Raw genomic sequence first — 57457 nt, forward strand, 5'->3', positions numbered from 1 at the left:
CCCGGGGGCTTCCCGCGGACGGGGTGCCCGGATTCGTGCGATCGTGCGGCGGCGCCCGGCGCAGCGACGGCCGTCCGGTCGAACTAGGATCGCTGGGTGCCCACCCCGAAGATCGTGCTGTTCTACGCCTTCGCGCCCCTGTCGGATCCGGAGGCGATCCGTCTCTGGCAGCGCGACCTGTGCGAGGCGCTGCACCTGCGCGGACGCATCCTGATCTCGAAGCACGGCATCAACGGCACCCTCGGCGGTGACCTGCCCGCGATGAAGAAGTGGCTGCGCTCGTTCCGCTCCTATGCGCCGTTCCGTGACGCGGACGTGAAGTGGAGCGAGGGCACGGCGGTCGACGCCGACGGGCTCAGCGTCGACTTCCCGAAGCTCAGCGTGAAGGTGCGCGACGAGATCGTCTCCTTCGGAGCGCCGGGCGAGCTGCAGGTCGACGGACGGGGAGTGGTCGGCGGCGGTGCACGGCTCACCCCGGAGGCACTGCACGAGCTCGTGGCGGAACGCGGTGAGGACGTGGTGTTCTTCGACGGGCGCAACGCCCTGGAAGCCGGGATCGGTCGCTTCCGCGGGGCGATCGTGCCCGAGGTGGAGACCACACGCGACTTCGTGGGTCTGCTCGACTCCGGCGCCTACGACGACCTCAAGGGCAGGCCGGTCGTCACCTACTGCACCGGCGGGATCCGCTGCGAGGTGCTGTCCAGTCTTATGACGGCGCGCGGCTTCGGCGAGGTGTACCAGCTCGACGGCGGGATCGTCCGATACGGCGAGCGATACGGCGACGACGGCCTGTGGGACGGGTCCCTGTACGTGTTCGACGGGCGCGGATCCGTCGACTTCTCCGATCACGCGGCGGTCATCGGGGTGTGCGCCGGCTGCGGCGCCGCGACGAACCGCACCGCGAACTGCCCCGATCCGTCGTGCCGGCAGCAGGCGGTGGTCTGCGCGACGTGCGTGGCGGTGCCGTGCGCGGAGCACGCGATCGCGCGCTGAGCGGGGCCCCTGCGAGGTCACAGCGTCTCGTCTCGCGCCTCGCGGAGACCCGCACTGAGCGAGCGAAGCGCGCCGAAGGGTCGGTGCTCGCTCAACGACCCCATGCGATACCGCCGCCGTGAACAGTTCGGAACATCACTCTCAGGTATGACGACGGCGGTTCCCGCGCGCCGTAGCGTGGATGGCATGGATCTGCTGAACGCCTGGCTGCTGCACGCTGCGGGGCAGCTCTGGCTGTTCCCGGTGCTGCTGGTGTTCTTCTTCATCGACGGGTTCGCCACGATCCTGCCCAGCGAGACCGCACTCGTCGCGCTCGCCGCGTTGTCACTGCAGAGCGGTGAGCCGAACCTCGTCGTGCTCGGGCTGGTCGCCCTGGTCGGCGCGGTCGCAGGCGACAACATGGCCTACCTGCTCGGCCGCACGATCGGCACCGAGCGCTGGGCGTGGATGCGCCGGCCGCGGGTGCACAAGATGTTCGAGTGGGCCCGGTACGAGCTCGACAAGCGCGGCGCGGCGCTGATCTTCACCGCGCGATACATCCCGTGGGGTCGCGTCGCGGTGAACTACATGGCGGGCCAGACCGGCTTCCCGCATCGCAGGTTCTTCCTCTACGACCTCTTCGCGTGCATCACGTGGGTCGCCTACGCGCTGGGCATCGGACTGCTCGCCGGCCAATGGGTGCACGACAACCCGCTGCTGGGAGTCGGCGTCGCGGTGGTGTTCGCCGTCATCCTCGGGTTCGGCATCGACCACGCACTGCGCTGGTGGCATCGCCGCAGGGGAGACGCCGAGCCGGCCCGTCCCGGTGCGGCCGAGGCCGTCGCGCCCGCACCCGACGCCGAGCCGGATCCGGCGCGGTCCGCGCAGAGGCCGTTGCAGGCGGGGAGCGTCGAGGGCGCCTGAGCCGCCGAGGCCCGGCACCGTTGCACCGCCGAGGCCCGGCACCGTTGCGCCGCCGTCGTGGGCGCGGATCCTGCACGGATCGTGCCGACCTCAGCCCCAGAGCGTGGTGCGCGGCTCCGCGGCGTCGAGCACGCGCGGTGCGCGGCGCGCGAGGGCGAGCAGCGCGAGGCCCTGCTCGCCCTGCAGTTCGACGAGCTCGGCCGCGCCGACCTGCTCCTGCCAGTGCCGGAGGAACGCCTCGGCGTCGACGCGTCGGCGAGCCACGATGCGAGGGACCGCGAGGAAGGCCGCGCCGCGCAGATCCCGGTGCTGCGTGGCGGCCACCAGGCCGATGAGCGAGACCCGGCCGCCGACGTCGTCGCGGTCGGTGCGCAGCAGGAACCGCGGCGCCGACGGCGGGGCGAACAGCTCCTGTACGGCGTCCGCGACGATGCGCTGATCGGGGCCGGCGAGCTCGATCCGCATCCGGTCGCCCTCCTCGCGCACGACGATCCCGGTCTCGTCCAGCGGGCGGATCCGTCCCGCCTCGGTCAGCGTGCGGGTGAGCGCCACCGCGGCACCGCGGAACGAGGCCGCGGGATCGCGGCGGCGACGGCGGTCGCGAACGAGCGGTCCGATCGCACCGCCCAGTGAGAGCGCAGCGCCCACGGCCAGCGCGATGCCGACGCCCGCAGCAGGCGTGATCGGGATGGCGTTCGCGACGACGGCGGTGATGCCGGCGCTCCCCGTCATGCCGACCAGCACGGCCCACGGCATCGCCGAGCGGACCACGCGCGTGGTGGGGATCAGCGCCGTCGCCGACGAGGATCTCACCGCGAGCGTCTCGCGCTCCTGTGCGACGTAGGGTTCGCCGATCCGCCAGGCGGCGCGGGTCGCGGCGCGCGGCAGCACCTCGGTCCGCACCAGGTCGCCGAGGTCGTCGACGGATGCCGCGGGTTCCTTGCCGAGCACGCGGTGCAGCAGCGCACGGGCCTCGTGGGACAGCGCATTGCCGAGGCCGCGGACGATCCGGCCGTCGTCGTCGGCGCTGAGCCCGAGCAGATGTCCGTGCCGGCGGGTGAGGCGGCGCGGCTCCGTGGCGTCGTCCAGCGCGACGTCGGCCGGGATCAGACAGCTCACGGACCAGTTGTGCGCGACCTTCCCCGGCCATCCCGGATCCAGCCGCAGGGTGCGGCCCCGCAGCTGCGGGGCACCCGTCGAGGTGGTCACGGTGGTGAGGTCGATCAGGGTGTTCACGGCGGGGCAGTCCCAGCCCTCGCCGAGCAGGCCGCGGGTGCCGACGATGAGGCGCACGGACCCCGCCGACATCAGAGCCGAGACCGCGGCGACGATGCGCCCCGCGCCGACACCGGGAGCGTCGAGCTCGCGCCACGGGCCGACGCCGCCGGGGCGCACCTGGACGTCCGATCCCACCCGTTCCGTGAGCGCGGCGGCGAACTCCGCGGCGCGGGGCGCCGGCACGCGGATCCGGTCGGCCGTCAGCAGCACCGGGTTCAGGGCCGCGGTGAGCGGATCGTTCACGACGAAGTCGTAGGCGCGCAGGGCGCCGGCCGCGCTCTCGCCGACGAGCCCGCGGCTGTTGCCGTGATCCACGAAGTCGGTCACGATGACGGCTTTGACCCGCGGCCCGTCCGCTCCGCCCAGCTCGAGGCGGAGGATGTCCACCGCGGCGCGGTCCTTCGCCTCCGAGAAGGCCAGGGTGGTCTCCACCGGATCCCTGCCACGGCGGAGCCCCCGATCGGTGAGCAGCAGGCCGAAGTCGGCCAGAGCCCTCTTGACGTAGCGCCACTGCCGTTTCGCACCCGGATCGGGCAGCAGCCGGGTGAGTGCGAATCGTGCGAGCACGGTCAGCAGGTCGTCGGTCGTGCACCGCTCGAACAGCACCGGCGGCAGGATCGCGCAGAGCGGGTGCTGCGGGGCGAGCGCCCGCAGCACCACGCCGCAGGACCGCGTGAGCGGGAGATCGTCGGCGAGGGCGCGCTCGAGGGCCGCGGGAGACGGCGACGGCGGGACGGGGATCGCTTCAGCCGCTTCCCCGGCCGGTGCGGTCTCCGGTTCGGCGAGCTGCGGAGGATCCGGATCCGCGGGCTGCAGGCGCTCCTCGAGGTAGCGGATGCCATCGGGGGTGGACAGCACCTGGCCGAGCAGCTCGTCCAGCTGCGCGCCGTGCCGCCGGATGAAGGCGGCCTCGGCCGGGACCGGCTCGGTGAACCAGACATGGTCGCGGTACGGCGCGAGATGCCCCTCCTTCACGACCGCCGGCGTCGGCACCTCGAAATCGACCTCGCCGAGCAGCTGGGTGTAGTTGTCGAACTCCGTGCCGTCCGCCGCGTCCGGCAGTGTCGCGGTGAGTCCGATCACCAGACCGCGACCTCCGCGCTCGCGGATCGCGGCGACGAGGTACGCGACGACGAGCGCCCAGTGGTCCAGCAGATGATGGCACTCGTCCAGCACGACCGTGTCGACGCCGGCCGCCACGATCCGCTCCAGCAGCGCGACCGCGTTGGGGTGCAGCACACGGGCGATCGTCTCGGGGCGCTCGCGCGTGAACCGGCGACGGATGCGCTTCACGCGTCGGCGCAGGCCCGAGCGGTACTGGCCCGGATTGTCCACCGCGAGCTCGGCGAGCCAGGTCTCCGCCGCGGCCTGCGTGCGACCGGCGTCCACGAGCTCGTCCACCCATCGCCCGCGGGCGAGCGCGTCGAACGGGGATCCGTCGCCCGTGACGCTCAGCGCCTGGTAGGTGAGGGCGGTGAGGTCGGCGATGCGCAGCGGATCCGTCGACACTGCGGCGGAGTCCGGAGTGAGCGCGGTGGCGGTCTGCGCCCACTGCTCGCGGATCGTCGTGCTCGGTGCGAGCACGAGCGCGCGCCCGCCCTCACGGGCGGCGAGCAGCAGGCCCAGCAGGGTCTTGCCGGAGCCGGGGGGAGCCACGATGTGCAGCTGATCCCCGGATCCGGGGGGAAGCTTCGCCAGCACCTGAGCCTGATACGTGCGCAGGGTGCCGGTGAAACGCCAGTGCGCCAGGGGCGCGGCGGGCTCGTCCATGCATCCCCCTCCGTGCAGGCGCCGTCGACGCCGTCCGGTGTCCGGGATCGGGCACCGGATTCCGAGCGTAGTGCCGGTGCGCCCGGACGTTCGGGAGACGCCACGCCCCGAGCGCTCAGGACGTCGAGGCCGCCAGCAGTCGGGCACCGAGCAGCGAACGCGGGGCCAGGACGGCCGCCATCCGGTCCCGGCGGGATGCGTGCTCGCGCAGCCGCCTCCGGATCGCGTCCAGCGGAGGACGCAGATCCACATCGTCCGACGCGGAGCCGGATCCCGAGCGGGCATAGCTGGCGCGCTCGATCGCTCGCACGAGAACGTCCATGTCGGCGGGATCCGCGCCGCGATCCCGCACGAGACGCGCGCCGCGTGCGCGCGGCGATTCCGCGGACGACGCGGGCAGACCCAGATCCTGCAGCGTCGCGCGCAGCTCGGACCACGCAGCCACCGCGTCGCCCCGGCCCGCCGAGGCCCGTCGGCGCGCGGCCTGCACGCGCCGGATCAAGGCCGGGATCAGCAGCACGACGAGCACGGCCAGAACCGTCCACACCACGGGCATCGCCTGCAGCGCCGTCGGCGTCGACGCTCCTGTGGCCCCCGCGTTCGGCACGTCGAGGTTCTTCGGATCCTTCGCGATCCCGCTCGTCGTGGGCTGCGGCGTCGCCCCGGCGGAGGGCAGCGTGCCGTTGTCGGATCCGGAGCTGCTCTCGGTGAAGGCGGTCGGGACGCCGCGAGTCGCGGTCGGCTCGAACGGCACCCAGCCGATGCCGGCGAAGTACACCTCGGGCCAGGAGTGCAGCTGGTCGGTGGAGACTTCGAACACGACCCGCCCGTCGTCGGAGCGGCGGTCGGTGGCCGTACCCGGGAGATAGCCGACGACGATCCGCGCCGGCATGCCCAGCGAACGCGCCATGAGCGCGAACGCCCCGGCGAAGTGCACGCAGTAGCCCTCGCGCACGGTGAGGAACTTCGCCACGGCATCGACGTTGGTGCCGTCGAAGCCGTCATCGACCGGCGTCTGCAGCGAATAGCGGAACCCGGCGCGGAACCAGGTCTGCAGCGCGATCAGCTTGTCGTAGTCGGTGGCGGATCCGCCGACCACCTCCCGCGCACTGTCGGCGATGATCGCGGGCATGTTCGCGGGGAGGGCGCGCAGGTCCTGCGGGGCGTCGGAACCCGTGGCGGTGGATGCGCGGATCTGGTCGAGCGTGGGCTCGAGCGTGGCCGTGTCGATCGTGTAGTTCTGCTCGGCCGCATCGCCGTTCGCCGCGATCACGGTGCGGTTGTCGACGGCGGCGTTCCAGCTTCCGTTCTCGCCGCGCACGGCCGTGGCCTGATACGGCACGGGCAGCCAGGACCCGGAGATTCCCGCGGTGCGGACGGTGATCCTCGTCTTGTGCAGCGCGACGCCCTCCGGGGCGGCGACATCCCCGAAGCCCTGTGCGAGGGGCACCGTGGCGGGCCGATCCGGCTGCCAGGCGGAACCGTCGAACCGGGTGAGCGTGGCGATCCGCAGGTAGGGCGGCGTGCCGTCCTGGGAGATCAGGGTGAGCGCGGTGACGGGGGAGGGGCGGCGCAGATCCTGCCCGAGGTTGAGGGTGGCGCTCAGGGTGGAGCTGCCCCCGCCGACGTTGAGTCCCGAGGCGGAAAGGGGCAGCAGCGGCGACACGATGAGCGCCGCGAGCACGGCGAGGAAGCCGAGGGTGAACGCAGGCAGTCGTCGCGTGCGCAGGGGGGCGTCGGTGCGCGCGTGGCGGGACGCGGACGCATCCCGTGCGGACACGGGGCGTGCGGATCCCGGCGGCGCGAACTGGACATGCAGGAAGAGCAGGATCGCGAGAGCGAGCCCGATGAACCACACCGGGTTCGCGCCCTGGTGCACGATCGCCCCCGGCACCGCGCCGAGCGCGGTGACCAGTACGGCCGCCACGAGCGGCGCCCGCAGCGTCACGAGCACGAGATCCAGGACGACGGCGATGAGGCCGGTCGCGACGGCCACGCCCACGGCGATCGCGGGGGACGACGCGAGGGGAGCGACACCGCCGCGGATCTCGCCGAGCGCGGCGGAGAGGAAGGCGTCGATCGCGCGCCACGCCTCAGGCGTCGGCAGCAGCCATCCACGCCCGGCCTGCCGTGCGACGAACACCGTGAGCGCGATCAGCCCGGCGCCGAGCTGCACGACGGGCACGGCGGGGATCGCGAGCCAGACCGGGGAGCGACGGGTGAGGAACCGTGCGACCGCGCCCGCGACGATCACGGATCCGGCAGCGGTGGCGGCACCCGCACTCCAGCTGCCCGGCTGCACCACCGCGCTGAGCGGCCACACCGCCACGAGAACGCCCAGCGCCGTGAGCAGCGCCGCCGCCACGGGCCCGCCGTCGCGCGTGCGGTGCTGCGTCGGGCCTCCGTACGCGCTCAGCTCAGCGGACATGCGCCCTCTCCTCCGTACCGGCGGGGGAGGAGGCTCCGGCGGTGCCGCGGGACAGCGGCGACCGGCCGAGTGCGGTGCCGGCGTCGGCGGATGCGGATCCGGGCTCGCCGGCGCCGACGTCGGCCCAGGCATCGGCAGGGTCGTCGCCGAGCAGCGCCGTGCGCCAGCCCTGCATCTCCGCGGCCGGCAGGGCGTCCGCGTCGGGGGCGGCGGCGATGAGGATCGGGGTGCCGGCACCGCCGTGCGGGAGCGCACCGGCGTCGGCGGTGTCGATCGCTCCGGTGATCATGACCAGCGGACCGACCGTATGCCCCTCGCTCGCCGCCGGCAGCCCGTGGTCGCGCTCGCCGGAGCGCGGAGCGGTGCCGGCAAGGCTCACCAGCAGGCCGTCGCGCTCGTCCTCGGCGCCACGCAGGCGGCCGATCAGCACGCCGGTCGCATCGACCACGTCCACGGCGAATCCGTTGTCCACCAGGTGCATCGCGATCGAGGCGCAGGCGGTGACGGCGCGGTCGAAGCCTTCGAAGTCCGTCTCCCGGTCGGCTCCGATCCAGCGCGCGCCCGCACGGTCGAGCACCACCAGTGCGTCCGGGCTCGACTCCTGCTCCTCCTGGCGCACCATCAGGTCGCCGCGGTGCGCGGTCGCACGCCAGTGGATCCGCCGCATCGAGTCGCCGGGCACGTACCGGCGGGGGGAGAGGTTGTCCGCACCCTGACCGAGCCGGTGCGACGAGGTCTGCGCGGTCCCGCCGGCGCGCCCGGTGCGGTCGGTCAGCCGCGGCAGCGGCACGACCTGCGGCACGATCGTGATCGGGGTCACGTCGCCGAGCTCGTCGGTGCGGACGAACAGCCCGAACGGATCCGCGGTGCTGAGCCGCAGCGGCCCGAGCGAGGCGAGCCCGCGGCGCACCCCCGAGATCGGATACGTCATGGTCATGGTGGTCCCGCCGGGGATCGCCTCCGCGTCCTCGGGCGGGAACGCGCCGGTGGCGGAGCCGCGCACGGCGGCGGGCAGCCCGTCCCGCCAGCGCCCCGACGGTGCGCGCACCAGGGTGCGCAGATCCACCCGCACCCGCACCGAGGTGTCGTCGCCGACCGTGAGCAGATCCGCCGCGACCGTCCGGCTCACCCGCACCCGCCGGCCCGGGACGAAGACGAACAGCGCGGCCAGGATCAGCAGCGCGAACAGCAGCGCCGCCACGTAGAGCAGCACCGGCGTGGCCAGCACGTTCGCGCCGATCACCAGGAGGATCCCGATCAGGAGCGCGCTCACGCCGCGCCCGGTCATCCTCCGCCCGGGCGGATCCGCTTCGCGCCGCGCGCGCTCCCGGCGGTTCACCGCGGAAGGCCCACCGGCACGGGTATGCGCCGCACGATGCCCTCGAGAGCGGCCTCGATCGGGCGCGCTCCGGCCCGGTGCAAGCCGCGCGCGGGGATGAGCCGATGCGCGAACACCGCCGGCAGGAGGGAGGTGAGGTCGTCCGGCACGACGTAGTCGCGCCCGTCCAGCGCGGCCTGCACCTTCGCCGCCCGTACGAGTTGCAGCGTCGCCCGGGGGCTCGCCCCGAGATGCAGGTTGGGATCGCTGCGGGTGGCCTGCGACAGCGCCACGGCGTACTCCTCGAGCGCCGGTGCGACGTGCACCGCGCGAGCCCACGCGATCAGCGCGCGCACGTCGGACGCGGCCAGCACCGGGCGGATGCCGTCGAGCGGGTTGCGCACGTCGCGCTGGCGCAGCATGAGGGTCTCGGCCGCCGCGTCCGGGTAGCCCATCGAGATCCGCATCATGAACCTGTCGCGCTGCGCCTCCGGCAGGGCGTAGGTGCCCTCCATCTCGAGCGGGTTCTGCGTGGCGACCACGAGGAACGGATCGGGCAGAGGCCGCGAGTTCCCGTCGACCGTGACCTGATGCTCCTCCATCGCCTCCAGCAGCGCCGACTGGGTCTTGGGGGAGGAGCGGTTGATCTCGTCGGCGATCACGATGTGCGCGAACACGGCTCCGGGCTTGAACTCGAACTCCTGCGCGACCGGGTTGTAGACGCTCACGCCGGTCACATCGCCTGGAAGCAGATCCGGCGTGAACTGGATGCGGCGCACGGTGGCGTCGATGCTGGCGGCGAGGGCGCGGGCGAGCATCGTCTTGCCGACGCCGGGCACATCCTCCACGAGCAGGTGCCCCTCGGCGAGCAGGCAGACGAGGGCACTGCGGATGGCGTCGTCCTTGCCGTCGATCACCTCGGTGATGGAGTCCAGGATCGCGGCGGTCCGACGCGCGAACTCGGTCGCATCGATCCCGGCGTCGTCGCGGGATGTCGAGTCCTGGGCGGTGCTCGTGGTGACGTCGGCGGTGTTCGTGGCGTGCATGGCGTCCCTCTCACCGGGCGCCGCGGTGCGCCCGCGTCTCTGATCGTAACCCGGGGCGGGGACCGCCGGGCGGGGGATCCGGTCGGACCCGCCCGCGACCTCGGGTAGACTTGACGACGGCTCTCCGCGTGGCGGCACCCAGGCCAACTCCCCCAGGGCGGAAACGCAGCAAGGGTAACCAGGCTCTGTCGGGTGCGCGGAGGGTCTTTTCTTTTGCCCCGATCCGGTTCCCGACGCGATTCCACTGCGCCACCGGGGGAGTGCTTCACCTCCCGGGAACGCGCACGCGCTAGTGTCCGAGCATGGGACGTGACGAGCGCAGGCCGACCGTCTACTCGGCCGTGCCGAAGAACCTCAGCGCGCCGTACGTGATCCCGCCGCTCGAACACGATCGGGACGGCCGTCCGCGCCCTGCCGGGGCCGGTCCGTCCGAGACCCCGCCGCAGCGACGGTCGTGGACGCCCCTCATCTTCATCGGCATCGCGGCGCTCATCCTGATCCCGGCCGCGCTCGGGGTCGTCGCAGGGCTGACCGAGCAGTCCTCTTCCGGCGGCTCCGCACCCGAGGACGCCCAGCCGGTCGTCGAGACGGCGGTGCCCACCGCGTCGGCAGCGCCCGCCGTGCCTCCGGCCGACCCGGCCTATCCGGCGCTGGATCCGGCGCAGCTGGCGGCTCTCCTGCACGACACCGCCGGTCACGAGGGAGAGCAGCACACGGCCTACGTCGAGATCCAGGTCGGGACCGAGACCATCCCGGAGAGCCTGCGCGACACCACGGGGCTGATCGGCTTCATCGGGGCGACGCAGCCGGCGCGTGCACTGCAGGACGCCGCGAATCCGGTCGCACTGACGGCGGATCCAGGCGTCCTGGACGCCGTCGTGAGCGGCGACGTGCTGCGGATCGCTTTCGCGGTGCCCTCGGCGGCTGGGCGGACCACGGTGTACAACGGCACGGGGATCCCCGAACTGCGGGTCGTCACGGCCGAGAAGGTCGCGACACTGCCCTGAGTCCGTCGTCCGCACGCCTTCCCGCGGCACCCCCTGCGCACTACCCTGGACAGGGTGGCACCCAGACGTGCCGGTCCGAAAGATCCCGTTCTCAGCCACCCGGAGGCTTCTGCCGTGCCCGACACTCCCGCAGCGCTCCCCGACCTGCATCGTTCGGCCGCCGTGCTCTTCGATCTCGACGGCGTGCTGACGCCGACCGCCGAGGTGCACATGCGCGCCTGGCAGGCGGTGTTCGACGAGGTCTTCCTGCTCTGGGACATCACGCCCGCCTACACCGACGAGGACTACTTCGCCTACGTCGACGGCAAGAAGCGCTACGACGGCGTCGCGAGTCTGCTGCGCAGCCGCAATGTCGAGATCCCCTGGGGGTCGGTCGACGACGACCCCGAGGCCGACACCGTGTGCGGGATCGGCAACCGCAAGAACGTCGCCTTCTCGGAGGCCCTGCGCCGCGACGGCATCGCGCCCTATCCCGGATCGCTCGCCCTGCTGCAGGAGCTGCGCGCCGCGGACGTGCCGATGGCGGTCGTGTCCAGCTCCAAGAACGCGGAGGAGGTCTTGGCCACGGCCGGCATCCGCGACTTCTTCACGGTGGTCGTCGACGGCGTCGTCGCCGAGCGCGAGCACCTCGCCTCCAAGCCCGCCCCCGACGTGTTCCGCGTGGGCGCCGAGCGCATCGGCGTGGACGCGGCATCCGCGGTCGCCGTCGAGGACGCGACGAGCGGCGTCGCCTCGGCGGCCGCGGCCGGCTACGGCACGGTCGTCGGCGTCGATCGCGGAGCCGGGTCCGATTCCCTTCTCGCCCACGGCGCGACCGTCGTCGTGGACGACCTCGCCCGCTTCCTGTCCTGACCCGATCCCCTCACGGAGAGCACTGCATGATCGATCGCGACCTCTTCCCCGTCGACCCGTGGCGTCTGGTCGAGACGTCCTATCCGCACGCCAATCCCGGCGTGTCCGAGACCCTCCTGGGGCTCGGCAACGGGTACCTCGGCCTGCGCGGCAACCACATCGAGGGCCGCAACGCGCTCGAGCACGGCACCTTCATCAACGGCCTGCATGAGACCTGGAAGATCCGCCATGCCGAACAGGCGTTCGGTTTCGCCGAAGTCGGCCAGACGATCGTGAACGCCCCTGACGCCAAGGTCATGCGGGTCTACGTCGACGACGAGCCGCTGAGCTTCGACGAGGCGGACGTGCGCGAGTACCGGCGCGCGCTCGACTTCCGCACCGGCGTCCTCGAGCGCGAGGTGCTGTGGGAGACGCCCTCGGGCAAGCGCGTGCGCATCCGCGACGAACGCATCGTGTCGTTCGTGGAACGGCATCTCGCCGTGCTGCGCCTCGAGGTCACCGTGGAGAACTCCGACGCGCCCGTGACGATCTCGTGTCAGCTGCTGAACCGTCAGGACGGCGAGGACGTGTACGGCGGGGTGCCGTCGATGGCCGCCGGATCCCCGGGGGAGAAGGCCGGCTTCGACCCGCGCAAGGCGGAGCGGTTCGGCGACCGGGTGCTGCAGCCCGCGGAGTACTGGCAGGACGGCGGGCGCTCGGCGCTCGCGTACCGCGTCGCGAACTCGGGCATGACTCTCGCCGTGGTGGCCGACCACCTGGTCGAGACCGAGAACGACTACACGGCGCGTCAGCTCGTGGAGCCCGACATCGCGAAGAACGTGTTCCGGGTGCAGGCGAAGGCGGGCGTCCCCACGCGCGTGACCAAGCTCGTCAGCTACCACACCTCCCGCGGCGTGCCCGCGCGCGAACTCATCGACCGCTGCCGGCGCACCCTCGACCGCGCCGCGGTGGAGGGTGTCGAGGCGCAGTTCGCCAAGCAGTCCGAGTGGCTCACCGCGTTCTGGGAGCGCAGCGACGTGCGCATCGCCGGGCACGACGATCTGCAGCAGGCGACGCGCTGGTGCCTCTTCCAGATCGCACAGGCCTCGGCGCGCGCCGACGGCGCCGGCGTCTCGGCGAAGGGCGTGAGCGGATCCGGCTACGGCGGGCACTACTTCTGGGACACCGAGGTGTACGTGCTGCCGTTCCTCACATACACGTCGCCGCAGTTCGCGCGCAACGCGCTGCGCTGCCGGGTGCACATGCTGCCCGCTGCCCGCCGCCGGGCCGGCCAGCTGAACGAGGGCGGAGCGCTGTTCCCCTGGCGCACGATCAACGGCGAGGAGGCCAGCGCCTACTACGCCGCCGGCACCGCGCAGTACCACATCAACGCCGACGTCAGCTATGCCCTCGGCAAGTACGTGCGCGCCACCGGCGACGACGAATTCCTCTACCGCGAGGGCGTGGACATCGCGGTGGAGACGGCGCGGATGTGGGCGACGCTCGGGTTCTGGCGCTCCGCCGCCGGCATGGACACGTTCCACATCCATGGCGTGACCGGCCCCGACGAGTACACGACGGTCGTCAACGACAACCTCTTCACGAACGTGATGGCGCGGTACAACCTGCGCTTCGCGGCGCGCGTGGTGCGGGAGATGGCCGCCGACGCGCCCGAGGCGTACGACGCCGCCGTGGAGCGGCTCGGCATCGAGCCCGCCGAGGTCGAGCAGTGGGAGCGCGCCGCCGACGCGATGCACATCCCGTTCAGCCCGGCCCTGGGGATCCACCCCCAGGACTCGCTCTTCCTCGAGCGCGAGGTGTGGGATCTGCCGAACACCCCGGCCGAACAGCGCCCGCTGCTGCTGCACTTCCACCCCCTTGTGATCTACCGGTTCCAGGTGCTGAAGCAGGCCGACGTCGTGCTCGCGCTGTTCCTGCAGGGCAACCACTTCACCGAAGCCGAGAAGCTCGCCGACTTCGAGTACTACGACCCGCTCACCACGGGCGACTCGACGCTGTCGGCCGTGGTGCAGTCGATCCTGGCCGCCGAGGTCGGCTACCAGGACCTCGCGCACGAGTACTTCGAGCACGCGATCTACGTCGATCTGGGTGACCTGCACCGCAACGCCTCGGACGGCGTGCACGTGGCATCGGCGGGCGGCGTGTGGACCGCGCTCGTCTGCGGCTTCGGCGGCATGCGCGACCACGACGGCGAGCTCAGCTTCGACCCCCGGCTGCCCACCGACTGGCCCGAGCTGTCGTACCCGCTGCAGTGGCACGGATCCCAGCTGCAGATCACGCTGACCGCGGACCGGCTGCTGGTCGAGGTCCGCGCCGGGGACCCGGTCTTGTTCTCGGTGCGCGGGACGGCGCACACGGCGTCGATCGATGCCGCCGCCGCCGTGCATCTCGCGGATCAGGGCCCTGTCCTCCGCGGGCGCCCGGAGTTCGGCTCGCAGTCCCGCCGTGAAGACGGCACGATCCTGTCGCCGACCGTGCCGACGACCTCCGCGATCCCGATCGTCGGATACGCCGGGGAATCGGGGGAGTAGTCCCCGCCGTGGCGCTGGTCCCCGAGAGTCTCGAGGGACCGGCGCCCGGTGCGGACCGCGGCTTCGCCGGGCCTACTCGTTGTGCCTGATCTCGCAGTCGCTGCCCGGTGCGAGCACCGCCTCGTGCCCGTCGTCGTACCGCACGACGAGGAGCTCGCCGCGCACCTCAAGGACCACGCCGGATCGTTCTGCGCCGCCCACCACCCGGCCGTGGATGCGGATCCGGTCGCCTGCCGCCACCTGCGTCATCGTCCACCTCCTCCTTCAGGGTACGTCCGTTCGAGGACGCGCGGCAGGGGTTCTCGCGGGCTTCTCCGGCATCGTCGGGCGCGGTGTCGAGTCCGGCGCCGGAAGCCCCGCGCCGATGTCCGACGCACACCGTAGTCTTGACGGGTGAGCACAGCCCTGTACCGCCGTTACCGGCCCGAGAACTTCGGGGAGATGATCGGGCAGTCGCAGGTGACCGATCCGCTCATGACCGCACTGCGCGGCGACCGGGTGGGCCACGCCTATCTGTTCTCGGGCCCGCGAGGCTGCGGCAAGACCACCTCTGCGCGCATCCTGGCGCGCTGCCTGAACTGTGCGGAGGGCCCCACCGACACCCCCTGCGGCGTGTGCCCGAGCTGCGTCGAGCTCTCGCGCAACGGCGGCGGATCCCTCGACGTCGTCGAGATCGATGCGGCCAGCCACAACGGCGTCGACGACGCGAGGGACCTGCGCGAGCGCGCGACCTTCGCGCCCAGCCGCGACCGGTTCAAGATCTTCATCCTCGACGAGGCGCACATGGTGACGCCGCAGGGCTTCAACGCCCTGCTGAAGCTCGTCGAGGAGCCGCCGCCGCACATCAAGTTCATCTTCGCGACGACCGAGCCCGAGAAGGTGCTCGGCACGATCCGCTCCCGCACGCACCACTACCCGTTCCGGCTGGTGCCGCCCGCGGCGATGCTCGAGTACGTCGAGAAGCTGTGCAAGGAAGAGGGCGTGACCGTCGCCCAGGGCGTGCTGCCGCTCGTCGTGCGCGCCGGGGGAGGCTCCCCGCGCGACACGCTGTCGCTGCTCGACCAGCTCATCGCCGGCTCCGAGAACGGCGATGTCACCTACGAGCGTGCCGTGGCGCTGCTCGGCTACACGCACTCCGCGCTGCTCGACGAGATCGTGGACGCGCTCGCCGCGGGCGACGCAGCCGCGGCCTTCCCCGCGATCGACCGGGTGGTGCAGACCGGACAGGATCCGCGGCGCTTCGTCGACGACCTGCTGGAGCGCCTGCGGGACCTCATCGTGATCGCCGCCGTCGGCGACGCCGCCTCCGCGGTGCTGCGCGGCGTCCCGGAGGACGAGCTGACCCGCATGCGGGATCAGGCCGCTGCATTCGGCGGCCCGCGTCTGTCCCGCGCGGCGGACCTCGTGAGCTCCGCCCTCGACGACATGTCGGGCGCGACGTCGCCGCGCCTGCACCTCGAGCTGCTCGTGGCTCGGGTGCTGACCGCGCTCGCCGGGGGCGAGGCGCCCGCGCCCGCGCCCGCGGCGCCGAGCGCGTCCTCCGTACAGGTGCCCGCCAGGACGGCGCCGGCCGTTCCGGTCGTCGAGCAGGCGCGCGGAGCCGCTGAGGCGCCCGCTCCTTCCGCGCCGGCGCCGGAGGTCTCCGCCGCGCAGGACGCGGGTGCACCGGCTGCCGACTCCTCCGTCGCCGCTCCGTCCGCCGAACCCGCTCCGATGCCCGAGCCCGCGTCGACGCCGACCGAGCCCGAGCCCGCCGCGGGGCCGGTCGACATCGACCGCATCCGTGCGGCGTGGTCGGCGGTGCTCGGACGACTTGAGAAGATCAGCCGCGGATCCTGGCTCGTGGTCACCGCGGTGCAGCCGCTCGCGTTCGACTCCGAGACCGAGGTGCTCACCCTGGGGTTCCCCGGACCGAACGACGTCGCCCGCTTCAAGGGCACGGTCCCCGGCAACGGCCCGTCCGACCACCTGCGCGCCGCGATCGAGGGCGAGCTCGCCGTCAAGGTCAAGTACCTGCCGGCGCCGTTGCCCGAGGCCGCTCCCGAACGGAACTTAGCCGAGGGCGGGAAGGCCCCGCGCCCCTCCGACGAGAACCCGGCCGAGCAGATCGTGTCCGAGGAGACCTCATCCGGGCGCGAGGAGCGCGGACCGGGATCCGGGGCGCCGCAGGCCGCCGCCCCGGTTGCGGCTGCCGCCGAGCGCACGGCACCCGCAGAGCGCCCGGTTCCCGCCGAGCGCCCGGGGTCGACGACGAGTGCGCCTTCCACGCCGCGCCCTGCGCCCGCGGCGGCAGCGCCCGTCACCGAGTGGGCGGTCGCGGCGATCCCCCAGGGCGAGCCGGAGCCCGCCGCGTCGGCCGATGCTGCGCCGGCCGCGTCGAGCCCGGCAGCCACCGTGTCGTCGCCCGCATCGCCGGCAACGGAGCCTGCGCCGTCGACTCCCGCTTCTTCCGTCCCGGCGGCTGAGCCTCGGGTGGCCCAGTTCCCCGTCGACGAAGAACCCGCCGATGTCGAGGCCATGCCGGCCTCAGGGTGGTACGAGCCGGGGCACGACGGCGACGTCCTCGACGACGAGCCGCCGTTCCCCGACGATGCCGACGACCCCGGCCCCGATGCGGATCCGGGATCCTACGCCGCGCCCCCCGAGCCCGCGATGGCTCCGGTCGGACAGGCGGTGTCCGCGAGCGGCCGAGCGGATACGGCGCCTTCGCCCGCCTCATCCGGTGCTCGACCCGAACCGGCGCCGCGGGCGGCGCCGCCGGCCCCGGTGGTCACCGACCGGGCTCCGCGCTCCGGGGCTCCTGGAGTGCAGCGCTACGGCGAGGCGGTGGTGCGCCAGGTGCTCGGCGCGAGGTTCGTCCGCGAGGAGCCGTACGAGCCGCAGACCCGGTTCCAGTGAGGGACCGCGAACGCGGCGACCAGCAACAGTGAACGAACGATCATGAGGATCACGAGATGTACGACGGCATCGTCCAGGAGCTGATCGACGAGTTCGGCCGCCTGCCGGGCATCGGCCCGAAATCCGCGCAGCGCATCACGTTCCACATCCTGCAGACGCCCTCCTTCGACGTGAAGCGGCTCGCCGAGCTGCTCTCGGAAGTGCGCGAGCGGGTGCGGTTCTGCGAGATCTGCGGCAACGTCGCGGAGCAGGAGCGCTGCGCGATCTGCCGGGACCCGCGCCGCAACGCCGCGCTCATCTGCGTGGTCGAGGACGCGAAGGACGTCGCGGCGATCGAGCGCACCCGTGAGTTCCGCGGGCTCTACCACGTGCTCGGCGGCGCGATCAGCCCGATCGCGGGGGTGGGGCCGGACGACCTGCGCATCGCTCAACTGATGACGCGCCTCGCCGACGGGACCGTGCAGGAGGTCATCCTCGCCACCAACCCCAACCTCGAGGGCGAAGCGACGGCCAGCTATCTCAGCCGGCTGCTCACCAGCATGCAGATCACCGTCTCGCGGCTCGCGTCCGGCCTGCCGGTGGGCGGCGACCTGGAATACGCCGATGAGGTGACGCTCGGTCGGGCGTTCGAGGGTCGGCGCGTCCTGTGAGCGGCACCGGCTTCAGCCGTCGGGGCTGGCTGCTCTTCGGCGCGATGTGCCTGCTCTGGGGCGTGCCCTACCTCCTCATCAGCGTGGTCGTGGAGTCGTTCTCCCCGCCGGCGATGGTGGCGGGGAGGACCCTCATCGCGGCGCTGCTGCTGCTGCCGTTCGCGATCCGCAGTGGCGCGATCAAGGCCGCATGGAAGCACTGGCCCTGGGTGCTCGCGTTCGGCCTCGTGGAGATGGCGGGTCCGTTCCTCCTGCTCGGCCATGCCGAGCAGTCCCTGCCATCGGGCCTCACGGGTCTGCTGGTCGCGACCGTCCCGCTGTTCGCGGCGCTCATCGCCCTCGGCGGCGGAGACCGCGGCGTGCTGCGGCCGGCGCGGCTGATCGGTCTGCTCGTCGGCTTCGTCGGCGTCGGCGTGGTGGTCGCCGGTCCCGGGCTGACCGGCGGCAAGGTCGACCTCTTCGCCGCGGGGGAGGTGCTGCTCGTCGCCGTGCTCTATGCGACGGCGCCGTTCATCGTCGCCCGCAAGCTCGGCCACGTACCGTCGATCGGAACGATCACGCTCGCGCTCCTGTTCATCGGGATCCTCTACCTGCCGGTCGCGCTGCTGACCCAGCACCAGGTGCCGACGGTGCCGTCGATCGCGGCTCTGATCGCGCTGGGCGTGATCTGCACCGCCATCGCGTTCCTGGCCTTCTTCGCCCTCATCAAGGAGGTCGGCCCGGTCCGAGCTCCGCTGTTCACCTACGTCAACCCCGTGATCGCGATCATCCTCGGGGCCATCGTGCTCGCCGAGCCGCTCACACCCGGGCTGCTTGTCGGGTTCCCGCTGGTGATCATCGGATGCTGGTTCGCCGGCACCGGCGGTCGGCTGCGGCCGAAGGCGGCGGTCGACGAGACCGCGGTGGAGTTGACCGCCGAGCCGGTGCCGCCGGCCGCAGCGCCCACGCGCAGGCCGGCGGCGGGCCCGGAGGTCAGGACGCCCGACGGATCCCCTTCCACAGAGTGATCAGCAGCAGCACGAAGGCCGCCCCGATCAGGATGTGACCGGCGCCGGCGATTCCGGAGATGGCCTTGGACGCCTCGATCTTCAGCACATCCAGGATCCCGTGCCACATCATCATGGATCCCGTCACCAGCACGCCGGCGTTGTAGATCCAGAAGAACCAGCGGAACAGGCGGCTCGACGAGAGTGAGAACGCCTTCTCCAGGGCGAGCACGATGAGGGTGACGATTGCGCCGAGGGTGAGCAGGTGCGTGTGCACGAGTGCGAGCTGCCCGCTGAAGCCGTTCGGAAAGCCCTGTGCCTTCGTGAACTCGCGGTAGAACAGCCCGGCGGCGAGCCCCAGGGTGATCCAGACGACGGTGGAGATGAAGAGCTGGGTGAGGGCGCGACGCTGAGCGGGCGCGGCGGAGGGCGAGGATGCGATGTCGGCGGAAGCGGTCATGATCCCACCCTCCCCGCATCCGCCTCCCCGCGCATCCATCGAACGAACGAGGCCCGGGGCTGGGCAGACGTCCCACCGACCCGGGAGAATCGGAGCATGACCACCGCGCCCGCCTCCGCCCGTCGGCAGATGCTGCGCGGCGCGCGTTTCGCCCTGCACCTCATCACGGTCGTGCTCGTCGTCGTCACGACCGCTCGCGCGGGCATCGAGGGGGAGCTGCTGCCCGTTCTGCTCGCCGCGGCCGTGTACCTGGCGTGGTACGGCGCCGGTGCCGGGTTCGCGCACAAACGGGCCGCGGTCTGGTGGATGCTGGGGCTGCTCGCGATCTGGATCGGAATGCTCGCGCTGTCCGCGGAGTTCGTCTGGCTCGCGTTCCCGCTGCTGCTGCTCGCAGGGCACGTGCTGAGGCTGCCGTGGTCGCTCGGCTTCGTCGCGGTCGTGCTCGTCGCATCGATCGTCGCCCCGATGCTGCATCCCGGCGGGGTGCAGCCCGGAACCTCGCTCGCCCACCTCATCGGGCCGCTCGTCGGGGGCGGCTTCGCCTTCGCGGTGTCGCTGGGCTACGACGCGATGCTGCGCGATGCGGCCGAGCGGGAGCGACTCATCGACTCGATGCTGCGCGCACAGCATGAGGCGGAGCGCCTGCACGACGAGCTCGCCGCGAGTCAGCGCGAGGCCGGTGCCACGCGCGAGCGCACACGGCTCGCCCGCGATCTGCACGACACCATCGCGCAGGAGCTCAGCACGATCGTCATGCTCGCCCGCCTGGATCCGGTGGCGTCAGAGGGAAGCGCCGCTGCGGATCCCGCGGTTCCTGCTCCAGGGGCGCGTCCTGATCGCACCGCCCAGATCGAGCAACTCGCCCAGCATTCGCTCACCGAGCTGCGCCGCATCGTTGCGGCTCTCGCCCCCGCGGATCTCGACGAGTCCGCGCTCTCCGCCGCTCTCGACCGTATGCTCGATGCCCTGCACGACGAGACCGGCGTCACCGGCGCGCTGCAGGTGGATCCGGACCTGCCCCCGCTGTCGACGCCGATCGAGGTCGCACTGCTGCGCGTCGCCCAGTCCGCGCTGGCGAACGTGCGTCGGCACGCGCACGCGGAGACGGTGCACGTGGCCCTGACGGCCGCCGGCGGATCCGTCCGCCTGCGGATCGAGGACGACGGCGTCGGGTTCGACCAGGCCGTGCGCCCCTCCGACGCGTCGTACGGCCTCGCCGCGATGCGGTCGCGGCTGCGCGAGGGAGGCGGGGAGCTCACGATCCGCTCCGCTCCCGGCGCCGGCACCACGATCGAGGCGACACTGCCGCTCGGCACGGGGGCGAGCGTCGGCGCGGGGGACGGCAGCGGCATCGTCCGGGGCAGCGGCACGGACGGCAACGGGGAAGCGCCAAGCGTCGCGCTGAGCGACCGAAAGGAGTCGAAGTGAGCGTCCGGCTGATCATCGTCGACGACCACCCGATCGTGCGTGCCGGGATCCGCGCCGTCGTCGAGGCGCGCGGCTTCGACGTGCTCGCCGAGGTCGGCACGGGCGAAGAGGCCGTCACAGCCGCCCGCGAGCTGCACCCCGACGTCGTGCTCTGCGATCTGCGCCTCGGGGAGGGCATGGACGGGGTCGCCACGACCGCCGCACTGCGGGCGCTGCCGGTGGCGCCCGCGGTCCTGATCCTCACCACGTTCGACCACGACGCCCAGATCGTCCGGGCGGTCGAAGCGGGCGCCGCCGGCTACCTGCTCAAGGAAGTCGGCGTCGAGGTCATCTCCCGGGCGATCGTGGACGCGGCTGCCGGATCCACCGTGCCCACTCCCGGCGGGGACGAGCGCCTGGTTGCCGCGCTGCGGGCACCGCGGGTCGAGCTGACGGCGCGTGAGCAGGAGGTGCTGGCGCTCGTGTCCGAGGGCCTCAGCAACCGCGAGATCGCGGTGCGCCTGTTCGTCACGGAAGCCACGGTGAAGACGCACATCGTGCATCTGCTCGACAAGCTCGGCGCCGAGAGCCGCACGGGCGCCGTCTCCGAGGCCCGCCGCCGCGGCCTGCTCTGAGGCTCCAGGGCGCTCGGCACCGTCACATACCGGATCCGGCATGGAGTGCGCTCGTAGAATGTGCGGTGGTGCGCCGCCCCCGGCGCCCGGCATCCCCCAGGAGTGATCCGTGGCCCTCATCGTGCAGAAGTACGGCGGCTCGTCCGTCGCCGACGCAGAGAGCATCAAGCGCGTCGCGAAGCGCATCGTCGACACGCGCCGCGCCGGACACGACGTCGTCGTGGCCGTGAGCGCCATGGGCGACACCACGGACGAGCTGCTCGACCTCGCGGCCCAGGTCGCGCCGATCCCCGCGCCGCGTGAGCTCGACATGCTGCTGTCGAGCGGTGAGCGCATCTCGATGGCCCTGCTCGCGATGGCGATCCACTCGATGGGCTTCGATGCGCGCTCCTTCACGGGACCGCAGGCCGGGATGCGCACCGACAGCCGGCACGGATCCGCGCGCATCGTCGAGGTCACCCCGACGCGTCTGCGCGAGGCGCTCGACGAGGGCGCCATCGTCATCGTCGCCGGTTTCCAGGGCATCAACGACGACACTCAGGACATCACGACCCTCGGCCGCGGCGGATCCGACACCACCGCGGTCGCGCTCGCCGCCGCCCTCGACGCCGACGTCTGCGAGATCTACAGTGACGTCGACGGCATCTTCACGGCCGACCCGCGCGTGGTCCCGCTCGCGCACAAGCTGTCGCACGTCTCGAGCGAGGAGATGCTCGAGTTGGCCGCGAACGGCGCCAAGGTGCTGTACATCCGCGCCGTCGAGTACGCGCGCCGGCACGGCGTCCTGATCCACGCCCGGTCGAGCTTCACGTCGACGGAGGGCACCTACGTTCTGGGCGAGGGCATGAAGAACCCCCGCGAATCCGAGGGAGCAGTCATGGAAGAGCCGATCGTCGCCGGTGTCGCCACCGACCTCAGCCAGGCCAAGGTCACGGTCGCGGGTGTTCCCGACGTGCCGGGCAAGGCCGCGGAGATCTTCAAGATCGTCGCCAAGTCCGGCGCGAACGTCGACATGATCGTGCAGAACGTGTCCGCTGCGTCCACCGGTCGCACCGACATCTCCTTCACGCTGCCGAAGTCCGACGCCTCCGCCGCGCTCAAGGCGCTGGCGGCCGAGCAGTCCGACGTGGGCTTCGAGAGCCTGCTGCACGACGACCAGATCGGCAAGCTGTCGGTCGTGGGCGCCGGCATGCGCACGCACTCGGGCGTCTCCGCCATCCTCTTCGAGGCGCTGTCGATCGCGGGCGTGAACCTGGAGATGATCTCGACCTCCGAGATCCGCATCTCCGTGGTCGTTCGCGGCGACGAGCTGGCCGAGGCCGCGCGCGTGGTGCACGCCGCGTACGGTCTGGACGGCGAGGTCGAAGCCGTCGTCGCCGCCGGCACCGGTCGCTGATCCGCGCGGCGCCGGGTTCCCCGCGAACCCGGTAGAATCGCCCAAACCCTGACACCGGCGCCAGGCGCGGATCGATCCGCCACACCCGGCGACCGCGCCTCCGCCTCGTCCGCCGTTCGGCACCTGCCACGGCACGAAGCCAAGGAAGCACCCTCATGACCCGCATCTCCGACTCAGGATTCTCCGTCGCCATCGTCGGCGCCACCGGCCAGGTGGGCACCGTCATGCGCGACATCCTCGCGGAGCGCGCCTTCCCGATCCGCGAGCTGCGCCTGTTCGCCTCGGCCCGCTCCGCCGGCACCGCGATCGACTTCGGCGGCACCCCCGTCATCGTCGAGGACGTGGAGACGGCGGACCCGGCCGGCATCGAGATCGCCCTCTTCTCCGCCGGAGCGACCGCGAGCCGGGCCTATGCGCCGCGCTTCGCCGCGGGCGGTGCCGTGGTCGTCGACAACTCCAGCGCCTGGCGGATGGACCCCGAGGTGCCGCTGGTGGTGAGCGAGGTCAACCCCGAGGCGATCGCGGACACACCCAAGGGCATCATCGCGAACCCGAACTGCACCACGATGGCCGCGATGCCCGTGCTCAAGGCGCTGCATGCCGAAGCAGGTCTCGAGCGCCTGATCGTGAGCACCTACCAGGCCGTGAGCGGATCCGGCCTCGCCGGCGCGCAGGAGCTGCTCGGCCAGGTCGAGGGCGTGCTCGCCCAGGGTGACACCCTGCGGCTCGTGCACGACGGGTCCGCGCTCGACTTCCCGCAGCCGGAGAAGTACGTGGCGCCGATCGCGTTCGACGTCATCCCGCTCGCCGGATCCGTCGTCGACGACGGTCTCAACGAGACCGATGAGGAGAAGAAGCTCCGCAACGAGAGCCGCAAGATCCTGGGTCTCCCGGATCTGCGCGTCGCGGGCACGTGCGTGCGCGTGCCGGTGTTCACCGGGCACTCGCTGTCGATCAACGTCGAGTTCGCGAACGACATCAGCCCGCAGCGCGCGTACGACGTGCTGGCTGCGGCGCCGGGTGTCGTGGTCGAAGAGGTGCCGACGCCGCTGTACGCCGCGGGCAAGGACCCGAGCTACGTCGGCCGGATCCGCGCCGACCAGTCCGCTCCGGAGGGCAAGGGCCTCGTGCTGTTCATCAGCAACGACAACCTGCGCAAGGGTGCCGCGCTGAACGCGGTCCAGGTCGCCGAGCTCGTGGCGGCGCGTCTCGGATCCTGAGGTCCTCGCCAGCCGGGGGAGGTCCGGGATCCGCACCGCTCGACGGTGATGTCCGTCGTGGCGAATGTCCGGCGACGGATGGCCGCCACGGCGAAGAACTCGACTCTCGCGGACAACTAGACTGTTCGAGTGACTGAATCCGTCGACGTCGTCCTCATCGGCGGTGGCATCATGAGCGCCACCCTGGGAACCCTGCTGCGGGAACTGCAGCCCGACTGGAAGGTCGTCGCCTTCGAGCGGCTGAGCGACGTCGCAGAGGAGAGCTCGAACGCGTGGAACAACGCGGGCACGGGCCACGCGGCCCTGTGCGAGCTGAACTACATGCCCGAGGGCAAGGGCGGCGCGCTGGATCCCGCGAAGGCGATCGGCATCAACGAGCAGTTCCAGCTCAGCCGTCAGTTGTGGTCGACGCTGGTCGACCGCGGTGTGCTCGACGCGCCCACGACGTTCATCAACTCCACGCCGCACATGACGTTCGTGCGCGGGCAGAAGGACGTCGACTACCTGCGCCACCGCTATGAGGTCCTCAAGGAGCAGCCGCTGTTCGCGGGGATCGAGTTCAGCGAGGACTCCCGCGTGATCAACCAGTGGGCGCCGCTGCTGATGGAGCAGCGCCGCAAGGGCGAGCCGTTCGCCGCGACCCGGGTGCCGAGCGGCACCGATGTCGACTTCGGATCCCTCACCCGCCAGCTCTTCGATCACCTCACTGAGGACGACCGCTTCACGCTGCTGCGCAACCACGAGGTCCGCAAGCTCAAGCAGCGCAAGGACGGCACCTGGGACGTGCGGTACCGCAACGTCATCGGCAACGCTCCGGGCTCGATCAACGCCCGTTTCGTGTTCGTCGGCGCGGGCGGCTGGGCGCTCAAGCTGCTGCAGGGCTCCGGCATCTCCGAGATCAAGGGCTACGGCTGCTTCCCGATCGGCGGGCAGTGGCTGAAGACCTCGAACCCGGCGATCGTCGCCAAGCATCAGGCCAAGGTCTACTCGCAGGCGCCGGTCGGTGCGCCGCCGATGTCGGTGCCGCACCTCGACACCCGCGTGGTCGACGGGGAGACGAGCCTGCTGTTCGGCCCGTTCGCCACGTTCAGCCCGAAGTTCCTGAAGCAGGGCGGGATGCTGGACATCGTCACCCAGGTGCGCACCCACAACCTCGGAAGCATGCTCAAGGTGGCGTTCACCAACGTCGACCTCATCAAGTACCTGGTCAGCGAGCTGCTGAAGACGCACCGCAAGAAGGTCGACACACTGCGTGAGTTCATGCCCACTGCGCAGGACGAGGACTGGGAGCTGCTGCAGGCCGGTCAGCGCGCGCAGGTCATGAAGGGCGGCAAGCTGCAGTTCGGCACCGAGGTCGTCGCGGCGGCCGACGGCACGATCGCGGGCCTGCTCGGCGCCTCCCCGGGGGCGTCCACGGCCGTGCCGGTCATGCTCGACGTGCTGCAGCGCTGCTTCCCGGAGCAGTACGGCGACTGGGAGCCGAAGCTGCAGGAGCTGATCCCGACGCTTGGCGAGAAGCTCAACGACTCCGCGGCGGACGCGCGCGCATCGATGGGCGCCACGGCGAAGACGCTCGACCTGACGGCCTGATCCGGCGCCGTGGCCAAGCTGTACTTCCGCTACGGGGCGATGAACTCCGGCAAGTCCACGGCTCTGCTGCAGGCCGCCTACAACTACGAGGAACGCGGCCAGCACGTGCTGCTCGCCAAGCCCGCGATCGATACCAAGGGCGCCTCGCAGGTCGAGAGTCGTCTCGGCATGACGCGCGAGGTCGACTTCCTGATCGGAGCGACGGAGGGCGCGAGGGCGCTGTTCCATCGGGAGCGCGACCGCGTCCGGCGTGCCGGCAACGACGTCGCCTGCCTGCTCGTGGACGAGGCGCAGTTCCTGGACCCGGCCCAGGTCGACGACCTGTTCCGCATCGCTGTCGAGGATGACATCCCCGTGCTCGCGTACGGCATCCGCAACGACTTCCTCACGCACGCCTTCCCGGGATCCGGGCGGCTGCTCGCGGTCGCGCACACGCTCGAGGAGCTCAAGACGATCTGCCGCTGCGGTCGCAAGGCCGTGTTCAACGGCCGTCGGATCGGGGACCGCTTCGTGTTCGATGGCGACCAGGTCGCGATCGACGGCGCCGGCGACCAGGTCGTCACCACCTACGAGTCGCTGTGCGGTCACTGTTATCTGCAGGAATCCGGCGGTCGCCTGGGCTGAGGCGATGGGACTCGCCCCTGCTCGAGGGAGGCGCTTCCGGTTTCGGGGAGCGATGTTCGCTGTGGATTCGGCCGATCGGCGACAGACTTCGCTCTTCGAACGAGGATGACGCGACGGGTTGCGTGGTCTGACCACAGACTCTAGGATGTGGTCAGACCACAGGAGGACGGATGCCCGATCGCAGCGATGCGCCCGCGCGCACCTGGCGCACGGTGCTGCAGCACGTCGAGCAGCGCTTGGTCGACGGCGAACTCGGGCCCGGCGACCGGCTGCCCAGCGAACGTGATCTCGCGGCCGAGCTCGGCGTGGGGCGCTCCAGTGTGCGAGAGGCGATCCGCGTGCTCGAGGTGATGGGACTCATCCGCACATCGACCGGATCCGGCCCGCAGGCGGGGGCGATCGTCATCGCGGCCCCGGGCGGGGGGCTGTCCGCGCTGCTGCGCCTCCAGGTCGCCGCTCAGAGCTTCCCCATCGCCGATGTCGTCGGCACGCGCCTCATCCTGGAGCAGGCAGTCGTCACGGCCCTGGCCGGGGGAGCAGCCGACACGGCGGAGGCCCATCGGCTCCTCGACGCGATGGACGCCGACCTCAGCGCCGCCGACTTCCTCGCACTCGACGCCCAGCTGCACCTCACTCTGGCCGAGGCCAGCGGGAACTCCGTGGTCGCGGCGATGATGACAGGACTGCGCGACAGCATCGAATCGTACGTGCACACCGGATCCGCCGGAATCGAAGACTGGACGGACATGGCGGCCCGGCTCCGGGCAGAGCACCGCGGCATCGTCCGTGCGATCGACGAGGGCCGGGCCGACGCGGCCGCGGCGCTCGTGCGCGAGCACATCACCGGCTATTACGCCGCGACCGGCCTGGCCGGCGCCGGCGACCTCCACCTCTGATCGGAAGGAACCCCCTCATGGTGCAGCGCCAGCTCCCCAACCCCGCCGAGATCCTCGAACTGATGACCTTCAAAGCGCCCGAGTTCGACGGCACGAAGCGTCGCCTTGAGGGGGCGCTGACGATCTCGGATCTGCGTACGATCGCGAAGCGGCGCACCCCGAAGGCGGCCTTCGACTACACCGACGGCGCAGCCGAGGGAGAGCTGTCGCTCGCGCGCGCACGGCAGGCGTTCGAGGACGTCGAGTTCCACCCGGGGATCCTCGCACCGGCTCCCGAGCTCGACACCTCCACCACGATCCTGGGCGGCCCGAGCGCGCTGCCCTTCGGGATCGCACCGACGGGGTTCACGCGTCTCATGCAGACCGAGGGGGAGATCGCCGGGGCGGGCGCGGCGGCCGCCGCCGGTATCCCGTTCACGCTGTCCACGCTCGGCACGACCTCGATCGAAGACGTGCGCACGACCAATCCCGCCGGGCGCAACTGGTTCCAGCTCTACGTGATGCGCGACCGTGAGATCTCCTACGGCCTCACCCGCCGCGCCGCGGAGGCCGGCTTCGACACGCTGATGTTCACCGTCGACACCCCGGTGGCCGGTGCACGCCTGCGGGACAAGCGCAACGGCTTCTCGATCCCCCCGCAGCTCACCCTCGGCACGATCATCAACGCGATCCCGCGGCCGTGGTGGTGGATCGACTTCCTCACCACGCCCAAGCTCGAGTTCGCATCCCTGTCGACGACCGGGGGCACGGTGGGGGAGCTGCTCGATGCGGCGATGGATCCCACGATCAGCTACGACGACCTCGAGGTCATCCGGAGCATCTGGCCGGGCAAGCTCGTCGTGAAGGGCGTGCAGACGGTCGAGGACGCGGTGAGGCTCAAGGACACCCACGGGGTGGATGGAGTGGTGCTGTCCAACCACGGCGGTCGCCAGCTCGACCGGGCGCCGATCCCGTTCCACCTGCTGCCGCAGGTGCGCAAGGCCGTCGGCGACGACTTCACCGTCATGGTCGACACTGGCATCATGAATGGCGCCGATATCGTCGCCGCGGTCGCGCTCGGCGCGGACTTCACGCTCATCGGCCGCGCCTACCTGTACGGGCTCATGGCCGGCGGACGGCGCGGGGTCGATCGCACGATCGCGATCCTGCGTACCGAGATCGAGCGCACCATGCGCCTGCTCGGCGTCTCGTCGCTGGCTGAACTGGAGCCGCGTCACGTCACGCAGCTGACCCGCATGGTGCCGGTGGCGCCGGCGCTCGCCGCCGCCGTCCGCTGAGCTTCATCCGCGTTCGGGGAGCGATGTTGGTCCTGTTTCGACCGTTGAAGCGACGAACATCGCTCCCCGAACGCCGGGGGCTGCGCTGTCAGAGCGTCGGTAGCAGGGCGTCCAGGTGGTCGGCTGTGTCCTCCCAGCCCTCCACGGCGACACAGGGCACGCCGAGGGCCTTGACGGGATAGTCGTTGCCGCCCTCGTCGAGGCGGTCGCCGTAGAAGAGCATGTCCGCGAACGGGATGCCGGTGCGCTCGGCGAGCTCGGTCATGCCGTAGGCCTTGTCGATCCCGGCGCGCGTGATGTCGATCGAGGTGGATCCGCCGGACCGGACCTCCAGGTCGGGCACACGAGGGGAGACGGCGTCGCGGAGCGCGGCGCGGCGGGATCCGTCGGGGTCCCAGGCCTTCTTCGCGTCGTGGGGGGCCTTCTGGCCGAGGGCGGAGAACGTGATCTGCGAACCGCGGTCCTCGAGGATGGGCCCCCAGGTCTCGCTCTCCCAGAGCTCGAGGCGGCGCGCCTCTTCCTCGAGTGCAGTGAGGGCAGCGGTCTTCTGCGCCTCGGTGAGGTCATGCGCGTAGAGCAGCGAGAAGCCGGATCCGTCGTAGCGGAGGTAGCGGGTGCCGCACGTCGGCAACAGGTGGATGCGCTGCAGGAGCCGGTCGTCGGCTTCGCCGAGTCGCGAGACGACCTGGGTGCGGAACTGCTCCTCGTTGCCACCGGAGATGATCGCGACCTCGACCCGGCCGGCCAGGGCGAGGAGTAGGTCCGCGATGCGGGGGTCGATCGCACTCTTGGAGGGGGCGAGGGTGTCATCGAGGTCGAAGGCGACCAGGCGGGGCGTCGTCATAGCAGTTCCAGCGTAGAGGATCCGGGTGAGAGCGAGCCGGGCGGACTTCGACCGTCGGACGTGCGCCGCACGCGGTGACTCGAACGCCGCCGGAATGCGAGAAGCAACAGAGGGATCGACCCTGGCGGGTCGATCCCTCTGTTGTGTTTACGTCGGGGTGCATCCCCAGGCGCTTCTCCACACGTCGCATTCGCGACGCGCGGAGCCTCTGCGCTGGGGCCCCGCCCGACATCACGAAACAACGCCAGAGGGACCGACCCTGCGGGCCGGTCCCTCTGGCGTTGGTCGGGGTGACAGGATTTGAACCTGCGGCCTCTTCGTCCCGAACGAAGCGCGCTACCAAGCTGCGCCACACCCCGTGGCAACCGTTCAAGTCTATACGGAAACGGGCTCGGGGCCGAATCGAGGCGGAACCCGCGCGTGGCGCATGCCTCGCCGGTGCGGCGTGTGCTGCTGACAGCCCACGCATAGCCGTCCTTCATACGTTCTCAGGGTTCGGCGGGTCTCGCATGGGCTCGGCCTGCCCGGGCCCGGAGAGCTCCAGAGGAGGAACAGCAGTGCCTCACACGGGATCGGAGCGGTGCCTCCGTAGGCATCGGGGTGCCGCGCGCGCCGGGTTGTCGCCATGAAGCGCGCCGCGACCCTCACGTATGCCATCGCCGGACTCGCCGTCGCGGGACTGCTGGCGATCGCCGCGCCACCCGTCATCGCCGCCTTCACGGCGATTCCTCATGATGCTCCGCGGACCCTGGAGAGCGCCGCCGCAGCACCACAGGATGCCACGCCCAGGCCGAGTCCCGAATCGGATCGGGTCATCTGGCTCGGGGACGGTATCAGCGTGAAGGCGAGCGAACTCCCGAAGGGGTGCACGACCTATTCGAAGATCGAGATCTTCGACCTGAACGGCCACAGCTACGGCAGGCTCATCGGAGAAGCGGCAGACCGGGGCGCCTCCCCGGGGGCAGCAGGCACGGTGAACCGGGATGGCGCGGGAGCGATCGTCAGCTACACGGCCGCCTCCGGCGACGACACCTGGAGCATCGGCGACCGTCTCTGTACGAACCCCCTCATGGTCGGCCGCTACAACCACATCGGCGCCGACCGGGGGGATCACGTCCTTCAGGCGGGCGAGACCGTGGTGATCCGCCCCGACATGAACGTCGAATGGGTGCCCGCCGGCTGACGCTCACGACACGAGGGTGCGACGATTCCGCATCGGGAGTCGAGCCGGTCCGAACGGCGGACGCGCAGGGCTATCCTCGGGGCAGCAGCGTCAGCAGCGTCGCCTCGGGGCGGCAGGCGAAGCGGACCGGCGCGTAGATCGAGTGACCGCAGCCCGCGCTCACGTTCAGCGGAACCGTGCGGCCCGCGTGAGTCCAGGTGCTGAGACCCTTCGCCTGCCTCAGGGGGATGTCGCAGTTGGCCACGATCGCGCCGAAGCCGGGGATGCACACCTGTCCGCCGTGCGTGTGACCGCCGAGGATCGCGTCCGCTCCGAGATCCGTGAACGCGTTCAGGACGCGCTGGTACGGGGCGTGGGTGACGCCCAGCACGGGCACGTCGACCGAGCGGGGGCCCAGCGCGTCGATCGCGGCGGGAAGCGCGTCGAGCTCATCCCAATCGCGGTGCGCGTCGTCGACGCCGAACAGATCCACTCGGGAACCCGCGACCTCGAGGCTCGCCGCGGTGTTGTCCAGATCCGTCCAGCCGAGCTCGTCGGCGAAGAAGCGGTCCAGGGCCTCGGTGTCGAGCTTCGGGGCCGTGATCGAGCGCGCCGAAGGGCCCATGAAGTAGCGGAACGGATTGCGCGGCGACGGCCCGAACTTGTCGTTGGATCCGTGAACGAAGACCCCGGGCGTCCCGGCGAACGGGGCGAACGCAGCACGGACGCCGTCGAGTCCGTCCTCGTGGCCGAGGTTGTCGCCGGTGTTCACGACGAGGTCGGGATGCAATTCGGCCAAGGAGGCGAGCCAGCGCTGTTTGCGGTGCTGCCAGGGCGCCATGTGGGCATCGGACACGTGCAGGATCCGCATCGGGCGCGACCCTGCCGGCAGCGATCGGGCCGTGGCATGGCGCAGCGTGAAGAGGTAGCGCTCGATGCCGATGCCCCAGGTTGCGGCCGCGACACCGGCGGCCCCCACCGCACCGAGTGCGATGAGGGCCGAACGGGTGGTGCGAGAGGACGACATCCTCAGCAGTTCTTCTTCACGTAGTTGAGCGTGACCGAGGACCCCTTGGGGGCGGCTGTCCCCGCGACCGGGTTCGTCGCCGACACGGTGCCGGAGTCGTCGCCGTTGCCGGGGGTGCAGGTGCCCTTCACGGCCTGGAAGCCCGCCGTCTTGAGCGCGTTCGCCGCGTCGCCCATCGTCATGCCGACGACGTTCGGCACGGACGCACCCTGCCCATTGCTCGGACTGATCGTGATCGTGCTGCCCGTGACGACCTGGCCTGGGCCCGGATCCTGCTGCGCGACCTGGTCGGTCGGCAGATTGCTCTGCACCGCCGCGCCGACCGAGACCGAGAACCCGGCGCCCTCGAGTGTCTGCGTCGCCTGATCGACGGTCATGCCGATCACGCTCGGCAGATTCGAGTACGACTGCTTGAGCGCGCTCTGCTGAGGATCAGGGAAGGCCCCGCCAGGGAAGAGCTCGTCAGCTGTCGTCAAGATCTGACGAGACAGGTAGTAGCGGATGTTGGGGACGTTGGTGTCCTTCGTGTAGAAGTCGTTGATGTCGAGGTCGCCGTTCGCCTGTCCCACCCAGACTCCGGTGGTAGACCCCGTCGACGAGGCCATGAGCATCGTCTGCTGGTTGTTGTGCGTACCCGTCTTGCCGATCAGCGGGGTGCCGTCGAAGGGATTGGCCTGCGATCCCGTGCCGCCGCTGGCCATCACGCCCTGCAGGGCGTACGCCGTGGCCGCCGCGATCTCCGGCTTGACGACTTCCGTGCACTTGGTCGGAGGCAGCGACATGTCGACGCCGTCGGGACCCGTAATCTTGTCGATCGCATGCGGTTCGCACTGGGTTCCGTTGTTCGCGATCGTGGCGTACACCGACGCCATCTGAAGCGGCGCGATGTTCTTGGAGCCGAGCACGTCGAACGGCTGCGGTCCGTGGATCTGGATCACGCTCGGGTCCTTAGGATCGGGCACGTCGACGCGCGAGTTGACAGGGAACCCATCACCCGTGTGCACACCCAGCCGCGCGGCCACGTCATTGATGTCGCAGAGGTCGAGCTTCGAGGCCATCGAGAGGAAGCCGCTGTTCAATGACTGCCGAGTGAAGTCCATCGGGGTGCCGGTGTAGCCGCGCGCGTTCTGGAAGTTCGCCACGTCGGAGGTCATCGGGATCCGCTCGTCACCGCACTTCATCGTGTAGCGCTGTACTGCGCCGTTCACCGTTTCACGCAGCGAGTGCCCCTTCTCTAACCAGTCGATAAGAGTGAAGATCTTGTAGGTCGATCCGACCGAGAAACCGATCCCGCCCCCGTGTGCGCTGTCGGCCGCGTAGACGATGCTGGTGAGCCCGCTGGTGGCGGTATCCGTGTTCTCCTCGGTGAAACCGGTGTTCTGCGCGAGAGACAGAATCCTGCCCGTTTTCGGCTCGATCGTCACCGCGGAAGCACCGAAGTCCATGCCCTCGATCGTGGGAGTGGTGTTGTCAGCCATCGCCTGCAGGGCCGCGCCCTGCATCGGCGCCGACAGTGTCGTGTGGATGTTCAGCCCGCCACGGTACAGCTTGTCAGCGCGGTCCTTCACCGGGCCGAGCACGGAGTCGAGTGAGGTGTCGTTCCTCAGCGTCGAGATCACGTACTGGCAGAAAAAGGCGTTGCCGCCGGCATCGCCGCAGCCCGAAGTCGGCGTCTTGATCGCCGGGGTGATCGGCTGCGCCTTGTCGGCCTCGTACTCCGCCTTGGTGATCTTTCCGAGCACCTCCATGCGGCTGAGGACGTAGTTCCGGCGCACGAGGGTGTCGTGGTAGCCGTCCGCCTGGGAGTTCTTGCAGTTCTTGCCGTCCTTGTCGCAGTCGTACGTGCCGCCGGGCATGTCGATGCGGAAGGCGTTCGGGTTCTGCACCATGCCGACCAGGGTCGCGGCCTGCACCGCGTTGAGCTGCGAGGCGGAGACGCTGAAGTAGCGCTGGGCTGCGGCCTCGATGCCGTAGGTGGTGCCGCCGAAGTTCACCAGGTTCAGGTACCCGATGAGGATGTCGTTCTTGGAGTACTGCTTCTCGATCGCTGTGGCGTAGCGGATCTCCTGCAGCTTGCGTGCGATGCCCTTGGAGCCGACGGCGGAGGCGGCGTCGACCCAGCACTGATTCAGCTTGTCGTCGCGCTTCGGGTCGGAGAGGGGGACGCCCTTCTCACACTCCTGCAGCAGCACGTTCTTGACGTACTGCTGGCTGATGGACGACCCGCCGTTGGTGGCGGATCCGCTCACGTTGCCGACGATCGCCTTCAGGGTTCCGGCGATGTCGATGCCGCCGTGCGAGTAGAAGTTCTTGTCCTCGCTCGCCAGCAGTGCGTCGTACAGCACCGGCGCGACCTGGTCATACTTCACCGGGACGCGGTTCTGGTCGTAGAAGCGCGCCATGACCTGATCGTTGCCGGCAGCGTCTTTGGAGTAGATCGTCGTCGGCTGCATCGGACGGTCGACCTTCAGGTTGGAGGGCAGACCCTCGAACATGTCGATCGACTGGGCGGCGGCGGCTCCGGTGACGGCGAACACCGGAGTCACAGTGGCCGTGACGAGCACACCGGCGACGACGCTGAGACCGACAAGGCCGGCCAGGCCGCTGAGCACGCCGGTGAGCGTGCGTTTGGTCTGAGGCATACGCTTGATCGTAGGGGAGTTCCCTGAACGCAAACTTTGACGCGCCCGAGCGCGTCCGTCCCGCCGGGAGAGCCATGACAACGTGGGAATACCTGACCACACCGCTGCTGATCCACAACACCGCCGCCATCCTGAACAACTGGGGCAAGCAGGGCTGGGAGCTGGTGCAGGTCGTCACCGGGCCCGAAGGCGGGCTCGTGGCGTACCTTAAGCGTCCGGTGGGCGGCGACACCGCCGCCAACACCGGCCTTTCCGCGGCCGCGGAGGCCGCGCGTCAGTTCGAAGGAGAATCTGCATGACCATCAGCGCCCGTCTCGCCGAGCTCGGCATCGAGCTTCCGTCCGTCGCCGCACCCGTGGCCGCCTACGTGCCCGCCCGCGTGCATGCCGGACTCGTGTACACCTCGGGTCAGCTGCCGTTCGTGGCCGGATCCCTCCCCGCGACCGGGAAGGTCGGCGCGGAGATCCCGGCGGAGGACGCGAAGGGACTCGCCCGCGTGTGCGCACTGAACGCGATCGCCGCAGCGGCCGACGCGGCTGGCGGGGTGGACCGCCTCGGCGGGGTGCTGCGCGTGGGAGGCTTCGTCGCGTCCGACCCGTCGTTCTCCGGCCAGCCCGGCGTGATCAACGGTGCGAGCGAGGTACTGGGCGAGATCTTCGGCGACGCCGGCAGGCACGCCCGCGCCGCCGTCGGCGTGGCCGTGCTGCCGCTGGACAGCCCGGTCGAGGTCGAGGTCGTCTTCACCCTCGCCTGAGTTCTTCACGAAAGAAGGGGCGCTCTCCGCGGAGAGCGCCCCTTCTTTCATCTGCGGATCCGGATTCTTTCGTCTGCGGATCCGGACCCGTCGCAGGTGCGGATCCGTGGCCTCGACGGGCTCGGGACCTACTTCACCTGCGCCGAGATGGTCGACATCACCATGGTGTCCGCGAGCGTCGTGGTGTCGCCGACTTCACGGCCCTCGGCCACGTCGCGCAGCAGGCGGCGCATGATCTTGCCGGAGCGGGTCTTGGGCAGCTCGCCGACGATGTAGACGTCGCGTGGACGGGCGATCGGGCCGATCTGCTCGCCGACCCAGCCGCGCAGCAGCTGCGCGAGACCCTCGGGGGAGTGCGCCTTGAGGTAGCTCTCCTTGATGATCACGAACGCGACGACCGCCTGGCCGGTGGTCTCGTCCGAGGCGCCGACCACGGCGGCCTCGGCGGTCGCCTCGTGCGCCACGAGCGCCGACTCGATCTCGGCGGTGGAGAGGCGGTGACCGGACACGTTCATCACGTCGTCGACGCGGCCGAGCAGCCACAGATCACCGTCGTCGTCGAAGCGCGCGCCGTCGCCCGCGAAGTAGTAGCCCTGCTTCTCGAACTTCTCCCAGTACGTCTCCTTGAACCGCTCCGGGTCGCCCCAGATGCCGCGCAGCATGCTCGGCCACGGCTCCGTGATCGCCAGCAGCCCGCCGCCGCCGATGCCCACGGTGGTGCCGTCGTCGTCCACCACGTCGATCGAGATGCCCGGCAGCGCCACCTGCGCCGAACCCGGCTTGGTCGCGGTGACGCCCGGCAGCGGGGAGACCATGATCGCGCCGGTCTCGGTCTGCCACCAGGTGTCCACGATCGGCGTGCGGCTGCCGCCGATGACGTCGCGGTACCAGATCCACGCCTCGGGGTTGATGGGCTCTCCGACCGAGCCGAGCAGGCGCAGGGAGGTCAGGTCGTACTGGTTCGGGATCTCGCGGCCGAGCTTCATGAAGGAGCGGATGGCGGTGGGTGCCGTGTAGAGGGTGGTGACGCCGTACTTCTGGATGATGTCCCACCAGCGCCCCTGCTGCGGGGTCTCCGGCGTGCCCTCGTACATGACCTGCGTGGCGCCGTTGGCGAGCGGTCCGTAGGCGACGTACGAGTGTCCGGTGACCCAGCCGATGTCGGCGGTGCACCAGTAGACGTCCGTCTCGGGCTTCAGGTCGAAGACCACGCGGTGCGTGTAGGACGCCTGGGTGAGGTAGCCGCCGGAGGTGTGCAGGATGCCCTTGGGCTTCCCGGTGGTGCCGGAGGTGTACAGGATGAACAGCGGGTTCTCGGCGGGGAACGCCTGAGCGGCATGCGCGTTCGAGGCCGCACCCACGACATCGTGGTACCAGAGGTCGCGCTCGTCGTCCCAGTCGATCTCGTTCTCACAGCGCTGGACCACGATCACGTGCTCGACCGTGTTCTGCTCGCCGGATCCGCGGTCGGCGAGCGCCTGGTCGACCGTCGGCTTCAGCGCGGACGCCTTGCCCTTGCGGTAGCCGCCGTCGGCGGTGATGACGACCTTGGCTCCCGCGTCGTCGATGCGGGAGCGCAGGCTGTCGGCGCTGAAGCCGCCGAAGACGACGGAGTGGATCGCGCCGATGCGCGCGACGGCGAGCATCGAGGCCACGGCCTCGGGGATCATCGGCAGGTAGATGGCGACGCGGTCGGCGTGGCCGACGCCGAGGCCTTCGAGCACGTTCGCGAGGCGCTTGACCTCGTCGGTGAGCTCGGCATAGGTGATGCGGCGCTCATCGCCGGGCTCGCCCTCCCAGAGCAGGGCGATGCGGTCGCCGTTGCCGGCCTCCACGTGCCGGTCGAGGCAGTTGTACGCGACGTTGAGCTCGCCGTCGGCGAACCACTTCGCGAACGGCGGCGCGGACCAGTCCAGCACCTCGGTGAACGGCGTGTGCCAGTGCAGCTCGCGGGCCTGCTTCGCCCAGAACGCCTCGCGATCGGTGGCCGCTTCGGCGTAGAGCTCCGGCTGCGCGACGGCCGCGGCGGCGAACTCGGGGGAGGGCGGGAAGACCCGGGTCTCGTCGAAGACGTGATCGATCTGGCTGCTCATGGTGAGAGGGCGCTCCTTTGCGGCGGGGGCATCGCGGCGTCAGCCGCGACATCGGTGAATCTAGCCGTGCCCATCGTCTCTCACTACCGACGGAAGTCGGTAGTCGGATCCGTTTTGTACGGTGCCTTTTCAGACGTACACTGTCCGACGGCCGATCAATCGAATCCGGCTTTCCTGCGGCTCCGACGGTCCCCCTCCGTCCGCCGCAGACGGGCGGCATCCCATTCCCCCCGTGGGATGCCGCCCACTTCCGTTCCCGGTCGTTCCGCGGTAGAACCCGTGGTTGGCGGTCGCCCGCTCCGCACATTCGCGCGGCGCGGCGGGTTGTGCACCGGTTGCGCGGACCCCGTCCCGCGCCGTGGCGCGGGTGCCTAGCGTCGGGACATGGCCTCGCCCTTCGTGATCGTCCCGCGTGGATCCGCTGCCGCCGCCGAGCGGCTCGAGCTGGACCCGGCATTCGGCGAACTTGCCGTGCACGCTGCCGATCCGCAGGTGACGGACCTGTTCCTGAACGGCGCCGGCGGTCTCTTCCTCGATCGCGGCGCCGGCGCGGAGCCGGTGCCCGGATGGACGGCGTCGGAGCGCGAGGTGCGCGAGCTGGCCGTGCGCCTGGTCGCGCTCGGCGGCCGGCACCTCGATGATCAGGCGCCCTGCGTGGACGTGCGGCTCGCCTCGGGCGTGCGCGTGCACGCCGTGCTCGCGCCGGTGTCGACCAGCGGCACGGCCGTCTCGGTGCGGATCCCGCGGGTGCGCGCGGCGGATCTTGACGACCTGGGCCGACTCGGCGCCGTCGACGCGGCACAGCGGACCTGGCTCGAGCACACCGTGCGCGACCGGAGGAACGTGCTGATCACGGGCGGCACCGGCACGGGCAAGACGACGATGCTGGCAGCCCTGCTCGCGCACGTGCCGCCGCAGGAACGGATCCTCACGATCGAGGACGTCGCCGAACTGCGGCCCCGGCATCCGCACCACGTGTCGCTCGAAGCACGGCAACCGAACCTGGAGGGCGTCGGCGCGATCAGCGTCGCTCGACTCGTACGCGAGTCCCTGAGGATGCGGCCGGACCGGCTGATCGTGGGCGAGTGCCGTGGCGAGGAGATCCGCGATCTGCTGACGGCGCTGAACACGGGCCACGACGGTGGCGCGGGAACCATGCATGCGAGCGGGCTCGCCGACGTCCCCGCACGGCTGGAAGCACTCGGCGCGCTGGCGGGGATGGATCCGCCCGCGCTCGCACGTCAGGCCGTGAGCGCGTTCGCCTTTGTGCTGCATCTGGTCCGGGCCACGGGTGGTGTGCGTCGGCTCGCCCAGGTGGGCGTGCTGCGGCTGGACGGCGAGCACCTGGGCATCGCAGAGGTGCAGCCGTGGTGAGGCGCGTGAAGGCACGAGTCGGATCCGGCCGGCCCGCCCGTGGGCGGCATCCGCGCCTGCGGGGTGGAGGGGGGCCGTCCGAGACCGAGGTCGCAGAGGTCGTGCGGACCCTGGCCGTGCTGCTGCAGGCCGGCGCGGCGCCGCTCACGGCCTGGCGGCATCTGGCGGAGAGCGGTTCGTCCGACGCGGTCGAGGTGCTCGCCGACGTGGAGCAGGGGCGTCCGCTGGTCGACGCCATCCGGTTGCGGGGCGGGGTGTGGCGCACGGTCGCCGCGGCGTGGGGGATCTCGGCGACCGTGGGGGCGCCACTCGGCGAGGTGCTGCGTGCGATCGCCGCGGCGCTCGAGGGTGCCGGCGACATCAGGGCCGAGGTCTCGATCGCGCTCGCCGAGCCTGCCGGCACCGCCCGGCTCATGCTGTGGCTGCCGCTCGTCGGTCTGCTGCTCGGAACCGCCCTCGGCTTCGACACCGTGACGGTGCTGCTCACGCAGCCCGCAGGGTGGGTCTGCCTCGCATCCGGTCTCGGGCTGCTGTCGGCCGCGCGCGCCTGGACCAGGGCGCTGGTGCGTCGAGCCGCCCCGCCTGCCGGGACCCCGGGGATCCGTGCCGAGCTGCTCGTGGTGGCGCTCACGGGCGGAACCGCGATCCCGCGCGCCCGTTCGCTCGTGGAACAGGAGAGTGCCGCGGAGGACGACCCGGGGACCGCCGGGGAGACGATCGAGCGGGTGCTGCGCCTGTCGGCCGCCGCCGGTGTGCCGGCCGTGGAGCTGCTGCGAGCCGAGGCGGACCGCGCCCGACGTGATGCCCGCACGGTCGGTCGCACGGGTGCTGCACGGCTGAGCTCGCGCCTGCTGCTCCCGCTCGGGGCCTGCACACTGCCGGCATTCATGCTGCTCGGCGTCGCGCCCCTGATCCTCAGCGTGCTGTCCACGACCCCGTTGCCGTTCGCCTGAATACGACGGCACCCGACCGGGCGCCGTCATCCGGAAGAGAAGAGAGAAGGAACATCATGAACCAGATCCATCCTGTGGCCGACGCGCCGACCTCGCCGACCCGTCCGGCGGAAGCGATGCCGTCGGCGCCGATCGCCGGCTCCCTGCCACCGCTCACACGGCGCAGTGCGGCCCTGCTGTTCGGCGACGACACCGGTGCCGCCACGGCGGAGTACGCCATCGCCACGATGGCGGCCGTCGCCTTCGCCGGACTGCTCGTCGTCATCATGCGCAGCGACGAGGTGCGGGGGATCCTGACGGATCTCGTGCGCCGCGCGCTGACGGTGGCATGACGACGCACCGCGCCGAGCGTGGGCGTCGCCCGCCCGACGGCGACGCGAGGCTCCCCAGGACCACCGGCCGGGATCGCGCGTTCCCTGGAGCGGGCGGTCACGACCGGCAGCGCGGCTCTGCGACGGCGGAGCTCGCTGTCGCCCTGCCGATCGTCGTGCTCGTGATGCTGCTCGGCGCCGGGGTGGTCGGCGCCGGGACTCGGCTCGTCTCGCTGCAGGATGCGGCGGCTGATGCTGCACGGATCCTCGGGCGCGGTGATGCCGACGGCGACGCCGATGCGGTGGTCCGGAGGGCGGATCCGGCGGCGGGGATCGCGGTGAGCCGCAGCGACGGCCTCGTCTGCGTCACGGCCGGGGTCGATACCCGGATCCTCGGGAGCATCTCCATTCCCATGCGAGCGACGGGCTGTGCCTTGGACGGCGGTCGATGAGCGTTCGGCCGACACCGGCACCGGCGGGATGCGCGGCTGCGCGCTCGCCGAGGTCGCAGGCGCACGGAGGTGGCCGCTGATGGGTGGGACGGCGCTCGCGATCGGCGGGCTCGCGATCGCGGGCACCTTGGCGTTCGGGGTGGCCGCGGTCGGCGGAGCGGGAGCGACTTCGCAGCGTGCCGCCGGAGCGGCCGATGCCGCGGCGCTCGCGGTCGCCGACGTCACGAGTGGCGCGGTCCTCACCGGCGACGACGCCTGCGCCGTCGCGGAGCGGATCGCCGCCGCGCACCGCACGGAGGTCGAGGAATGCCGCATCGACGGCCTCATCGCGACGGTGCGGGTGTCCACGGCCTATGTCGGACTTCCGGTCGTCGCCAGCGCCCGCGCCGGTCCGCCCGGCGTGGCGGAAGACAGTGGATGACGCCGCCTGCGACGGGCGGGGAGTGGCGTGGCTGGGCCGCTGCGCGGCCCCCGCGGCCGATCGTGGAGAAGGGCGAGGCGCCTCGGGGCGCGGACACGTGGCCTTCGCCCAGCTCGCAGCGGCGTACGCTGGATTCCCGAACGACGCCCGAATCTGTGCAGGAGAACCCGAAGCCCCTGCAGGCGACGTCGACATCGTGCTGAGCGCCCGGCTCCGACACGGTGTGTATGGTGTGCTTCGACGAAAGGACGCACCCGTGGCGCAAGGCAAGAAGCTTGTCATCGTCGAGTCCCCGACGAAGATGAGGTCCATCCAGGGCTATCTCGGCGACGGCTTCGAGGTGCTCAGCTCGGTGGGACACATCCGTGACCTCGCCGACAAGAAGGACATCCCGGCCGCTGACAAGCAGGCGTACGGCAAGTACTCGATCGACGTCGACCACGACTTCGACCCCTACTACGTCGTCTCCGATCGCAAGACCAAGACCGTCGCCGAGCTCAAGCGCGCGCTCAAGACCGCCGACGAACTCCTGCTCGCCACCGATGAGGACCGCGAAGGCGAGGCCATCGCCTGGCATCTTCTGGAGACCCTGAAGCCCAAGGTGCCGGTCAAGCGCATGGTCTTCCACGAGATCACCAAGGACGCGATCCAGGCCGCTGTCGGAAACACCCGCGAGCTCGACCTCGCACTCGTCGACGCGCAGGAGACCCGCCGGATCCTGGACCGCCTGTACGGCTGGGACGTCTCCCCGGTGCTCTGGTACAAGGTCAAGTCCGGGCTCTCCGCGGGCCGCGTGCAGTCCGCCGCCACCCGCATGATCGTGGACCGCGAGCGCGAGCGCATGGCGTTCGTGTCCGCGGAGTACTGGGACGTGGACGCCATGGCGTCCGCCTCGGGCTCCGCCTTCACCGTGCGGCTGGTCCGCCTGGACGGCGGCGCGATCGCCCGTGGCACGGACTTCGACGACAACGGGGCTCTGAAGAAGGCCGTCGTCATCCTCGACGAGAAGGCGGCCGCAGCGCTCGCCGCCGCCGTCGACGCGGTCGGATCCGGCAGCGTCACGAAGGTCGAGGCGAAGCCCGGCACCCGCAGCCCCTACGCCCCCTTCACCACCTCCACGCTGCAGCAGGAGGCGGGGCGGAAGCTATCGATGAGCGCGAAGCAGGCGATGAGCGTCGCCCAGCGCCTCTACGAGAAGGGCTACATCACCTATATGCGCACCGACTCGGTCGCCCTCAGCACCCAGGCGGTGCAGGCGGCGCGGTCGCAGGCGGTCGCGCTCTACGGCGATGCGGCCGTACCCCTGAAGCCCCGCGTGTACAAGGGCAAGAGCAAGAACGCGCAGGAGGCGCACGAGGCCATCCGGCCGTCGGGTGAGCAGTTCCGCACGCCGGCGTCCGTCTCCGGCCAGCTCGACCGCGAGGAGCTGCGCCTCTACGACCTGATCTGGAAGCGCACCGTCGCGAGCCAGATGTCCGACGCGAAGTACGAGACCACCACCGTCACGATCGCCGTGGACGCCGATGGGAAGAACGCGGAGTTCACCGCGTCCGGCACGGTGTACACCTTCAAGGGCTTCCTGGAGGCCTATGAGGAGGGCAAGGACGAGCGCCGCAACGCCGCCGACGCCGCGGAGAATCAGTCGCTTCCGGCGGTCGCCGTCGGTGACGTGCTCCGTGTCGCGGACGCTGAGGCGAAGCCGCACCGCACCACCCCGAAGCCGCGCTATACCGAGGCATCGCTGGTCAAGGCGCTCGAGGAGCACGGCATCGGGCGGCCTTCCACGTTCGCCAGCATCATCGGCACCGTGATCGACCGCGGCTACGCGACCAAGCGCGGTCAGGCCCTCGTGCCGACGTGGATGGCGTTCAGCGTGGTGCGCCTGCTCGAGCAGCACTTCGCCGATCTCATCGACTACGACTTCACCGCCGCCCTCGAGGACGACCTCGACGCGATCGCCCGTGGCGAGCAGAAGCGCATCGAGTGGCTGCACTCCTTCTACTACGGCAACGACACGCAGGTCGGCCTCCGCCAGGTGGTCGACAACCTGGGCGAGATCGACGCGCGGGCGCTGAACGCCACGCGGATCACCGACACCGCCACACTCCGGTTCGGCAAGTATGGCCCGTACCTCGAGGTCGCCGACCCGGCGCATCCCGATGCGAAGCCGCGCATCGTCAACGTGCCGGAGGATCTGGCTCCCGATGAGCTGACCGCGGCGAAGGCGCAGGAGCTCATCGACGCCCCCGTTGCCGGCGACCGTGTGCTCGGCGAGAACCCCGACAACGGCAAGGTCATCGTCGTCAAGGACGGCCGCTTCGGCCCGTACATCCAGGAGAACGATCCGGTCTCCGACGACGACCAGGTCGATGAGGCGACCGGCGAGGTCGTCGAGGCGCCCAAGCCGAAGCGGGGAGCGAAGAAGGAGGCGGCGCCCAAGCCGCGCACCGCCTCACTGTTCCGCTCGATGTCGGTCGACACGATCGATCTCGACACGGCGCTGAAGCTCCTCGAACTGCCGCGCGTGGTGGGTGTGGATCCTGCGACCGAAGAGGAGATCACCGCGCAGAACGGCCGGTTCGGGCCGTACCTGAAGAAGGGCGCGGACTCGCGCTCGCTCGAGAGCGAGCAGCAGATCTTCGACATCAGCCTCGAGCAGGCGCTGGCGGTCTACGCGCAGCCCAAATACGGCGCCCGGCGGGCGTCCAGCGCGCTCGCCGAGTTCGAGGCGGATCCTGTGAGCGGCAAGCCGATCCGGATCCGCGACGGTCGCTTCGGCGCGTACGTCACCGACGGCGAGACCAACGTGACCATCCCGCGTGGCCAGCAGGTGCAGGACATCACGTTCGAGATCGCCGTGCAGATGCTGGCGGACAAGCGCGCGAAGGGGCCTGCGCCCAAGCGCGGATCCCGCGCCGCGGCGAAGAAGGCGCCGGCGAAGAAGGCCCCCGCCAAGACGCCGGCGAAGAAGGCACCGGCGAAGGCCGCAGCTGCCAAGACCGACGATGAGAAGGCCGCCGCCCGCTCCGCCGCCGCGAAGAAGGCCGCGGCCACCCGGGCCGCCAACGCGGCGAAGAAGCAGGCCGGCGCGTGAGCGCGGGCCGCGGCCTCTGGATCACGCTCGAGGGCGGCGACGGGACGGGCAAGACCACCCAGGCCGCGCTGCTGGAGGAGTGGCTGCGCGGCCAGGACCGGAAGGTCCTGCGCACGCGCGAGCCCGGCGGATCCGAGGTGGGCGTGCTGATCCGCGACATCGTTCTGCATCACCGCGGCGACATCGCCCCCCGGGCCGAGGCGCTACTGTACGCGGCCGACCGCGCGCACCACGTCGCGACGGTGGTGCGTCCCGCGCTCGATCGCGGCGAGGTCGTGATCCAGGACCGCTATCTCGACTCCTCGGTCGCCTACCAGGGCGCGGGCCGGGTGCTGGACGCGGACGAGGTGCGCGGACTCTCGCTGTGGGCCGCCGAAGGCGCGCTGCCCGATCTCACGGTGCTGCTCGACCTGGATCCCGCCCTTGCCCGCCGGCGTCTGGACTCGGCCGAGAAGCCGTTCGACCGGCTCGAGGCCGAACGCGAGGAGTTCCACCGGCGCGTGCGCGAATCCTTCCTCGCGCTGGCGGCGGCGGAGCCCGAGCGCTTCCTCGTCGTCGACGCCGCACAGGAACCGGACGAGATCGCGGCCGCGGTGCGCGCCAGGGTGGCGGGGCTGCTGGCCTGAGGTCCGTCGAGCAGCCCACCCGTGGACGGGGCGCGCGATGTCACTCCCCGCGGTTAGGCTTGACCGCATGCCGGCCACCGTTCTCGCCCCTTTCCCGTGGACGGACGTGTGGGGGCAGGAGGCCGCGGTCGAGACGCTGCAGGCCGCGGTCACCGATCCTGCCGCGATGTCGCACGCGTGGCTCATCACGGGTCCGCCCGGTTCCGGCAGGTCGACGCTCGCCACCGCCTTCGCCGCGTCCCTGATCGCCGAAGGACCGGACGACGAGCAGACCATGCGCCAGGTGCTCGCGGGCACCCACCCCGACGTGACCGTGCTCCGCACGGAGAAGGTGATCATCTCGATCGCCGAAGCCCGCGCGCTCGTCGAACGGTCCTACTTCGGGCCGTCCAGCGGGCGGTATCGCGTGATCGTCGTCGAGGACGCCGATCGCATGACCGAACGCACCTCCAACGTGCTGCTGAAGGCGCTCGAGGAGCCGCCGGAGCAGACGGTGTGGATCCTGTGCGCGCCGAGTGAGGCGGATCTGCTGCCCACGATCCGCTCCCGCGTGCGGTCGTTGCGGCTGCGCGAGCCCGATGTCGCCTCGGTCGCCGAGCTCATCGTGCGTCGCACCGGTGCGGATCCGGCCATCGCCGAACAGGCCGCCCGCCACGCGCAGCGGCACATCGGCATGGCGCAGCGGCTTGCGACCGATGAGGCGGCGCGCGCCCGCCGCGAGCAGACGCTGCGCGCCGTGCTGAGCGCGCGAGGAGTCAGCGACGCCGTCGAGGTCGCGGGGCAGATCGTGCAGGCCGCGACGGACGACGCGAAGGTGCTCACGGTCGAACGCGACGAGGCCGAGCGGCGCGCGTTGCTGCACACCGTGGGGATCGCCGAGGGGCAGGCAGTCCCGCCTGCCGTGCGCTCGCAGGTCAACGCGCTCGAGGACGAGCAGAAGCAGCGCGCCAAGCGCAGCGTGCGCGACGGCCTCGACCGGGTCCTCACCGACCTGCAGTCGCTGTTCCGTGACGTGGTGATGCTGCAGTTCGGCCGCGGCGACGTTCTCATCAACGCCGAGCTCGCGCCCGAGCTCTCCGCCCTCGCCGCCGCGTGGCCGCCGGAGCGCACCCTGATCGTGCTGGACCATCTCGCCGAGACCAGGGAATCGCTGGAGCGCAACGTCGCCCCGGCGCTCGCCCTCGAGAGCTTGCTCGTGACCGTCACGAGCGGGAGGAGACCATGAACACCCGTTCCGCTTCGAGACTCCGCCGCATCACGACGGTGACGGCGGGTCTTGTCGTCGCCGCGTTGGCGCTCACCGGCTGTCTGTATGCGATGATTCCGGCCGGATCCTCGTCGGCGAGGCCGACGGCGAGCCCCGACACCTCGGGCGTCGCCGACGACCTGAAGTCGTTCTACGGGCAGACCCTCAGCTGGTCCGCATGCGGAGGCGGAATGGACTGCACCACGGTGAAGACCCCGCTCGATTGGGACGACCCCGGGAAGGGGACCCTCGATCTGGCCGTGGTGCGCCACAAGGCGACCGGCGCCTCGAAGGGATCGCTTCTGACCAACCCCGGTGGTCCCGGGGCGAGCGGACTCGAACTGATCAAGTCGAGCCTCGACTATGCGGTCAGCCCGACGCTCTCCAAGAACTACGACGTCATCGGCTTCGATCCTCGCGGCGTCGGATCCTCGACCGCGGTGAAGTGCTTCGATGCGTCGCAGATGGACGACTACCTGTACTCGATCCGCCCCGGTGCGCGCGGCGGCGACGAGTGGACCGCGGCGCAGAAGAGCGCCAACAAGAGCTTCGCCGACGCCTGCGAGCAGAACAGCAAGGGGATCCTGCCGTACATCACCACGGTGAACTCCGCGCGTGACATGGACCTGCTGCGCGCCGTGCTGGGGGACAAGAAGCTGAACTACCTCGGCTACTCCTACGGCACGTTCCTCGGCGCGACCTACGCCGAGCTCTACCCGGACCGTGTCGGGCACCTCGTGCTCGACGGCGCACTGGATCCGGCGGTCTCCAATCTCGACGTGAGCACGACGCAGGCGATCGGATTCGAATCCGCCCTGCGCGCCTACATGGCCGATTGCCTGAAGGGCAAGAAGTGCCCGTTCCAGGGCACGGTCGACGATGCCATGGGCGACCTCGGCGCTCTCCTCGCGAGCGTCGACCGCTCCCCGCAGAAGAACACCGACGGCCGCATGCTGGGTGCGGACACGCTGATGACCTCGATCGTCGCGGCGCTGTACTCGCAGGACAGCTGGTCGTACCTGACCCAGTCGCTCACGGCGGTGCTGAAGGGCGACCCCTCCGTGGCGTTCCAGCTCGCTGACTTCTACAACAACCGGGAGAACGGGAAGTACACCGACAACTCGACCGAGGCGTTCCGCGCGTACAACTGCATGGATTACCCCCTGGAGAACGACGCGGCGGCCAAGGCGGCATCCGATGCCAAGATCAAGGCCGAGGCTCCGACGATCGCCCCCTACTGGGACGGCCCCGATCCGTGTGAGCAGTGGCCGTACCCGCCGACGGGCAAGCGCGGTGAGATCACCGCGGCCGGCTCGGGTCCCATCCTCGTCGTCGGCACGACCAACGACCCCGCGACGCCCTACGCCTGGGCCGAGTCGCTTGCGAAGCAGCTCGAGGGCGGGATCCTCATCACCCGCGTCGGCGAGGGCCACACCGGCTACAACAAGGGCAACTCGTGCGTGGACGACGCCGTGGACGCCTACTTCGTGGACGGCACCGTGCCGGACAAGGCGGGCATCCGCTGCGAGTAGCCCGTCCGGCGCGGGCGGTGAGGTCCTGCCCGGATGGCGAGGTCCGCCGCAGGCGGCGACGTTCGGGACGGCCGTCGCCTGACGGTGCCGCGCCCGGGGTGCGCGTGGTTCGCAGCACACCCGCGGACAGGGTAAGATCGTTGATCGTGCGGTTCGCCCGCATGCGCATCCGTCAGGGTGTGCGCCGCCCTAGCTCAGTCGGCAGAGCATTTCACTCGTAATGAAAAGGTCAAGGGTTCGATTCCCTTGGGCGGCTCGACCTGAAACCCCCTCCTCGGAGGGGGTTTCGTCGTTCGGCCTGGTCGCACCGATGCTGACATCGTCCTCTCCTGCTGCGGGGTGCGGTCAGCCGACCCGGGGCAGGGACCGAGCGAACTCTGTGATGTCCGCGGCGAGGAGCGCCGGCTCTTCATGCGGCGCGAAATGCCCGCCACGAGGCATGACGGTGTACCGCACGACGTCATGGGTGCGCTCCGCCCAGCTGCGCGGAGGGCGGGTGAGGTCGTGCGGGAAGAGTGCGACCGCGGTGGGCACCGATACGCGGTCGACCCGAGTCGTGAGTCCTGCGGCGAACTCGTAGTAGGGCCGGAGCGAGGTCCCGATCGAGTTCGTGGACCAGTACAGCGACGCGAGGGTGAGGAGATAGTCGTCTGAGAATCGGGTCGAGAGGACTCCTCCGCAGTCGCTCCATGCCCGGTGCTTCTCCAGGATCCAGGAGAGCAGCCCGGCCGGCGAGTCGGAGAGCGCCGGGGCGAGCGTGAGCGGGCGGGTCTGGTGCTGGTGCTGGTAGGCGCCCTCCGTCGAGATCCATCTCTGCACACGCTCGAGATGGTCGCGCTCGTCATCGGTGAGGGTCTCGGAGTCGACCTCACGCGGTGCCGCCACGGCGAGAAGGTGGATGCCGGCGAGGTGTTCGGGGTGCGCCTGCGCCAGACGGGAGGTGATCCCGGCGCCGAGATCACCGCCGTGTGCGATGTACCGCGGGAATCCGAGCTCGGCGGTCATCAGCCGGTGCCACAGCTCGTGCGTCTGCCCGGTGAGGGTCGGTCGCTGAGGCGAGAACGGGAAGCCGGGCAGTGCCGGCACGATGACGGTGCGGGCATCGGACGGGTCAGCCGCGAAACGGGAGGGGTTCGAGAGGCGCTCGGCCAGATCCACGAGCTCGAGCGCGCTGCTCGGCCAGCCATTGGTCAGGACGATCGGCAGAGCGGAGCCCGGCGTGACAGGGTCGAAGCGCAGGTAGCCGACAGGCGTGCCATCGAGGTCGGCCGAACGCCAGGGAAGCGCCTCGATCCGGTGCTGCTGTGCGTCCGCATCGAAACCATCGGCCCAGTAGGCGACGAGACGCTGCAGCTCGACGAGTCGAGTCCCCGCCTCCCATCCGACCTCCGGCCACGGCTCGGGCCAGCGGGTCGCGCGAAGCCGGCGCCGAAGATCCTCGAGATCGGACGGATGGTTGAGACGAGGGATCATCGTCGCCCTTCCCAGGCGCGGACAGAACCGAAAGACACGGCGGACCACGGCACGGATGCGGGCCGCGGCGTGGATCTTGGAGCTGTCTCGAGCGTAAGGAACGCCTCCGTCGTGCACAAGCCAGGAGGGTCAGCTCCTTGGCGAGGAAGCAGGGTGCGCCGCAGGTCGGGCGTTCGACTCGACGGGAAACTCCCTCCTCGGAGGGGGTTTCGTCGTTCCGGCGTACGCTCGGAGCATGTCCCGTGCACTGCTGATCGTCGACATCCAGAACGACTTCACCGAGGAGGGCGCCCTCGCCGTGGCCGGCGGTGACGCGGTCGCCCGCGGCGTCACCGCGCTGCTGCACGAGCACGCGGCCGACTACGACGTCATCATCGCCTCGCGGGACTGGCACGACGCGACGGGGGACAACGGCGGACACTTCTCCGAGACGCCCGACTACGTCGACAGCTGGCCCGTGCACTGCGTCGCCGGCACCACGGGCGCCGATTACGACCCGCTGCTGGACACCGCCTCCGTCACCTATCACGTGCGCAAGGGGCAGGGCAAGCCCGCCTACTCCATGTTCGAGGGTGTGACGGAGACGGACGAGACGGTCGCCGCGATCCTGTCCGCGCACAGCGTGCTCACCGCAGACGTCGTCGGCATCGCGACCGACCACTGCGTGCGCGCCTCTGCGTCCGACGCGATCGCACACGGCGTGCACGTGCGGATCCTGACCGACCTCGTCGCGGGCGTCGGCGCCGAATCGAGCGCCGCAGCGCTCGCCGAGCTCGCGCATGTCGGGGCCGAGCTCGTGCCGAGCGCCGACCGACGGGATGCTCCGGCCGACGGCACGGCGCCCGCCGGTTCCGCGGATGTCTCCGACCAGCCGACCGACGGCTCCGCCGAATGACCGTCGAACGCTGCGCGCTGCTGCTGCGCGCCGTGAACGTGAGCGGCGCGAACAGGGTGCCGATGGCGGAGCTGCGTGCGCTCATGAACGACCGCGGAGGGTTCGGCGCGGTGACCACCTACATCGCCAGCGGCAACGTCATCTGCGACGCCCCGGCGGATCCGCCGGCGGTGTGCGCGGAGGTGCGGACCCTGATCCACGACGCGTTCGGCGTGAACACGCCCGTGATCCTGCGCACGCACCACGAGCTGGTCCGGGCGATCGAGGAGAACCCGTTCCCCGATGCTGCGGCCGACAAGATGCTGCACGCGATGTTCCTCGAGGGAGTGCCGCTGGCCGATGCGGTCGAGACGCTGAATGAGCGACTGCAGCCCGGCGAACGGATCGCCCTGCGCGGAAACGACCTGTGGATCGATTTCGGCGCCGGGGGAGTGCACTCCAGCAAGCTCACGCGCGCGGTGCTCGATCGCGCGCTGGGTGTCGCCGGTACGGCGCGCAACCTCCGCACGGTGCGGAAGCTCGTCGAGCTCACGGCCGGCTGACGCCTTCGGCCGGCCCGTCGGCCTCTCCGGCCCCGAGGGCGCGGCTGAGCGCGGTCGGAGCCGCAGAGTCTGCGGCATGCAGATCCACGCGTTGCGCGCCGCAGGTGACGCAGCGGACGTACAGCAGCGTGCCGTCGGACGTCCTGTGCCGGGACCGCGTCCTCCAGGCATGCTCGTGCGCGGGAGCGGGTCGGAGCGGATCCGGAGTCGTGAGGGGGATCGATGCGGTGTCGGGGGTGGATGCGGCGGTCATGCCCCCACCATGATGTAATGCCATTATGCATCTCAACCCTTACGGCGAGTATGCGGTCCTGATGGCGGCATCGCTCGCCAACGACTGGCCGTCCGATCGTGTCGGCATCGAGCAGCGCACCCGCGACTTCGGGATGACGATGGTCTTTCCCGCGGGGACCGGAGACCACGCCGACACCCGGCGGGTGATCGACGACTGGCTGCGCGTCGTCGATGCACCGACGCCGGAGGAGCGCGCAGTGCTGCTGAACGCGCAGATGGCCACGGCGGCGGCGTACCCGCGGCTCACGGACCACGACGGCGAAGGTTGGCATCTGCACTACCGCGGCGAGGAGGATTCGCTGCCCCGTGTGCTGCGCGCCGTGATCGCCGTCGGCACCTCACTGCACCTGGTCACACGAGGGATGACGCGACTGGGGCGCTGCGCGGCGGCGCCGTGCACGAATGTCGTGGCCGATGTGACCCGCAACGGGCGGCAACGCTACTGCTCGGTGCGTTGCGCCAACCGCGACGCCGTGCGCCGGCACCGGGCGAAACGCGCATGAGGCGCGGCGCCCGGTGCCGGCCGTCGGTCAGTCGTACATGCCGACGTTGATCGGGCCGGTCAGGTCGGGCGGAGCGGCCCGGAAGCCGCGCGTTGTGATGAGCAGGTAGACAACTCCGATCGCGGTCCAGGCGCCGCCGATGATCATCGAGATCCCGTCGAGGCTGAGCCAGAGCGCCACATTGATCACGACGCCGACCGCGGGGATGACGACGAAGCCGATCCAGGATCCGATCGTGCGCCTGGTGATGAATCGGAAGAACACGAAGATGACCGAGAGGTTCACGAACGTGAAGGCGATGAACGCGCCGAAGTTGATCATCGACGACGCCTGCTCGAGGTTCACGAACAGCGCGGTCAGGGCGATCGCGGCGACGATGAGGACGTTCGCGACAGGGACGCCGGTGCGCGGGTTCACCCGGCCGAACAGTCGCTTCGGCAGGGCGCCGTCGCGGCCCATCGCGTAGAGCAGGCGCGCTGCGCTCATCTGCTGCGTGATGCCGCAGCCCAGCACCGCCATCATGTAGCCGCCGACGAAGATCGCCTGGAACGCGGCGCCGCCGATGTACTTCGCGATCTCGGGGGAGGCTCCGACGATGTTCTCGAGCTTCGCGACGTCGGGGAACAGCGTCTGCATGACGTAGGTCACGGTGAGGAAGAAGGCTCCCGCTGCGGCGACGATGAGGAAGATCGCGCGGGGGATGTCCCTGGTCGGGCGCTCCGCCTCCTCGGCGAGCGTGGAGACGGCGTCGAAGCCGAGGAAGGAGAGGGCGAGGATCGCGGCGCCGCCGGCGAGTGCCGCCGCCTGGATGTCGCCGGAGAAGAACGGCCGCACGGTGAAGGCCGCGCCGTTGGCGCCGTTCGCGATGTTCACGACCGCGAGCACCACGAACAGGACGGCGACGATGAGCTGGATCCCGACCAGGATCACGTTCATGCTCGCCGCGAGTCGCACGCCGACCAGGTTGAGCGCGGTGCAGATGACGACGGTGAGCAGCACCCACACCCAGAACGGCACGCCGGGATAGATCGCGCCCATGTAGATCCCGGACAGGATCGCGTTGATCATCGGCAGCAGCAGGTAGTCGAGCGTCGCCGCCCACCCCACGAGGAAGCCGACCGACGGGTGGATCGACTCCTTCGCGTAGGTGTAGGCGGATCCTGCGATCGGGAAGAACCGCACCATGCGCGAGTAGCTGAACGCCGTGAAGAGCACCGCGACCAGCACCACGAGGTACGCGAGCGGCACGTGGCCGCTGGTCTGATCGGCGACGATCCCGAACATGTCGAACACCGCGAGCGGCGCCATGTAGGCGAGGCCGATGAAGACCAGATGGCGCAGTTTCAGTGTGCGCTTGAGAGACCCGGGCTCGTGCGTGACGGCGTGCGCGAGCTGATCATCGCCGGCGGCGACGGTGGAGTGGGATGGCAGCGTTGACATCGTGGGGATCGTCCTCAGTCGGTGTGCGAGTGGCAGTGGTGGTCGGCGGAGGGTTCGGTGCAGCTCTGTCCGGCCCCGCCCGGATCCTGGACCGGCGCCGAGGCGGCGACGCCGTCGAACTCGCCGCGGGCGTCGTGCACCGTGGTGCCCCCGACCACGGTGAGGTCGGCGTGCTGCGCGAGGATCTCCGCGGGCTCCATGGCGTACAGATCGCCCGACCACACGACGAGGTCGGCGAGGTATCCGGCGCGGAGCATGCCGAGCGAGTCCTCGTGGTGGAACGCTCCCGCCCCGCCCTTGGTGTAAGCCTCCAGCGTGCGGTCGAGATCGAGGCGCTCACCCTGGGTCCAGGCGTCGCCGCCGTCGAGGCGGGCGCGGGTCATCGCGCTGTAGACGCCGACGAGTGGATCCATCTCGCCCACCTGCCAGTCGCTCGAGAACGTGACGCGGGCGCCCGATTCGATCATCGAACGGAACCGCCAGGCGCGGTCCCAGCGCGCCTCGCCGACGTTCTCCATCCAGGTGCCGGCGACGAGGTCGGGGGACGCGTGACGGGGCTGCATCGCCGCGACGACGCCGAGGTCGCGGAAACGCGGGAGGTCCTCCGGGGCCAGGCACTCCACATGCACGATGCCGTGCCGGGCGTCCCGGGTGCCGTTGATCCGCTGGGCGGCCTCGATCGAGTCCAGCGTCAGGCGGATGCCCCAATCGCCGGTGGCGTGCGTGTGCACCTGGTAGCCGAGGCGGTCGAGCTCGACGAAGAGCTTCGTGAACTCGGTCGGCTCGAGGCTGGTGTGTCCGCGATGGCCCGGACGGTTCGCATAGTCCTCGAGCATGGCGGCCGTGTGCGGCTCGATCACGTCGTCGGCGTAGAGCTTCACCATGCCGAGGCGGAACCGGTCGTGCTGCGGGGTCTCCCGGATCGCCTCGGTGATGCGCGAGCGGAAGTCGCCGTCGGATCCGACCGGGTGGTAGATCGCCGCGATCGTCCGCGAGGTGAGCTTGCCCTCGCGCTCGGCGCGGTCGAAAAGCGGCAGTTCGGCGAGCGGGACCTGGGGCTCGACCACGGTCGTGATGCCGAAGCGGCGGGCCATCTCGAGGCTGTTCACGATCTTGCGGTAGCGCCGGTCGGGGGAGTACATCGGGATGTCGCGCTGCAGCTCGGCGAGGCCGTTCGTCGTCATGGCACTCGTGTAGAAGTCGGTGACCCAGCCCGTGGGCTCGCCCGTGCGGTGGTCGATCTCGGGGTTGCCCCAGGCGATGTCGCCGCCGCCGAGGATCCCGAGCTTCGCGAGCGCGGGCCGGTTCAGCCACACGGAGTGCTGGTCGTAGGTGGTGATGAAGACGGGCCGGTCGGTGACGCCGGTGAGGTCGTCGGCGCGCGGACGGCGCCCTTCGACCACCGAATAGAGAGCGTTCTCGGCGCAGATCCACTCCAGGTCGGGGTGCGCCTCGGCGAAGGCCGCGATCCGCGAGCGCACGACGTCGAGGCTCTGCACCTGGTCGAGGCTGACGGCGAGGTCGTCGTAGCCGAGCAGCAGGTGGTTGTGGGTGTCGGCGACGCCGGGGGTCACCAGGCGCCCCTCCAGATCGACCGTGCGACGCGCCGCGGGTGCATCGGCGGCCGGTCCGACGTAGCTGATCCGGTCGCCGGTGACGCCGACGGCCTCGGCCCAGGGCTGCGCGGGATCGAAGGTGCGGACGCGTCCGCCGGTGTAGAGGGTGTCGACCGCCATGTCGTGCTCCAACGTCTCGGGCGGCGCTGCTAGGGGAGCGACCGCAGTTCTTTGACTCAAGAGTAAATTAATTCACTCAAATGTCAAGAAACTCTTGGAATCGGATCCGGATCCGTTCGCGGGACTGCGATACTGGCTTCATGGCACGTCCGAGCACCCAGCAGCAGCGTCGCCGCGAAGTGGTGGACGCGGCGCTCGATGCGGCCGCCGAGCACGGGCTGCGCAACCTCTCGCTGACGGACGTCGCGAACCAGGCTGGGGTCACCCGCGGTGCGCTGCTGTACTACTACGAGGATCTCGATGCGATCCTCGTCGAGGCGCACGCCGCGGGCATGCGCAGGGTCGGGGAGGAGCGCGAGGCGCTCGTGGCAAGGGCGGAGCGTCCGGCGGAACAGCTCGCGATCGCGATCCGCGCCGGCCTGCCGAGCGGCCCGGACGACGCGCTCATGCGTCTGCTCTATGAATTCGACGTGCTGGCGGGCAAGTCGCCGCTGCATGACGAGCTCGTCCAGCGGCTCTACGGCGAGCAGCTCGGGCTGTACCGGAGGATCCTGGAAGCCGGGGCGGCGGCCGGCGACTTCGCGCTGACCGGACCCGTCGAGGACATCGCGATGAACTTCGTCGCTCTCGAGGATGCCTACGGCCTGCACATCGTCGCCGGCGGCAGCATTTCCGTCGCCGATGCGCAGCGCGCGATCGCGCTGTTCGCCCGCCAGGCGGGTGCGCCGCTCGCGGAACCGCTCGGCTGACAACAAGGAGCGCCCCGATGCGCCCGCGACGGCGGACGCATCGGGACGAGGCGGATCGGAGTCCCGGTCAGCGGCCTCGGAGCGCCGCGGTCGCCGCGCCGTCGACGCCGAAGCCCGCGGTCACGACCACGCCGTAGTCGCGTTCGGCGGCCTGCGGCGAGACGAACCCGTTGCGTACGTCGTGCGCCACGGCCGCGGGGTCGCGGTCGAACGGATCGCCGTAGCCGCCGCCCCCGCCCGTCTGATTGACCAGCACGTCGCCGGCGGCGAGCCGGTTGTAGCTGCCGCCCTGAACCGTCTCCCGCGGCGTCCCCGGGTTCAGCACGACCCGGTTCGGCTCGCCGTCCGCGCCGCCGTCGATCGCCCAGGGCGTCGTCTTCGTCTTGTAGACGAGGCAGATCCCGGTGGCCGGCGCCGTGAAGCGGTAGGAGCGGCTCACCCCGACCCCGCCGCGGTGGCGCCCGGCGCCGCCGGTGTCGGTCCGGTAGCCGTAGTGGTCGATGATCATCGAGGACTTGGCCTCGAGCACCTCGACCGGGTTGTTGCGGCATCCCGGCTCGGAGAGGTGCATGATGCCGTCCTCGCCGTCGTGGTGCGCGGTGCCGCCGAACCCGACCGCCTCGTTCGTGGCCTCCTGCCACGGCTCGCCTGTGCGCGGGTTGACGCCGAGGCCCATCATCGAGCAGACGTCGCCGCCGGAGCACGCCGGCACCAGCTCCGGCATGCCCTGCGCGAGCGCCTTGAGGATCACCTCGCCGGCCAGCAGTCCGGTCCAGAGCGTGAAGGTCGGCATCGGCGAGACCGCGTGCATGACCGACCCCGGGACCGTGACGACCCGCAGCGGGGCGAAGTTGCCGGCGACGACGGGCGAGTCCGGGGTGGTGAGCGATTTGAAGATGAGGCTCGAGAGCGCCTCCGTCTGCCCGGGAGGCAAGTTGATCGGCCCTTCGACGTTCTCGGCGCTCCCGGTCCAGTCGACCACCATCTCGTCGTCGGTGACCGTCACCGTGCAGCGCAGGGTGACGAGGTCGTCCTTGTTGATCCCGTCGTCGTCGACGTAGTCGATCGCGGTCCAGGTGCCCTTCGGCAGCTTCGCGAGGGCGAGGCGGGCGAGCTTCTCGCCGTGCGCGTTGATCGTGTCCATTGCCTCGGTGAGAGTGCTGACCCCGTACTTGCCCGCGAGCTCCTGCGTGCGCCGCACCCCGGTCACGCAGGCAGAGACCTGCGCCTGGATGTCGCCGATCGTGTGCTTCGGCATCCGGCTGTTGAACCGGATGATGTTGAAGACGTCGTCGTTGCGCTCGCCGCGGCGGTACAGCTTCGAGGCGGGCAGCATGAGCCCCTCCTGCGACCGATCGGTCGAGTCGAGGACGTAGCCGGGATCCTTCTGGTTCAGGTCGGTGACGTGCACGCGGCACGAAGCGAACCCGATGAGCGCGTCGTCGACGTGGATCGGCGCGAAGACTAGCGGATCGAGTGTGTGCGCGCTGGACCAGTACGGGAAGTTGATGATGAAGACGTCGCCCGGCTCCATCGCGTCCGCTCCGAGGAACTCGATCGAGTGCTTGATGCCCGCATCGTTGCCGCGCGTGAAGACAGCGATGCCCGGCGCGTCCGCCACGACGTCGCCGTTCGCGTCATGGATCCCGATCCCGTAGTCGTGGATCTCGTAGACCACGGTGTTGTAGGCGGTGCGGCACAGGTTGCGCGCGACCTCCTCCGCGGCGGCCAGCAGGCCGTGCCTGATGATCTCGGTGGTGATGGCGTCGGCCATGTCATGCCCCCTTCTGTGCGTACTGGATCGAGATGACGAGCTCGCCGTAGGCGCCGACCTCGAGCCGGTCCCCGGCGTGCAGCACCGTGGTCGCGGTGTGCTCGGTCACCACGGCCGGGCCCTCGAGCACGTCGCCGGCGAGGAGCTCCTCGCGCGCGACGAGCGCGTACTCGGCGGTCACGTCGCCGTCGAGCACCACCGTGCGGCGGCGCAGTTCGGGGCCGTGATCGCCGTCGCGGCGTGCGGCGCGCGGCAGATCGGGCTTGTCGACGATGCCGACGGCGCCGAGACGCAGCGTGGTGGTCTCGATCGGGTCGTCCATGATGTGCCCGTACTGCCGCAGGTGCAGCCGGTCGAACTCGGCGCGGATCGCGGCGCGGGGATCCGACCCGTCGTCCGGATAGTCGACGGTGACGGCGTGCTCCTGCCCCGAGTAGCGCACGGCGACCACACGGTGGAAGACCATGCGCTCGTCGCTGAAGCCCTCGGCGCCCAGGGTCTCGCGCGCTTCCGCCTCCATCCCGGCGTAGAGGGCGTCGGCGGCGGCGGCGTCGAGATCCTCGAGCGGCTGCAGGCTCGTGCGCGAGTAGTCGTGCTGCACGTCGGCCATGAGCATGCCGAGCGCGGAGAACGCGCCCTGCCCCGGCGGCACGATCACCTCCGGGATCCCGAGCTCGCGGGCCACGTCGACCGCGACCAGCCCGCCGCCCCCACCGAATGAGAGCAGGGCGAAGTCCTTCGGGTCGTGTCCGAGCTCGATGGTGATCGCGCGCACGGCGCCCATGATCTTGGTGTTCGAGATCTGCACCATGCCGCGCGCGAGCTGGGTGACGCTCAGCCCGAGCGATCCGGCGATCGGCGCGAGCGCCTCGAGCGACTTCTCACGGTCGAGCGTGAGCTCGCCGCCGAGCGGAGTGTCGGTGCCGAGGTACCCGATCGCGAGCGCCGCATCGGTGAAGGTCGGCTGCGTGCCGCCGCGCCCGTAGGCCGCGGGTCCGGGCATGGCCCCCGCGCTCTTCGGTCCGACCTGCAGGGCGCCGGCCTCGTCGAGGTAGCCGAGCGAGCCGCCGCCGGCGCCGATCGTGTGGATGTAGAGCGAAGGGGTGTTGATGGGCAGGCCCTCGAACTCCGCGCCGTGGTAGAGCACGGGATGACCGCCCTGCACGAGCGAGGCGTCGAGGCTGGTCCCGCCCATGTCGATCGTGATGAGGTTCGGCCGGTCGATGAGCTTCGAGAACGCCGCCGCTCCGACGACCCCGCCGGCGGGGCCGGACAGGATCAGGTTCACCGGCTGCTCGCGAGCGGCCGACGCGGTCATCGCGCCGCCGCCCGACCGCGACATCAGGAATCGACCG

The 57457-nt window shown here is 70.7% G+C and carries 48 protein-coding genes, 2 tRNA genes and 1 other RNA gene (1 of these 51 only partly in view); 34 read left to right on the top strand and 17 right to left on the bottom strand.

The window, feature by feature from the left end; all coding sequences use genetic code 11:
• The first annotated feature begins 96 nt into the window (after positions 1-96).
• Positions 97-993 (top strand): rhodanese-related sulfurtransferase, encoded by an 897-nt coding sequence (locus ACFWCK_RS16880; RefSeq protein ID WP_378806945.1) that lies wholly within the window; start codon positions 97-99, stop codon positions 991-993.
• Between the two features lie 186 nt (positions 994-1179).
• Positions 1180-1896, top strand: a complete 717-nt coding sequence (locus tag ACFWCK_RS16885) for a DedA family protein (RefSeq protein WP_378806946.1) — start codon at positions 1180-1182, stop codon at positions 1894-1896.
• A gap of 90 nt (positions 1897-1986) precedes the next feature.
• Here ACFWCK_RS16885 and ACFWCK_RS16890 read toward each other — a convergent pair whose 3' ends face one another.
• The 4 genes from ACFWCK_RS16890 to ACFWCK_RS16905 form a co-directional block, all read right to left on the bottom strand.
• Positions 1987-4944 carry a DEAD/DEAH box helicase gene (locus ACFWCK_RS16890; RefSeq protein ID WP_378806948.1) on the bottom strand — a complete coding sequence of 986 codons (2958 nt, stop codon included), beginning with the start codon at positions 4942-4944 and terminating at the stop codon, positions 1987-1989.
• Between the two features lie 115 nt (positions 4945-5059).
• Positions 5060-7372 (bottom strand): transglutaminaseTgpA domain-containing protein, encoded by a 2313-nt coding sequence (locus tag ACFWCK_RS16895; RefSeq protein WP_378806949.1) that lies wholly within the window; start codon positions 7370-7372, stop codon positions 5060-5062.
• A complete protein-coding gene (locus ACFWCK_RS16900; protein WP_378806951.1) occupies positions 7362-8645 on the bottom strand; it encodes a DUF58 domain-containing protein in 1284 nt (427 codons plus the stop codon). The genes ACFWCK_RS16895 and ACFWCK_RS16900 overlap by 11 nt, the downstream gene beginning before the upstream one ends.
• Before the next feature lie 62 nt (positions 8646-8707).
• The gene (locus ACFWCK_RS16905; RefSeq protein ID WP_378806952.1) at positions 8708-9736 is read right to left on the bottom strand and encodes an AAA family ATPase; all 1029 of its coding nucleotides are present in this window, start codon (positions 9734-9736) and stop codon (positions 8708-8710) included.
• 115 nt (positions 9737-9851) lie between these two features.
• Here ACFWCK_RS16905 and ffs point away from each other — a divergent pair.
• The 4 genes from ffs to ACFWCK_RS16925 all read left to right on the top strand — a co-directional run bounded on the left by ffs (position 9852) and on the right by ACFWCK_RS16925 (position 14126).
• Positions 9852-9948, top strand: an RNA gene (ffs, locus tag ACFWCK_RS16910) — signal recognition particle sRNA small type.
• Positions 9949-10038: 90 nt separating this feature from the next.
• A complete protein-coding gene (locus ACFWCK_RS16915; protein ID WP_378806953.1) occupies positions 10039-10743 on the top strand; it encodes a hypothetical protein in 705 nt (234 codons plus the stop codon).
• Positions 10744-10857: 114 nt separating this feature from the next.
• Complete coding sequence (locus ACFWCK_RS16920) at positions 10858-11595, top strand: beta-phosphoglucomutase family hydrolase (RefSeq protein WP_233312735.1); 738 nt, start codon at positions 10858-10860, stop codon at positions 11593-11595.
• Positions 11596-11621: 26 nt separating this feature from the next.
• On the top strand, positions 11622-14126 hold the full coding sequence (locus ACFWCK_RS16925; protein ID WP_378806955.1) for a glycoside hydrolase family 65 protein: 2505 nt from the start codon (positions 11622-11624) through the stop codon (positions 14124-14126).
• Positions 14127-14198: 72 nt separating this feature from the next.
• On the opposite strand, the gene ACFWCK_RS16930 is transcribed toward ACFWCK_RS16925, so the two are convergent.
• On the bottom strand, positions 14199-14375 hold the full coding sequence (locus ACFWCK_RS16930; RefSeq protein ID WP_378806957.1) for a DUF1918 domain-containing protein: 177 nt from the start codon (positions 14373-14375) through the stop codon (positions 14199-14201).
• A gap of 144 nt (positions 14376-14519) precedes the next feature.
• On the opposite strand from ACFWCK_RS16930, the gene ACFWCK_RS16935 reads away from it, so the two are divergent.
• From ACFWCK_RS16935 to ACFWCK_RS16945, 3 genes are read left to right on the top strand one after another with little or no spacing between them, the layout of a single operon-like run.
• On the top strand, positions 14520-17024 hold the full coding sequence (locus ACFWCK_RS16935) for a DNA polymerase III subunit gamma and tau (RefSeq protein ID WP_378806958.1): 2505 nt from the start codon (positions 14520-14522) through the stop codon (positions 17022-17024).
• Positions 17025-17080: 56 nt separating this feature from the next.
• Positions 17081-17674 (top strand): recombination mediator RecR, encoded by a 594-nt coding sequence (recR, locus tag ACFWCK_RS16940; protein WP_233311551.1) that lies wholly within the window; start codon positions 17081-17083, stop codon positions 17672-17674.
• Entirely contained in the window at positions 17671-18681 is a 1011-nt protein-coding gene (locus ACFWCK_RS16945; RefSeq protein WP_233311550.1) for a DMT family transporter, read from the top strand. The genes recR and ACFWCK_RS16945 overlap by 4 nt, the downstream gene beginning before the upstream one ends.
• On the opposite strand, the gene ACFWCK_RS16950 is transcribed toward ACFWCK_RS16945, so the two are convergent.
• Positions 18647-19120, bottom strand: coding sequence for a DUF2871 domain-containing protein (locus ACFWCK_RS16950; protein ID WP_233311549.1), 474 nt, complete (start codon positions 19118-19120; stop codon positions 18647-18649). The genes ACFWCK_RS16945 and ACFWCK_RS16950 overlap by 35 nt on opposite strands.
• 96 nt (positions 19121-19216) lie before the next feature.
• On the opposite strand from ACFWCK_RS16950, the gene ACFWCK_RS16955 reads away from it, so the two are divergent.
• From ACFWCK_RS16955 to ACFWCK_RS16990, 8 genes are all read left to right on the top strand, one after another.
• Positions 19217-20548 carry a sensor histidine kinase gene (locus tag ACFWCK_RS16955; RefSeq protein WP_378806960.1) on the top strand — a complete coding sequence of 444 codons (1332 nt, stop codon included), beginning with the start codon at positions 19217-19219 and terminating at the stop codon, positions 20546-20548.
• Positions 20545-21162: a response regulator gene (locus ACFWCK_RS16960; protein WP_378806962.1), complete on the top strand. Its 618-nt coding sequence runs from the start codon at positions 20545-20547 to the stop codon at positions 21160-21162. Before ACFWCK_RS16955 ends, ACFWCK_RS16960 begins: the two co-directional genes overlap by 4 nt.
• Before the next feature lie 109 nt (positions 21163-21271).
• Positions 21272-22558, top strand: a complete 1287-nt coding sequence (locus ACFWCK_RS16965; protein ID WP_378806964.1) for an aspartate kinase — start codon at positions 21272-21274, stop codon at positions 22556-22558.
• Positions 22559-22713: 155 nt separating this feature from the next.
• Entirely contained in the window at positions 22714-23778 is a 1065-nt protein-coding gene (locus tag ACFWCK_RS16970; RefSeq protein WP_378806965.1) for an aspartate-semialdehyde dehydrogenase, read from the top strand.
• Between the two features lie 129 nt (positions 23779-23907).
• Positions 23908-25368, top strand: coding sequence for a malate dehydrogenase (quinone) (mqo, locus tag ACFWCK_RS16975; RefSeq protein ID WP_378806966.1), 1461 nt, complete (start codon positions 23908-23910; stop codon positions 25366-25368).
• A gap of 9 nt (positions 25369-25377) precedes the next feature.
• Positions 25378-25992, top strand: a complete 615-nt coding sequence (locus tag ACFWCK_RS16980) for a thymidine kinase (RefSeq protein WP_378806967.1) — start codon at positions 25378-25380, stop codon at positions 25990-25992.
• 170 nt (positions 25993-26162) lie between these two features.
• On the top strand, positions 26163-26888 hold the full coding sequence (locus ACFWCK_RS16985) for a FadR/GntR family transcriptional regulator (RefSeq protein ID WP_378806969.1): 726 nt from the start codon (positions 26163-26165) through the stop codon (positions 26886-26888).
• Between the two features lie 17 nt (positions 26889-26905).
• Positions 26906-28165, top strand: a complete 1260-nt coding sequence (locus ACFWCK_RS16990; protein WP_378806970.1) for an alpha-hydroxy-acid oxidizing protein — start codon at positions 26906-26908, stop codon at positions 28163-28165.
• 88 nt (positions 28166-28253) lie between these two features.
• On the opposite strand, the gene ACFWCK_RS16995 is transcribed toward ACFWCK_RS16990, so the two are convergent.
• Together ACFWCK_RS16995 and ACFWCK_RS17000 are read right to left on the bottom strand one after the other, a co-directional pair.
• The gene (locus ACFWCK_RS16995; RefSeq protein WP_378806971.1) at positions 28254-29009 is read right to left on the bottom strand and encodes an HAD-IIB family hydrolase; all 756 of its coding nucleotides are present in this window, start codon (positions 29007-29009) and stop codon (positions 28254-28256) included.
• A 282-nt stretch (positions 29010-29291) separates the two neighbouring features.
• Positions 29292-29368 (bottom strand) — tRNA-Pro (locus ACFWCK_RS17000).
• A 266-nt stretch (positions 29369-29634) separates the two neighbouring features.
• On the opposite strand from ACFWCK_RS17000, the gene ACFWCK_RS17005 reads away from it, so the two are divergent.
• Positions 29635-30192 (top strand): hypothetical protein, encoded by a 558-nt coding sequence (locus ACFWCK_RS17005; protein ID WP_378806972.1) that lies wholly within the window; start codon positions 29635-29637, stop codon positions 30190-30192.
• Between the two features lie 70 nt (positions 30193-30262).
• Here ACFWCK_RS17005 and ACFWCK_RS17010 read toward each other — a convergent pair whose 3' ends face one another.
• Both ACFWCK_RS17010 and ACFWCK_RS17015 read right to left on the bottom strand, forming a co-directional pair.
• Positions 30263-31198 carry a metallophosphoesterase gene (locus tag ACFWCK_RS17010; protein WP_378806974.1) on the bottom strand — a complete coding sequence of 312 codons (936 nt, stop codon included), beginning with the start codon at positions 31196-31198 and terminating at the stop codon, positions 30263-30265.
• Between the two features lie 2 nt (positions 31199-31200).
• Positions 31201-33840 (bottom strand): transglycosylase domain-containing protein, encoded by a 2640-nt coding sequence (locus ACFWCK_RS17015; protein WP_378806975.1) that lies wholly within the window; start codon positions 33838-33840, stop codon positions 31201-31203.
• A 74-nt stretch (positions 33841-33914) separates the two neighbouring features.
• Here ACFWCK_RS17015 and ACFWCK_RS17020 point away from each other — a divergent pair, with 74 nt between their 5' ends.
• A complete protein-coding gene (locus ACFWCK_RS17020) occupies positions 33915-34139 on the top strand; it encodes a DUF4177 domain-containing protein (protein WP_233311538.1) in 225 nt (74 codons plus the stop codon).
• Entirely contained in the window at positions 34136-34594 is a 459-nt protein-coding gene (locus ACFWCK_RS17025) for a RidA family protein (protein ID WP_378806977.1), read from the top strand. The genes ACFWCK_RS17020 and ACFWCK_RS17025 overlap by 4 nt, the downstream gene beginning before the upstream one ends.
• Positions 34595-34722: 128 nt before the next feature.
• Here ACFWCK_RS17025 and acs read toward each other — a convergent pair whose 3' ends face one another.
• A complete protein-coding gene (acs, locus tag ACFWCK_RS17030; protein WP_378806978.1) occupies positions 34723-36687 on the bottom strand; it encodes an acetate--CoA ligase in 1965 nt (654 codons plus the stop codon).
• A 384-nt stretch (positions 36688-37071) separates the two neighbouring features.
• Between acs and ACFWCK_RS17035 the strand changes: the two genes are divergently transcribed.
• From ACFWCK_RS17035 to ACFWCK_RS17080, 10 genes are all read left to right on the top strand, one after another.
• Positions 37072-38061 carry a TadA family conjugal transfer-associated ATPase gene (locus ACFWCK_RS17035; RefSeq protein ID WP_378806979.1) on the top strand — a complete coding sequence of 330 codons (990 nt, stop codon included), beginning with the start codon at positions 37072-37074 and terminating at the stop codon, positions 38059-38061.
• Positions 38062-38066: 5 nt separating this feature from the next.
• Positions 38067-39014, top strand: a complete 948-nt coding sequence (locus ACFWCK_RS17040) for a type II secretion system F family protein (protein WP_378806981.1) — start codon at positions 38067-38069, stop codon at positions 39012-39014.
• A 116-nt stretch (positions 39015-39130) separates the two neighbouring features.
• Positions 39131-39346, top strand: coding sequence for a DUF4244 domain-containing protein (locus ACFWCK_RS17045; RefSeq protein WP_378807384.1), 216 nt, complete (start codon positions 39131-39133; stop codon positions 39344-39346).
• A complete protein-coding gene (locus ACFWCK_RS17050; protein WP_378806983.1) occupies positions 39343-39777 on the top strand; it encodes a TadE family type IV pilus minor pilin in 435 nt (144 codons plus the stop codon). The genes ACFWCK_RS17045 and ACFWCK_RS17050 overlap by 4 nt, the downstream gene beginning before the upstream one ends.
• The gene (locus ACFWCK_RS17055; protein ID WP_378806985.1) at positions 39755-40198 is read left to right on the top strand and encodes an Rv3654c family TadE-like protein; all 444 of its coding nucleotides are present in this window, start codon (positions 39755-39757) and stop codon (positions 40196-40198) included. Before ACFWCK_RS17050 ends, ACFWCK_RS17055 begins: the two co-directional genes overlap by 23 nt.
• Before the next feature lie 256 nt (positions 40199-40454).
• Complete coding sequence (topA, locus tag ACFWCK_RS17060) at positions 40455-43292, top strand: type I DNA topoisomerase (protein ID WP_378806986.1); 2838 nt, start codon at positions 40455-40457, stop codon at positions 43290-43292.
• Positions 43289-43918, top strand: a complete 630-nt coding sequence (gene tmk, locus ACFWCK_RS17065) for a dTMP kinase (protein WP_233311529.1) — start codon at positions 43289-43291, stop codon at positions 43916-43918. The genes topA and tmk overlap by 4 nt, the downstream gene beginning before the upstream one ends.
• 67 nt (positions 43919-43985) lie before the next feature.
• Entirely contained in the window at positions 43986-45143 is a 1158-nt protein-coding gene (locus tag ACFWCK_RS17070) for a DNA polymerase III subunit delta' (protein WP_378806988.1), read from the top strand.
• Positions 45140-46696: an alpha/beta hydrolase gene (locus ACFWCK_RS17075; protein ID WP_378806989.1), complete on the top strand. Its 1557-nt coding sequence runs from the start codon at positions 45140-45142 to the stop codon at positions 46694-46696. The genes ACFWCK_RS17070 and ACFWCK_RS17075 overlap by 4 nt, the downstream gene beginning before the upstream one ends.
• Before the next feature lie 183 nt (positions 46697-46879).
• Positions 46880-46952: transfer RNA gene (locus ACFWCK_RS17080), tRNA-Thr, on the top strand.
• An 89-nt stretch (positions 46953-47041) separates the two neighbouring features.
• Here ACFWCK_RS17080 and ACFWCK_RS17085 read toward each other — a convergent pair.
• Positions 47042-48169 carry an epoxide hydrolase family protein gene (locus ACFWCK_RS17085; protein ID WP_378806990.1) on the bottom strand — a complete coding sequence of 376 codons (1128 nt, stop codon included), beginning with the start codon at positions 48167-48169 and terminating at the stop codon, positions 47042-47044.
• Positions 48170-48404: 235 nt separating this feature from the next.
• Here ACFWCK_RS17085 and ACFWCK_RS17090 point away from each other — a divergent pair, with 235 nt between their 5' ends.
• Both ACFWCK_RS17090 and ACFWCK_RS17095 read left to right on the top strand, forming a co-directional pair.
• Positions 48405-49064, top strand: coding sequence for an isochorismatase family protein (locus ACFWCK_RS17090; RefSeq protein WP_378806992.1), 660 nt, complete (start codon positions 48405-48407; stop codon positions 49062-49064).
• Positions 49061-49606 carry a DUF1697 domain-containing protein gene (locus ACFWCK_RS17095; protein WP_233311524.1) on the top strand — a complete coding sequence of 182 codons (546 nt, stop codon included), beginning with the start codon at positions 49061-49063 and terminating at the stop codon, positions 49604-49606. The genes ACFWCK_RS17090 and ACFWCK_RS17095 overlap by 4 nt, the downstream gene beginning before the upstream one ends.
• Here the strand turns inward: ACFWCK_RS17095 and ACFWCK_RS17100 are convergent.
• Complete coding sequence (locus tag ACFWCK_RS17100; RefSeq protein WP_378806993.1) at positions 49593-49859, bottom strand: hypothetical protein; 267 nt, start codon at positions 49857-49859, stop codon at positions 49593-49595. The genes ACFWCK_RS17095 and ACFWCK_RS17100 overlap by 14 nt on opposite strands.
• 25 nt (positions 49860-49884) lie before the next feature.
• Between ACFWCK_RS17100 and ACFWCK_RS17105 the strand changes: the two genes are divergently transcribed.
• Positions 49885-50403 (top strand): CGNR zinc finger domain-containing protein, encoded by a 519-nt coding sequence (locus ACFWCK_RS17105; protein ID WP_233311522.1) that lies wholly within the window; start codon positions 49885-49887, stop codon positions 50401-50403.
• 27 nt (positions 50404-50430) lie between these two features.
• Here the strand turns inward: ACFWCK_RS17105 and ACFWCK_RS17110 are convergent, their stop codons facing one another.
• Positions 50431-51843 carry an APC family permease gene (locus tag ACFWCK_RS17110; protein WP_378806995.1) on the bottom strand — a complete coding sequence of 471 codons (1413 nt, stop codon included), beginning with the start codon at positions 51841-51843 and terminating at the stop codon, positions 50431-50433.
• Between the two features lie 14 nt (positions 51844-51857).
• Entirely contained in the window at positions 51858-53579 is a 1722-nt protein-coding gene (locus tag ACFWCK_RS17115; RefSeq protein WP_378806996.1) for an amidohydrolase, read from the bottom strand.
• Between the two features lie 140 nt (positions 53580-53719).
• Between ACFWCK_RS17115 and ACFWCK_RS17120 the strand changes: the two genes are divergently transcribed.
• On the top strand, positions 53720-54328 hold the full coding sequence (locus ACFWCK_RS17120; protein ID WP_233311519.1) for a TetR/AcrR family transcriptional regulator: 609 nt from the start codon (positions 53720-53722) through the stop codon (positions 54326-54328).
• A gap of 67 nt (positions 54329-54395) precedes the next feature.
• Here ACFWCK_RS17120 and ACFWCK_RS17125 read toward each other — a convergent pair whose 3' ends face one another.
• Both ACFWCK_RS17125 and ACFWCK_RS17130 read right to left on the bottom strand, forming a co-directional pair.
• A complete protein-coding gene (locus tag ACFWCK_RS17125) occupies positions 54396-56102 on the bottom strand; it encodes a hydantoinase B/oxoprolinase family protein (protein ID WP_378806998.1) in 1707 nt (568 codons plus the stop codon).
• Position 56103: 1 nt separating this feature from the next.
• Positions 56104-57457 carry the 3' portion of a hydantoinase/oxoprolinase family protein gene (locus ACFWCK_RS17130; RefSeq protein ID WP_378806999.1) on the bottom strand. Its footprint extends 695 nt past the window's final position, so the window shows 1354 of its 2049 coding nt (coding positions 696-2049); its start codon lies off the right edge, out of view; it ends in the stop codon at positions 56104-56106.

Source organism: Microbacterium sp. NPDC060117 (genome assembly GCF_042729315.1).
Lineage (GTDB): Bacteria > Actinomycetota > Actinomycetes > Actinomycetales > Microbacteriaceae > Microbacterium.

Bases quoted from the DNA above. Each gene is read 5' to 3' on its own strand.
- ACFWCK_RS17020 (WP_233311538.1), top strand. From the start codon at position 33,915: ATGACAACGTGGGAATACCTGACCACACCGCTGCTGATCCACAACACC.
- ACFWCK_RS16985 (WP_378806969.1), top strand. From the start codon at position 26,163: ATGCCCGATCGCAGCGATGCGCCCGCGCGCACCTGGCGCACGGTGCTG.
- ACFWCK_RS17015 (WP_378806975.1), bottom strand. From the start codon at position 33,840: ATGCCTCAGACCAAACGCACGCTCACCGGCGTGCTCAGCGGCCTGGCC.
- ACFWCK_RS17120 (WP_233311519.1), top strand. From the start codon at position 53,720: ATGGCACGTCCGAGCACCCAGCAGCAGCGTCGCCGCGAAGTGGTGGAC.
- ACFWCK_RS17005 (WP_378806972.1), top strand. From the start codon at position 29,635: ATGAAGCGCGCCGCGACCCTCACGTATGCCATCGCCGGACTCGCCGTC.
- ACFWCK_RS17095 (WP_233311524.1), top strand. From the start codon at position 49,061: ATGACCGTCGAACGCTGCGCGCTGCTGCTGCGCGCCGTGAACGTGAGC.
- ACFWCK_RS16890 (WP_378806948.1), bottom strand. From the start codon at position 4,944: ATGGACGAGCCCGCCGCGCCCCTGGCGCACTGGCGTTTCACCGGCACC.
- ACFWCK_RS16915 (WP_378806953.1), top strand. From the start codon at position 10,039: ATGGGACGTGACGAGCGCAGGCCGACCGTCTACTCGGCCGTGCCGAAG.
- ACFWCK_RS16885 (WP_378806946.1), top strand. From the start codon at position 1,180: ATGGATCTGCTGAACGCCTGGCTGCTGCACGCTGCGGGGCAGCTCTGG.
- ACFWCK_RS17090 (WP_378806992.1), top strand. From the start codon at position 48,405: ATGTCCCGTGCACTGCTGATCGTCGACATCCAGAACGACTTCACCGAG.
- recR (WP_233311551.1), top strand. From the start codon at position 17,081: ATGTACGACGGCATCGTCCAGGAGCTGATCGACGAGTTCGGCCGCCTG.
- ACFWCK_RS16970 (WP_378806965.1), top strand. From the start codon at position 22,714: ATGACCCGCATCTCCGACTCAGGATTCTCCGTCGCCATCGTCGGCGCC.
- ACFWCK_RS16955 (WP_378806960.1), top strand. From the start codon at position 19,217: ATGACCACCGCGCCCGCCTCCGCCCGTCGGCAGATGCTGCGCGGCGCG.
- ACFWCK_RS17035 (WP_378806979.1), top strand. From the start codon at position 37,072: ATGGCCTCGCCCTTCGTGATCGTCCCGCGTGGATCCGCTGCCGCCGCC.
- ACFWCK_RS17100 (WP_378806993.1), bottom strand. From the start codon at position 49,859: ATGACCGCCGCATCCACCCCCGACACCGCATCGATCCCCCTCACGACT.
- ACFWCK_RS17075 (WP_378806989.1), top strand. From the start codon at position 45,140: ATGAACACCCGTTCCGCTTCGAGACTCCGCCGCATCACGACGGTGACG.
- ACFWCK_RS17085 (WP_378806990.1), bottom strand. From the start codon at position 48,169: ATGATCCCTCGTCTCAACCATCCGTCCGATCTCGAGGATCTTCGGCGC.
- ACFWCK_RS16895 (WP_378806949.1), bottom strand. From the start codon at position 7,372: ATGTCCGCTGAGCTGAGCGCGTACGGAGGCCCGACGCAGCACCGCACG.
- ACFWCK_RS16990 (WP_378806970.1), top strand. From the start codon at position 26,906: ATGGTGCAGCGCCAGCTCCCCAACCCCGCCGAGATCCTCGAACTGATG.
- ACFWCK_RS16905 (WP_378806952.1), bottom strand. From the start codon at position 9,736: ATGCACGCCACGAACACCGCCGACGTCACCACGAGCACCGCCCAGGAC.
- ACFWCK_RS17050 (WP_378806983.1), top strand. From the start codon at position 39,343: ATGACGACGCACCGCGCCGAGCGTGGGCGTCGCCCGCCCGACGGCGAC.
- ACFWCK_RS16930 (WP_378806957.1), bottom strand. From the start codon at position 14,375: ATGACGCAGGTGGCGGCAGGCGACCGGATCCGCATCCACGGCCGGGTG.
- acs (WP_378806978.1), bottom strand. From the start codon at position 36,687: ATGAGCAGCCAGATCGATCACGTCTTCGACGAGACCCGGGTCTTCCCG.
- ACFWCK_RS17025 (WP_378806977.1), top strand. From the start codon at position 34,136: ATGACCATCAGCGCCCGTCTCGCCGAGCTCGGCATCGAGCTTCCGTCC.
- ACFWCK_RS16950 (WP_233311549.1), bottom strand. From the start codon at position 19,120: ATGACCGCTTCCGCCGACATCGCATCCTCGCCCTCCGCCGCGCCCGCT.
- ACFWCK_RS16995 (WP_378806971.1), bottom strand. From the start codon at position 29,009: ATGACGACGCCCCGCCTGGTCGCCTTCGACCTCGATGACACCCTCGCC.
- ACFWCK_RS17010 (WP_378806974.1), bottom strand. From the start codon at position 31,198: ATGTCGTCCTCTCGCACCACCCGTTCGGCCCTCATCGCACTCGGTGCG.
- ACFWCK_RS17115 (WP_378806996.1), bottom strand. From the start codon at position 53,579: ATGGCGGTCGACACCCTCTACACCGGCGGACGCGTCCGCACCTTCGAT.
- ACFWCK_RS17070 (WP_378806988.1), top strand. From the start codon at position 43,986: ATGCCGGCCACCGTTCTCGCCCCTTTCCCGTGGACGGACGTGTGGGGG.
- ACFWCK_RS17110 (WP_378806995.1), bottom strand. From the start codon at position 51,843: ATGTCAACGCTGCCATCCCACTCCACCGTCGCCGCCGGCGATGATCAG.
- ACFWCK_RS17125 (WP_378806998.1), bottom strand. From the start codon at position 56,102: ATGGCCGACGCCATCACCACCGAGATCATCAGGCACGGCCTGCTGGCC.
- ACFWCK_RS17045 (WP_378807384.1), top strand. From the start codon at position 39,131: ATGCCGTCGGCGCCGATCGCCGGCTCCCTGCCACCGCTCACACGGCGC.
- ACFWCK_RS17105 (WP_233311522.1), top strand. From the start codon at position 49,885: ATGCATCTCAACCCTTACGGCGAGTATGCGGTCCTGATGGCGGCATCG.
- ACFWCK_RS16925 (WP_378806955.1), top strand. From the start codon at position 11,622: ATGATCGATCGCGACCTCTTCCCCGTCGACCCGTGGCGTCTGGTCGAG.